Source organism: Polaribacter sp. (assembly GCF_036480315.1).
GTDB lineage: Bacteria > Bacteroidota > Bacteroidia > Flavobacteriales > Flavobacteriaceae > Polaribacter.
This window is the reverse complement of sequence record NZ_JAZGGG010000039.1, coordinates 57,672-105,267: the sequence shown is the minus strand read 5'-3', so window position 1 is coordinate 105,267 and position 47,596 is coordinate 57,672. Positions and strand designations below refer to the sequence as shown.

Annotated in this window: 44 protein-coding genes (1 of these 44 running past the window's edge); 22 read left to right on the top strand and 22 right to left on the bottom strand. The window is 29.8% G+C overall.

The annotated features are described in order from the left end of the window. Nucleotides 1–354 precede the first annotated feature (354 nt). The 3 genes from V3V28_RS08095 to V3V28_RS08085 are packed head-to-tail and all read right to left on the bottom strand — an operon-like array spanning nt 355 to nt 3,235. The gene (locus tag V3V28_RS08095) at nt 355–2,508 is read right to left on the bottom strand and encodes a UvrD-helicase domain-containing protein (RefSeq protein ID WP_331364520.1); all 2,154 of its coding nucleotides are present in this window, start codon (nt 2,506–2,508) and stop codon (nt 355–357) included. Next, a complete protein-coding gene (locus V3V28_RS08090; protein ID WP_331364519.1) occupies nt 2,508–2,885 on the bottom strand; it encodes a hypothetical protein in 378 nt (125 codons plus the stop codon). The genes V3V28_RS08095 and V3V28_RS08090 overlap by 1 nt, the downstream gene beginning before the upstream one ends. Further along, complete coding sequence (locus V3V28_RS08085) at nt 2,885–3,235, bottom strand: hypothetical protein (RefSeq protein WP_331364518.1); 351 nt, start codon at nt 3,233–3,235, stop codon at nt 2,885–2,887. Before V3V28_RS08085 ends, V3V28_RS08090 begins: the two co-directional genes overlap by 1 nt. 297 nt (nt 3,236–3,532) lie before the next feature. On the opposite strand from V3V28_RS08085, the gene V3V28_RS08080 reads away from it, so the two are divergent. The 4 genes from V3V28_RS08080 (at nt 3,533) to V3V28_RS08065 (ending at nt 8,192) form a co-directional block, all read left to right on the top strand. Then, the gene (locus tag V3V28_RS08080; RefSeq protein WP_331364517.1) at nt 3,533–4,453 is read left to right on the top strand and encodes a DUF368 domain-containing protein; all 921 of its coding nucleotides are present in this window, start codon (nt 3,533–3,535) and stop codon (nt 4,451–4,453) included. A gap of 3 nt (nt 4,454–4,456) precedes the next feature. After that, nucleotides 4,457–5,464 carry a DUF368 domain-containing protein gene (locus tag V3V28_RS08075; protein ID WP_331364516.1) on the top strand — a complete coding sequence of 336 codons (1,008 nt, stop codon included), beginning with the start codon at nt 4,457–4,459 and terminating at the stop codon, nt 5,462–5,464. Continuing rightward, nucleotides 5,445–6,197 (top strand): shikimate dehydrogenase family protein, encoded by a 753-nt coding sequence (locus tag V3V28_RS08070; RefSeq protein ID WP_331364515.1) that lies wholly within the window; start codon nt 5,445–5,447, stop codon nt 6,195–6,197. Before V3V28_RS08075 ends, V3V28_RS08070 begins: the two co-directional genes overlap by 20 nt. A 96-nt stretch (nt 6,198–6,293) precedes the next feature. Beyond that, complete coding sequence (locus tag V3V28_RS08065) at nt 6,294–8,192, top strand: DUF349 domain-containing protein (protein WP_331364514.1); 1,899 nt, start codon at nt 6,294–6,296, stop codon at nt 8,190–8,192. 73 nt (nt 8,193–8,265) lie between these two features. Here V3V28_RS08065 and V3V28_RS08060 read toward each other — a convergent pair whose 3' ends face one another. Both V3V28_RS08060 and V3V28_RS08055 read right to left on the bottom strand, forming a co-directional pair. Continuing rightward, the gene (locus tag V3V28_RS08060) at nt 8,266–9,039 is read right to left on the bottom strand and encodes a zinc ribbon domain-containing protein (protein ID WP_331364513.1); all 774 of its coding nucleotides are present in this window, start codon (nt 9,037–9,039) and stop codon (nt 8,266–8,268) included. A 2-nt stretch (nt 9,040–9,041) separates the two neighbouring features. Continuing rightward, complete coding sequence (locus V3V28_RS08055) at nt 9,042–10,136, bottom strand: Nif3-like dinuclear metal center hexameric protein (protein WP_331364512.1); 1,095 nt, start codon at nt 10,134–10,136, stop codon at nt 9,042–9,044. A 219-nt stretch (nt 10,137–10,355) separates the two neighbouring features. Between V3V28_RS08055 and lpxK the strand changes: the two genes are divergently transcribed. Both lpxK and V3V28_RS08045 read left to right on the top strand, forming a co-directional pair. Next, complete coding sequence (gene lpxK / locus V3V28_RS08050) at nt 10,356–11,387, top strand: tetraacyldisaccharide 4'-kinase (RefSeq protein WP_331364511.1); 1,032 nt, start codon at nt 10,356–10,358, stop codon at nt 11,385–11,387. Between the two features lie 145 nt (nt 11,388–11,532). Then, nucleotides 11,533–12,051 carry a thioredoxin family protein gene (locus V3V28_RS08045; RefSeq protein ID WP_331364510.1) on the top strand — a complete coding sequence of 173 codons (519 nt, stop codon included), beginning with the start codon at nt 11,533–11,535 and terminating at the stop codon, nt 12,049–12,051. 93 nt (nt 12,052–12,144) lie between these two features. Here the strand turns inward: V3V28_RS08045 and V3V28_RS08040 are convergent, their stop codons facing one another. The 13 genes from V3V28_RS08040 to V3V28_RS07980 form a co-directional block, all read right to left on the bottom strand. After that, nucleotides 12,145–13,245 carry an OmpA family protein gene (locus V3V28_RS08040; RefSeq protein WP_331364509.1) on the bottom strand — a complete coding sequence of 367 codons (1,101 nt, stop codon included), beginning with the start codon at nt 13,243–13,245 and terminating at the stop codon, nt 12,145–12,147. A 106-nt stretch (nt 13,246–13,351) separates the two neighbouring features. Then, on the bottom strand, nt 13,352–14,251 hold the full coding sequence (locus V3V28_RS08035; RefSeq protein WP_331364508.1) for a Ppx/GppA phosphatase family protein: 900 nt from the start codon (nt 14,249–14,251) through the stop codon (nt 13,352–13,354). Nucleotides 14,252–14,257: 6 nt separating this feature from the next. Further along, nucleotides 14,258–14,746 carry a SixA phosphatase family protein gene (locus V3V28_RS08030; RefSeq protein WP_331364507.1) on the bottom strand — a complete coding sequence of 163 codons (489 nt, stop codon included), beginning with the start codon at nt 14,744–14,746 and terminating at the stop codon, nt 14,258–14,260. Between the two features lie 34 nt (nt 14,747–14,780). Then, entirely contained in the window at nt 14,781–15,428 is a 648-nt protein-coding gene (gene pdxH, locus V3V28_RS08025; protein ID WP_331364506.1) for a pyridoxamine 5'-phosphate oxidase, read from the bottom strand. A 277-nt stretch (nt 15,429–15,705) separates the two neighbouring features. Further along, on the bottom strand, nt 15,706–18,861 hold the full coding sequence (locus V3V28_RS08020; protein ID WP_331364505.1) for a type I restriction endonuclease subunit R: 3,156 nt from the start codon (nt 18,859–18,861) through the stop codon (nt 15,706–15,708). Then, nucleotides 18,854–19,873: a virulence RhuM family protein gene (locus tag V3V28_RS08015; protein WP_331364504.1), complete on the bottom strand. Its 1,020-nt coding sequence runs from the start codon at nt 19,871–19,873 to the stop codon at nt 18,854–18,856. The genes V3V28_RS08020 and V3V28_RS08015 overlap by 8 nt, the downstream gene beginning before the upstream one ends. 87 nt (nt 19,874–19,960) lie before the next feature. Continuing rightward, on the bottom strand, nt 19,961–20,422 hold the full coding sequence (tnpA, locus tag V3V28_RS08010; protein WP_331364503.1) for an IS200/IS605 family transposase: 462 nt from the start codon (nt 20,420–20,422) through the stop codon (nt 19,961–19,963). A 261-nt stretch (nt 20,423–20,683) separates the two neighbouring features. Continuing rightward, entirely contained in the window at nt 20,684–21,988 is a 1,305-nt protein-coding gene (locus V3V28_RS08005) for a restriction endonuclease subunit S (protein WP_331364502.1), read from the bottom strand. A gap of 1 nt (nt 21,989) precedes the next feature. After that, nucleotides 21,990–22,943 carry an ORF6N domain-containing protein gene (locus tag V3V28_RS08000; RefSeq protein WP_331364501.1) on the bottom strand — a complete coding sequence of 318 codons (954 nt, stop codon included), beginning with the start codon at nt 22,941–22,943 and terminating at the stop codon, nt 21,990–21,992. Next, the gene (locus V3V28_RS07995) at nt 22,940–24,505 is read right to left on the bottom strand and encodes a type I restriction-modification system subunit M (protein ID WP_331364500.1); all 1,566 of its coding nucleotides are present in this window, start codon (nt 24,503–24,505) and stop codon (nt 22,940–22,942) included. Before V3V28_RS07995 ends, V3V28_RS08000 begins: the two co-directional genes overlap by 4 nt. 335 nt (nt 24,506–24,840) lie before the next feature. Then, the gene (locus tag V3V28_RS07990) at nt 24,841–25,266 is read right to left on the bottom strand and encodes a hypothetical protein (protein WP_331364499.1); all 426 of its coding nucleotides are present in this window, start codon (nt 25,264–25,266) and stop codon (nt 24,841–24,843) included. 48 nt (nt 25,267–25,314) lie between these two features. After that, complete coding sequence (locus V3V28_RS07985) at nt 25,315–26,502, bottom strand: NAD(P)/FAD-dependent oxidoreductase (RefSeq protein WP_331364498.1); 1,188 nt, start codon at nt 26,500–26,502, stop codon at nt 25,315–25,317. A gap of 1 nt (nt 26,503) precedes the next feature. Then, nucleotides 26,504–27,958 (bottom strand): sodium:solute symporter, encoded by a 1,455-nt coding sequence (locus V3V28_RS07980; protein ID WP_331364497.1) that lies wholly within the window; start codon nt 27,956–27,958, stop codon nt 26,504–26,506. 176 nt (nt 27,959–28,134) lie between these two features. On the opposite strand from V3V28_RS07980, the gene recR reads away from it, so the two are divergent. Beyond that, entirely contained in the window at nt 28,135–28,752 is a 618-nt protein-coding gene (gene recR, locus V3V28_RS07975) for a recombination mediator RecR (protein WP_331364496.1), read from the top strand. A gap of 63 nt (nt 28,753–28,815) precedes the next feature. Here recR and V3V28_RS07970 read toward each other — a convergent pair whose 3' ends face one another. The 4 genes from V3V28_RS07970 to V3V28_RS07955 form a co-directional block, all read right to left on the bottom strand. After that, nucleotides 28,816–29,394, bottom strand: a complete 579-nt coding sequence (locus V3V28_RS07970) for a CopD family protein (RefSeq protein WP_331364495.1) — start codon at nt 29,392–29,394, stop codon at nt 28,816–28,818. A 250-nt stretch (nt 29,395–29,644) separates the two neighbouring features. Beyond that, the gene (gene hemH / locus V3V28_RS07965) at nt 29,645–30,661 is read right to left on the bottom strand and encodes a ferrochelatase (RefSeq protein ID WP_331364494.1); all 1,017 of its coding nucleotides are present in this window, start codon (nt 30,659–30,661) and stop codon (nt 29,645–29,647) included. 69 nt (nt 30,662–30,730) lie between these two features. Next, a complete protein-coding gene (locus V3V28_RS07960) occupies nt 30,731–31,243 on the bottom strand; it encodes a TrmH family RNA methyltransferase (protein ID WP_331364493.1) in 513 nt (170 codons plus the stop codon). Between the two features lie 138 nt (nt 31,244–31,381). Further along, nucleotides 31,382–32,269, bottom strand: a complete 888-nt coding sequence (locus V3V28_RS07955) for a helix-turn-helix domain-containing protein (RefSeq protein ID WP_331364492.1) — start codon at nt 32,267–32,269, stop codon at nt 31,382–31,384. Between the two features lie 203 nt (nt 32,270–32,472). On the opposite strand from V3V28_RS07955, the gene hemA reads away from it, so the two are divergent. The 15 genes from hemA to V3V28_RS07880 form a co-directional block, all read left to right on the top strand. Continuing rightward, nucleotides 32,473–33,708 carry a glutamyl-tRNA reductase gene (gene hemA, locus V3V28_RS07950; protein WP_331364491.1) on the top strand — a complete coding sequence of 412 codons (1,236 nt, stop codon included), beginning with the start codon at nt 32,473–32,475 and terminating at the stop codon, nt 33,706–33,708. A 10-nt stretch (nt 33,709–33,718) separates the two neighbouring features. After that, nucleotides 33,719–35,323, top strand: coding sequence for a hydroxymethylbilane synthase (hemC, locus tag V3V28_RS07945; RefSeq protein ID WP_331364490.1), 1,605 nt, complete (start codon nt 33,719–33,721; stop codon nt 35,321–35,323). A gap of 156 nt (nt 35,324–35,479) precedes the next feature. Then, nucleotides 35,480–36,445: a porphobilinogen synthase gene (hemB, locus tag V3V28_RS07940; RefSeq protein ID WP_331364489.1), complete on the top strand. Its 966-nt coding sequence runs from the start codon at nt 35,480–35,482 to the stop codon at nt 36,443–36,445. 87 nt (nt 36,446–36,532) lie between these two features. Then, the gene (gene hemL / locus V3V28_RS07935; RefSeq protein ID WP_331364488.1) at nt 36,533–37,822 is read left to right on the top strand and encodes a glutamate-1-semialdehyde 2,1-aminomutase; all 1,290 of its coding nucleotides are present in this window, start codon (nt 36,533–36,535) and stop codon (nt 37,820–37,822) included. Nucleotides 37,823–37,825: 3 nt separating this feature from the next. Further along, nucleotides 37,826–38,272: a protease complex subunit PrcB family protein gene (locus V3V28_RS07930; RefSeq protein WP_331364487.1), complete on the top strand. Its 447-nt coding sequence runs from the start codon at nt 37,826–37,828 to the stop codon at nt 38,270–38,272. A 5-nt stretch (nt 38,273–38,277) separates the two neighbouring features. Further along, nucleotides 38,278–39,306 (top strand): uroporphyrinogen decarboxylase, encoded by a 1,029-nt coding sequence (gene hemE, locus V3V28_RS07925; protein WP_331364486.1) that lies wholly within the window; start codon nt 38,278–38,280, stop codon nt 39,304–39,306. A 1-nt stretch (nt 39,307) separates the two neighbouring features. Next, nucleotides 39,308–39,652, top strand: coding sequence for a 5-carboxymethyl-2-hydroxymuconate Delta-isomerase (locus V3V28_RS07920; RefSeq protein ID WP_331364485.1), 345 nt, complete (start codon nt 39,308–39,310; stop codon nt 39,650–39,652). 14 nt (nt 39,653–39,666) lie between these two features. Further along, nucleotides 39,667–40,422, top strand: a complete 756-nt coding sequence (locus V3V28_RS07915) for an EI24 domain-containing protein (RefSeq protein WP_331364484.1) — start codon at nt 39,667–39,669, stop codon at nt 40,420–40,422. Then, the gene (gene hemF, locus V3V28_RS07910; RefSeq protein ID WP_331364483.1) at nt 40,403–41,305 is read left to right on the top strand and encodes an oxygen-dependent coproporphyrinogen oxidase; all 903 of its coding nucleotides are present in this window, start codon (nt 40,403–40,405) and stop codon (nt 41,303–41,305) included. Before V3V28_RS07915 ends, hemF begins: the two co-directional genes overlap by 20 nt. Nucleotides 41,306–41,491: 186 nt before the next feature. After that, nucleotides 41,492–42,778, top strand: coding sequence for a S41 family peptidase (locus V3V28_RS07905; RefSeq protein ID WP_331364482.1), 1,287 nt, complete (start codon nt 41,492–41,494; stop codon nt 42,776–42,778). A gap of 98 nt (nt 42,779–42,876) precedes the next feature. Beyond that, nucleotides 42,877–44,268, top strand: a complete 1,392-nt coding sequence (locus V3V28_RS07900; protein WP_331364481.1) for a sensor histidine kinase — start codon at nt 42,877–42,879, stop codon at nt 44,266–44,268. Then, on the top strand, nt 44,268–44,963 hold the full coding sequence (locus tag V3V28_RS07895; RefSeq protein WP_331364480.1) for a response regulator transcription factor: 696 nt from the start codon (nt 44,268–44,270) through the stop codon (nt 44,961–44,963). Before V3V28_RS07900 ends, V3V28_RS07895 begins: the two co-directional genes overlap by 1 nt. Before the next feature lie 104 nt (nt 44,964–45,067). Beyond that, nucleotides 45,068–45,640 carry a hypothetical protein gene (locus tag V3V28_RS07890; protein ID WP_331364479.1) on the top strand — a complete coding sequence of 191 codons (573 nt, stop codon included), beginning with the start codon at nt 45,068–45,070 and terminating at the stop codon, nt 45,638–45,640. 187 nt (nt 45,641–45,827) lie between these two features. Beyond that, complete coding sequence (locus V3V28_RS07885; protein ID WP_331364478.1) at nt 45,828–47,156, top strand: dihydrolipoamide acetyltransferase family protein; 1,329 nt, start codon at nt 45,828–45,830, stop codon at nt 47,154–47,156. Between the two features lie 362 nt (nt 47,157–47,518). Next, nucleotides 47,519–47,596 carry the beginning of a helix-turn-helix domain-containing protein gene (locus tag V3V28_RS07880; protein ID WP_331364477.1) on the top strand. It continues 870 nt past the right edge of the window, so only the first 78 of its 948 coding nucleotides appear in the window; its start codon is at nt 47,519–47,521; its stop codon lies off the right edge, out of view.

Genomic DNA, 47,596 nt, shown 5'->3' with positions numbered 1-47,596 from the left:
CTTTTTTTCTTTTAAAAGAGTCTCAATTTGAACTCTTTCTTTGCGTGTAAGTCGTCTATGTTTTTTTACTTCCATTTTACAAATCTATTATTTTAGATTTGTTGCGTTGAGTTATTGAATGGAGGTTTGTTTGTTTTAATTGCTGCTAACGTTTGGTATAAGATTAGTGCTGGTTAAAAATACAATAATTTTCGGTTTAGCACTTAGCGAAATTTTTTAAATTTTACCTTATTTTTCCGCTGATTGCAAAATTTGAAAAATTTTGCGGTCTTTGTAAATATGCCGAAACTTCGGTTAAACACTGACCTTAAGCATTAATTTTATACGCTGTTAGCCGCTGGCTTTACTATTTCATTATTCATTTTCTTGTTCAGTTCCGCAATATGGGCAAAACACAAACCCTTCATCAATTCTATTATTACATTTTTCACAAAGTAGAATTTGGTCAATTATAGATTTAAAAGGAATACTCGTTTTAAAAGTTAAATTATCAGGAATTTCTTTTAAAAAACTTGACTCATTTCCTTTTTCAGTTAATAAAAACAATTCATCTTTTGCTCTTGTAATTGCAACATAAAATAATCTTCTTTCTTCTTCAAGTAAAATATCGTGATTTGATTCTTTAATTACTTGATAAATTCTGTCTTCCATCCAAATATCTGGAAAACCTCCGTTTCCTTGAGTTAATCCGATAATAAATACGGCTTTTGCTTCAAGACCTTTTGATGAGTGAATTGTTTTTCCTGAAACTTTAATGTTTTCTTGCCAAAACCTTTTGGAATATGGTTGATACATTTTACTTCTTCGATATAGAAATAAAATATCTTCTTTTCGATAACCTTTTTTCTTTAATTGATTAACCTTATCAATTACATATTCAATATTTTCTGCTTCATTTTTCCCTGCATAAATACGAATTTTACTATTTGATTTTTTAGAAGATGTAATTTCTTTTTCGACCTTAAATTTATTGTGTTTTATAACTTCATTACTTGCTCCAACAATATTTTCAGTACTTCTATAATTCATACTTAATTTTATTGTTTCGGCATTTTTAAAATGTTTATTAAAGTTTACAATGTAATCTACATTAGAACCTCTAAATCCATAAATACTTTGCCAATCATCACCTACACAGAAAAGTTGATTATTGTCTGTGAGTAGAAGTTTAATTAATTCTACTTGAAGATTATTTACATCTTGAAATTCATCAACTAAAATATATTCATATTTTCTTCTAAATTTATCTGCTATTTCTTGATGATTTTTAAAAAGAGATATTGTTTTAATTATCATATCATTAAAATCGAGATATGATTTATTGGTACAATAAATTTTGTATTTGGAAATTATCGGAACTGCAAGAGTATAAAAATCTCGTACTCGTTCGTGTTGGTCTTTTTGTGATTTATTAAGAATAAATTCAGATGATAAATTTTCAACTTTTACCATATCGATAACACGCATAGTTTGTCTTAAAAAATCCTTTACTTCTTTATGATAATACTTAAATTCTTCTTCAAAAGATAAAGCACTTGTGTAATGATAATTTGCGGGTAATCTATTTTTAATTATTCTTTCGAGTACCAAATTAAATAGAGTAGTATCTTTTGTTTGAGATTCAAAGGTTTTTACTAAAAGTTTGTTTGCTTTTTTGAATTGAAGTTCTTTCCCTTTTGTAGGGTAACTTAAATCACTGACGTGTTCGAGATATAGATTTGCTTCAGGAATATAAAAGTCAGGTTTGAAATCAAAATCTCGAAAATTCACATTTGGCTCATATTCAAATTTAATACTATGCCTATAAAGCCAATCTGAAATATATTGTTCAGATTTTGAACGTACTTTTGTTCCGTTAAGTGAAGTGTAAAACTTCCCATCTTTTGGTAATGATATTTTTTTATTTTCGATATGGATTTTATCCACCATATAATCTAAAACATATCTTTTTAGATTTAGTAAATACTCATTTTCTTCACAGTTTTCAATTAAAATTTTATGTATTATTTCAAAAGAAGTTTCTGTAGCAGAAAACTTAGAGAAATCTTCATTAATAACTTTACTATCAGTTATTATTTTAAACTTATTGTCAAATTCATTTACTCCAAAATTTCTCATTATTCCATAACACAAACTATGAAAGGTTTTCAGAGTTAGATTGTCAATCCATCTGTGCTTTTTTGTAAAAAAATATCTTTCTGTACCTTTTTCTTTTGCAGTTTTGTTTTTGTCGGCAAGAATTTCAGCATAATCTTCTGTTTTATCTGCTGAAATTATTAATCTATCCAACATTTCATTTGCTGCATTTTTAGTAAATGTAATGGCTAAAATATTTGCTGGATTTATTCCTTTCTCTTCAATTAGATAAATCAATTTTTGAAGAAGTGTTTTTGTTTTTCCAGAACCTGCTCCTGCAAGAACTAACAATCTTTTATTTTCGCTAACAACTGCTTTTCTTTGGTTTTCATTTAACCCACTTAAATCTGTTTTAGTTTCTTGCATAGACATTAACTCTCTTGATTTTCATAGATTATTTTTTTCCCATAAGAAGTTATAGAGCCTTTCCCTCGTTGAAAACATTCTGTTAGAATTTCTAAATGATTAGTGTACTCTAATGCTTTAGTTAATAATTCTACTTCTTTTTCAGACCAAGATTCATATGCTCTGGCATATGTGATTCTTGAACTTACTATATATTCGGATAAGTTTTCATTTTTTTGAATACCAATTTCGTTAATTTTATCTTTTAGTTGCTGTATTGCGTTGTCAGATAATTTATTAAATGTTGCTTTATTGAAAAAATCTATTTCGCTCCAAGGTTGACTCTTTTTATTTCCTCGATTTGTTAAGTTTTTATCTATAAAATATTGAGAGAAAAAATCCATTAATTCTCCTCTTTTAATATTTCAGCATATTTCCCATAAAGTTGATGAGTTCTTATTTCTTCTTGATCTTTGAATTTTCTTTTTCCAAGAAAAAAACCTGAAACTCTACTATAAGTTGGTCTAATTGAATTAGATTTTAAAAGTTCTAAAACTTCATTTATTTCCTCTTCTTCAATTTCAACTTTTGAATAGTTGTTTTTTGTTCTTTTTAACTCATTTATCGCCATTTGTAATGCTCGAATTACTTCTCTTTCATTCAAAACGCTTTCATTTTCAATTAATTCTCCCGTTGTTGGTGAACATTCTGATGCTAATGCTTCTAAAATTTCTATGGTTTTAATTTTATCCATCTTTTGATTTATGTTCTATTTTTCGTGCTTGCGGCTAACTCCTTATATAGTTACTTTTACTGCCAATATTCCTTAAATAAGTCAGGATATGCAAACCTTTTTACTGCCGTTATCCCGTAAATATAATTTATTTTTTTTACTAAACTAAAACTGATGCAAATCATTTTAGACTAGTAAAAGAGCAGTTAATGAAGGTGTCTTTTTTTTAAGACTATTTACAAGTCAAATTAATTATGCTTTTCTACATCTTTCTCAAATTTCCATTATCTTCGTTTTTCAAAAAAAAGAAACTTTAAAATGGGTAGAAAGTTAAAAGACTATGTTGTTATTGGTTTAAAAGGAATAGCAATGGGTGCAGCAGATGTCGTGCCTGGTGTTTCTGGTGGTACAATTGCATTTATTTCAGGGATTTATGAGGAATTACTTACTTCTATTAGTGGTGTTAATTTAGATTTGTTTAAAACGTTAAAAAAAGAAGGACTAAAAGCTGCTTGGAAACAGGTAAATGCAAATTTTTTATTGGCATTATTTATAGGGATTTTTATCAGTATTGTTTCTTTAGCAAAAACAATAAAGTGGTTGTTAGAAAATGAACCAGTTTTGTTATGGTCTTTTTTCTTTGGGTTAGTTTTAGCAAGTATTATTTACATAGGTAAACAAGTAGAAAACTGGAATGTAAAAATTATTTTCTTATTTATTTTAGGAATTGCTTTTGGATATTTAATTACTGTGATTCCTTCGACAAATGTAGGAGATATTAATTACTTATTTTTAATTTTTGCAGGCGCAATTGCTTCTTGTGCTATGATTTTACCAGGGATTTCAGGATCTTATATTTTACTCTTAATTGGCGTTTATCCTATAGTTATGACTGCTATTACCACCAAGGGTTTTAAAATAATAAGTGCTGTTGGTGTTGGTGTAATTATTGGTTTACTTTCTTTCTCCAAACTATTAAAATGGCTTTTTGCTAATTATAAAAATGAACTACTAATTGTTTTAACAGGTATTATGTTAGGTTCTTTAAATAAAGTTTGGCCTTGGAAAGAAACTATTTCTACATATATAAATAGTCATGGAGTTACAAAACCTCTAGTAGAACAAAGTATTTCTCCATTTTCTTATAATGACGATCCTAAATTAATATTGGCAGTAATTTTAGCAATAGTTGGTTTTGCATTAATTTTATTAATGGAAAAATTAGCTGTTAAAAAATAGTAAATGCAAAGAGAAAGAACTTTTATTCAGAAAACATTCCTTTTTTTAAAAGGTTTGGCAATGGGCGCAGCAAATAAAGTTCCTGGAGTTTCTGGAGGTACAGTTTCTTTTGTTTTTGGATTTTATGAAGAATTAATTTATTCCTTTAGAAAAGTAAATTTTATAGCCTTTAAATTACTTATTAATGGACGTTTTAAAAGTTTTTATAGATATGTAAACGGACAATTTCTCCTTTTAATAATGGGAGGAAGTATCTTTAGTTATTTTAGCATTTCGCTGGTTTTAGATTTTTTTTTAGAGAATTATGAACTCTATGTTTGGAGTTGGTTCTTTGGGCTGATCATCGGTTCAATTTATTATATTGGAAAGGATTTCGGAGATTGGAATCGAAATAATATCCTTTCATTAATTATAGGAGCTTCTATTGGTATAGGGATTAGCTTTCTAACTCCAGCAACAGAAAATGACAATCTTTGGTTTGTTTTTATTTGCGGAATTATTGGTGTTTCTGGTATGACGCTTCCTGGTCTTTCTGGTTCATTTATTTTAATATTAATGGGAAACTATGTTCTGCTGTTAGTAGATTCTGTAAATGAATTGTTTCATATAATGACACGCCTTTTATCAGGAGATTTTAAAGTTTTATCAGATCCAATAAAAATAAGATATTTAAAAATAATTAGTGTTTTTACATTTGGTTCAGCATTTGGTTTGGTCTCAATATCTCATGTTTTAGGGTATGTTTTAAAACGATGGAATCAAATAGTAAATGCTGTAATTATAGGTTTTATAACAGGTTCTTTAGGTATTGTTTGGCCTTGGAAAAATGCTGTTTTTTTAAGTGATAAAGGAAATATACAATTAGATAAAAAAGGAAATAAAATTATAGAAAATTACCAACGGTTTATGCCAGATTTTAACAATTCAGAAACTTGGATTGCTGTTTTTTATATCTGTATTGGTATTGGTTTAATTTTAGCAATAGATTATTATGGAAGACAAAAAAAATAAACTTTTTGGTTTATTAGGGAAGGATATTTCTTACTCATTTTCTAGAGGTTATTTTACAGAGAAATTTAAAAATTTAGATTTTAAAAAGCATAAATATGTAAATTTTGATATTGAACAAATAGAAAAATTTCCATCAATTATTAAAAATGAAACCTTTTTAAAGGGTATTAATGTTACCATTCCTTATAAAGAAGAGGTAATGACTTATTTAGATAAGTTAAATAAAACGGCAAAAAAAATTGGTGCCGTAAATACTATTAAATTTACTAAAAGAGGAAACTTAAAAGGATATAATACTGATGTTTTTGGTTTTGAAAATTCTATAAAACCATTTTTAAAAAAACATCATAAAAGAGCTTTAATTTTAGGAACTGGTGGTGCATCTAAAGCAATTGCTTTTGCGCTTAAAAAAAATGATATTAAGTTTAAGTTTGTTTCTAGAAATCCACAAAAAAAGAAAGAAATCTCTTATCAGGATTTAACAAAAGAAGTTATTGAAAAATATCATGTAATCATAAATTCCACACCAGTTGGCACTTCTCCATATATAGATAAATCTCCAAATATTCCATATCAGTTTTTATCAGATAAACATTTATTGTTTGATCTTGTTTACAATCCAGAAATAACTGCTTTTTTAGCAAAAGGAAAAGAAAAAGGGGCGGCAATAAAAAACGGATATCAAATGTTAGAACTTCAAGCAGAAGAATCTTGGCGAATTTGGAATAAATAATAAGTAATTAAGCTTTTAAGAGTAAGATGATTTGTAAATGCTAGTAGATGTTACTATCTTTATAGACTATTATTATGGACCTTAAACATTGTAGATATGTTAGATAAAAATGAAGAAAACGTTGAAAAAGCGGTAGATAAAGTTGAAGAAGTTATCAGTAAAACTTCTAAAGATACTGTTGAAGAAGAAACAGTAAAAGAAAATGTAGTAGATGAAACTACTGCTGCTGTTGATGAAATAGAGAAGTCTGTTGCAGAAGATGCTGAAAATGATTCAGAAAAAGAAGATGAAGTTTCTGAAGTAGATTATACAGAATTGTCTTTAGAAGAATTAGTTACAGAGCTTAATAAAACAATTTCAAACAATCCTGTTAATAAGATAAAGAGGCAAGTTGACGGAATTAAAAATGCTTTTAATCAACAGTTCGGAGCATTATTAGCCGAAAAGAAAGCTGCTTTTTTAGAAGAAGGAGGAAATTCTATTGATTTTCAATTTTCTAGTCCAATAAAATCTGAATACAATAAACTACTTTCTGAACATAAAAAACAACGTGATGAGTTTTACGGTGATTTAGACAAGCAGTTAAAAGATAATTTAGAAAAAAGATACACAGTTATAGAAAGCTTAAAAGATTTAATACAGAATGCAAATACTGCAACCATGTATAAAAGCTTTAAAGAATTACAAGATACTTGGCGTTCAATTGGTCCAGTTTCTAAAACAAAATATAATGATACTTGGAAAATTTATCATCATCATGTAGAGCGTTTTTATGATTTATTACATTTAAGTAATGATTTTAGAGATCTAGATTTTAAACACAATTTAGATGAAAAATTAAAAATTATTTTAAAAGCAGAAAAACTTGCTGAAGTAAGTGATATTAATGTTGCTTTTAAAGAATTACAAGATTTACATAAAACTTGGAAAGAAGATATAGGACCCGTTTCTCAAGAAATGAGAGAAGTGGTTTGGCAAAAATTTAGTGCAGTTACAAAAGTTATTCATGATAAGCGTCATGAACATTTTCGTGAAATGCGTTCTAAATACCAAGAAATTATTGATAAGAAATTAGAAATTGTAGCTCAGATTAATGCGTATGATACTTCTAAAAACAGTTCTCATAACGATTGGCAAAGAAGTATAAAAGATATTGAAGCATTAAGGCAACAGTATTTTAATGAAGGTAAGTTGCCATATTCTAAAAGTGAAGACATTTGGCAAAAATTTAAAGGAGCTACAAAGAAATTTAATAGCGAAAAGAATGTTTTTTACAAACAAGAAAAAGGAGGTCAGCAAGATAATTTAAAGAAGAAAATAGCTTTAATTGAGCTTGCAGAATCTTTAAAAGAAAGTGAAGACTGGGAAGTTGCAACAAATACTTTGAAAAAAGTACAAGCAGATTGGAAAGAAATAGGACATGTACCACGTAAATTTTCTGATGACATTTGGAAACGTTTTAAAGCTGCGTGTAATCATTATTTCGATCGTTTTCACCAACAAAAAAATGCAGTTAGTAAAGAACAACAGGAAATTGTTGATGCAAAAAAATCTTTTCTAGAAGCATTAAAAGAAGTTACAGATTCTACAAAAGAGAGTGTTTTAGAAGCAATTAGTAAATGGAGTGATTTAGGTGTTTTACCTAGAAATGTTCGTCATTTAGAAGGTAAATTTAACAAACAAGTAGATAGAATGTTAGATGGCTTATCTTTAGATAAGAAAGAAATTTCTATGTTAAAATTTACAACACTAGTAGATGGATTGGCAGTAAACAATGATGTTAGAAAATTAGATTATGAACAAATGTTTGTTAGAAAAAAGATTGATGAAGTTGTTAAAGAAATGCAACAATTAGAAAACAATCTTGGTTTTTTCTCTAATGCTAAAGCAGACAATCCGCTTGTTGTAAATGTAAGAAATAGAGTAGAAGAGTTTAAAGTAGATTTAACTATTTGGAAAGAAAAATTAAGCTACATTAAAAAGTTAGATTATTAATTTAACAATCTATATAAAACAAAAAACTCGAAGCTTTAGCTTCGAGTTTTTTTATGAATTTATTATTCTTGAATTAAGAAAATAATTTATCAATTTTTTCTTTTTCTTCATCAGCTAAAGCAGCATCAACTAAAATACGACCACTATGTTCGTCTATAGTAATTTTCTTTCTGTTTGCTATTTCTAATTGAACTTGTGGTGGAATTGTAAAGTAAGAACCACCAGAAGCGCCACGTTCTATTGCAACAACTGCTAGACCATTTTTAACTTTAGTTCTAATACGAGAATATGCAGAAAATAAATGACCTTCTAGCAATTTAGCGTACTCTTCGGATTTTTCAGATAAAAGTTTTTCGTCTTTTTCTGTTTCTTTTAAAATAGCATCTAATTCAGCTTTCTTATGGCCTAAATGTTTGTCTTGTTTTGCTAACTTTTCTTTAGTAGCATCAACAACTACCATTTTTTGAGTAATTTTAGCTTTGTACTCGTTAATTCTTTTTTCTGCTAATTGAATTTCTAATTCTTGAAATTCAACTTCTTTAGATAAAGAATCAAACTCTCTGTTATTTCTAACTTTCTGTTGTTGCTCGTCGTATTTTTTCATTAACCCGTTAGATTCTTCTATCGCTAACTTTTTGTTATTGATATCTGTTTCTAAATTAGCAACATCTTGCTCTAAATTAGCAACTCTAGTATTTAATCCGGCAACTTCATCTTCTAAATCTTCAACTTCTAAAGGTAATTCACCTCGTACGTTTCTAATATCATCAATTCTAGAATCAATTAACTGTAAGTCGTATAACGCTCTTAATTTTGCTTCAACCGAAACTTCTTTCTTCTTTGCCATGTTTATATATAGTAAATAGGATTTGTACTTTTTTCTGATAAAATGACTGCAAAATTAGTGAATTTTTTCGTAAGATAATCAACCAAAAGGTTTTTTGTAAACTGTTCGCTTTCATAATGCCCAATATCGGCTAATAAAATGCTGTTTTCTGCCGTAAAAAACTCATGATATTTAAAGTCTGCGCTCACATAAGCGTCTGCACCCGCACTTTTTGCGTTCGCAATTGCAAAACTACCAGAGCCGCCCAAAACGGCTACTTTTTTTATTTTTTTATTGATAAAGTTAGAATGACGAACACAATCTGTTTTCATTGTCTTCTTTAAAAATAGTAGAAATGCTGATTCTTCCATTTCTACAGAAAGTTCACCAATCATTCCCATTCCAATATCTTGATGCACATTTTCTGTAGTAAATAACTCGTATGCAACTTCTTCATAAGGATGATTCTCGTGCAAGGCATTTAAAACACTTTTCTCATTTTTACTTTCAAAAACAACAGAAATTCTTATTTCTTTTTCTGTGTGCAATTTTCCTTTTTCACCTAAAACAGGGTTTGAATGTTCATTTCCTCTATACGTTCCTTCACCTTCAATATTAAATGAACACTGATCATAATTACCAATATTTCCTGCCCCAGCTGCAAAAAGTGAATTTCTTAAAACGTCAGCACTCTTTTTAGGAACATAGGTAGTTAATCTTTTTATAATTCCTTTTTTGGGAATTAGAATTTTTTGATTTGTTAAACCCAAAACTTCACACATTTTAGCAGAAACTCCGTTTTTAGAATTGTCTAAAGCAGTATGTGTTGCATAAATTGCAATATCATTTTTTATGGCTTTTAAAACAACACGTTCTACATATGAATTACCGTTTAGTTTTTTTAACCCACTAAAAATAATAGGATGGAAACTAACAATTAAATTGCAGTTTTTAGCAATAGCTTCATCAACAGTTTCTTCTAAAGTATCTAGAGTAACTAATACATTTGTAAGTTTTGTATTGTATTTGCCAACAAGTAAGCCAGCATTGTCAAAACTTTCGGCATACTTTAAAGGTGCTAATTCCTCTATATAATTGGTAATGTTTTTTATTGTCATTTTTGAATATATTGAAAATCAAAGTTAACATTTTTAAACGAAAAATTGTTTCGAAGTTTTACTTCGAATTTCATTTAATATGTCTTTCTCGTGAAAACGGGGATCACAATAATAGAATTTTTACTTTTTACAGTTATTAAAAATATAAATCAAAAAATATTTTTTTTGTATAAAACTATTTAATGTTTTAAGAAATTCTTTTATTGTATTTTTACGTTGATGAAATTTATTCGTTTTTTACTCTTTCCTTTTGCTATTATTTACGATTTGATAACCTCAATTCGTAATTCTTTTTTTAATGTAGGTATCTTCAAACAAACATCGTTTAAGCTGCCAATTGTAGTTGTTGGTAATTTAAGTGTAGGAGGAACCGGTAAAACACCTCAAATAGAGTATTTAATCCGTTTATTAAAAGATATTTATAAGATTTCTGTATTAAGTAGAGGTTATAAGCGTAAAACGGATGGATTTGTTTTATTAAATAGTTCGCATTCTGCTGAAAATGTTGGGGATGAGCCTTTACAATATTATAAAAAGTTTAAAAATATTAATGTTGCTGTAGATGCTAATAGAGTAGCAGGTATTCAGAATTTATTGATTCATAAATCTCCAGAAGTTATTTTATTAGATGATGCTTTTCAACACAGAAAAGTAAAAGGAAGTTTTTATATTTTACTTACAAAATACAACGATTTATTTGTTGATGATTATTTATTGCCAACAGGAAATTTGCGTGAAAGTAGCAAAGGAGCAAATCGTGCGGATATAATTTTGGTAACAAAATGTCCTAAAAACTTAAGTAAAGAAGAGCAGAGTTCTATAAAGGAAAAACTTAAGAAATACCATAAAGGGGTTTATTTTACTACTATTTCTTATGCTGAAAAATTAGCTGGTAGTCATCAACTTTCCATGGATGAATTAAAAGAATACGAAATATTGTTGATTACAGGAATTGCAAACCCAAAACCATTAACAGATTTTTTATCGGATAAAGAAATTCGCTTTCAGCATTTAAAATTTGCAGATCATCATCATTTTTCAAACAAAGAAATTAATTCAATTCAGCATGAAATTGAAACTATAAAAGCATCTAAAAAGTTAATTCTAACAACAGAAAAAGATTATGTTAGATTAGAAGAAAAACTTAAAGAAGTTTCTTTTTTAAGTATTGAAACTACATTTTTAGATAATTCCGGTAGTTCGTTTAATTCTTTGGTTAAGAATCATATACAACAAAACCAACGCTGTTAGAAGGTTGGCTTGTCTTTTTTTGATTTTTGTTAGCATATATCTTTTCAGATTACTTAACATTAATAAGACACGCAATTTCTTGTAAAGTCACAGCTCAATTTTTTATTTGGTATTATTTTTGATACTTTTGAAGAAACAAGTATATATGAAAAAAAGTATAATCAGTTTTGCAGTATGTTTTTTCTTAACAGGAAACGTTTTTTCGCAAAGAGAATTTGTTGGTGATGAACAAATTGTTGAAGAAAAAGTGGTTGAAGAGAAAATGGTTGAAGAGGAAGAAGTTGTGCTTGCTTGGGAAGCTAATTTTAAACAAGCTTTAAGAAAATCAAAAAAAGAAAAGAAACCTATTTTAATCTATTTTACTGGTTCAGATTGGTGTGGACCATGTAAAGTTTTAGACAAAAAATTATTTCATACGGATAAGTTTAAAGGACTTGCTGATAAAGATTTAATTTTATATGAAGCAGACAATCCAAGAAATAAAGGGTTAGTTGATTCTTATAAATTAAAAGAGAATCTTAAACTAATTAGAAAATACAATGTAAAATCGTATCCAACTTTAGTTTTAGTAAATCATAAAGGAAAAATGATTGGGTATAAAAAAGGATTAATTCTTACTGAATATTATTACCCTTTTATACAATCAGTGATAGAAAACTATTAAGTAGTACAAAAATATAAGCATAAAAAAACCGAAGTAATTTAAAATTACTTCGGTTTTCTTTTATTTTAAACTCTTTTTAAAAAGTAATAACTCTTATTTTGAGTTGATTACTCTAAAAGTAGTTCTTCTGTTTGCTCTGTGTTCTGCTTCTGTACAAGAAACTCCATCAGAACATCTGTTAGTTAATCTAGACTCTCCAAAACCGTTTCCAGTTAATTGGCTAGCGTTAACACCTTTTGAGATTAAGTAGTTAGTTACTGCTTGTGCTCTTCTTTCAGATAAATCTTGATTACTTTCTTTAGTTCCTCTCATGTCTGTATGAGACTCAATTGCAACAGAGATACCATCTTTTAAGATTGGTAATAATCTAGCGTCAATAATTCTTTTAGCTCCAGAAGTTAAAGTAGCACTTGCTAAATTCCAGTTAATTGGTAATGGAGTATTGTTTACTAATTTACATTCAACTTCTTTCCAGGTAGTTAAACCACCTTTGCTAACTAAAACTTCTTTAGTAACTGTTTTGTATTTTGCTGCTACAGTTACTGCTTCTTGCCAAGCATCTTTTACTAAAACCACTTTTTTGATAGACCCATATTCAGCAGGAATATCAATAGTTTTTGTTGTTGGAGGTGTAACTAATACTCTTTTAGTATATGTTTTATCATAACCAGGAACTGGCGTAGAAACAGTGTTTGCATCTACATTTAATTTAGTTAATGGTACAGTTACAAATTGTGCTGGTACTGGCTTATAACACCAATATCTACAATCGTTAGGGTCACTAGATTCACAATCAGGAGCTTTTTCACTCATTTCCCAATTAGCAGAAGCTGCTTTTGTTTCAATTGTTTGAGAGTCAGAAGAAAAAGTAGCTCTTACTGCTCTTAACTTGTTAGCATCTTCTTTTGCCGTATATGAAACAGTTTTTGTTTCCCAAACAGCAGCAACAGCAACTAAACGTGTACCTGCTTCTTTTGTTAATACTCTTTCAGTTACAGTTTTGTACTCCGCTGGGTGTGTTACAATTTTTTTGTATGCAGGTGCAATTTCAATTGTTACATCTTCGTTTTTCCAAACTTCTGGAGTTTTACAATTTACATAACATTTTCCTGGTTCAGGGTTAGTTGGTAAGTCTTGCCCAAAAGCAATTGCGCCAAACATTAAGAATGCTCCGCTTAATAAAATTTTTTTCATATTTACTTTGTTTTGATTATATGTTAGTGTGACACTTCAATATCTAAAAAGTCACAAGGCAATTTACAAAAAAAATAAGAAAACGTTAAGAAAATGTTAATGAATATTATAATTTATTATAAAAAAGATTTTTAATAATACCATCTGAAAGTCCAATTTTTGGTACATAAATTTTTCTTGCACCACTCCATTTCATTGCCGATAAGTAGATTTTTGTGGCAGGAATAATAACATCTGCTCTATCTGGATTTAAACTTAATTCAGACACTCTTTCATCAAAAGACATTTGTTTTAAAAATTGATATTGAGCATTTAAATAAATGAAAGAAATTGGTTTTCCTTCTGTTCTACCAGACATTTTAAATAATTTGTTTATGTTTCCGCCAGAACCTATTAAAGAAACTCTTTTTAGATCTTGGGTGTTTTTTTTAATCCATTTTTCAACATTAGAAAACATCTCTTTATTAACAGATTTTTTGTTGTTTAATAAACGAACAGTACCCATTTTAAAGGATTTTGAAGTAATAATTCTTCCTTTAGAAAAAATAGTAAACTCTGTACTGCCACCACCAACATCTACATATAAATAAGAATTATCTCCTTCTATTAATTGACTTAAGTCTGTTGAAGAAATAATAGCAGCTTCTTCTTTTCCGCCAATAATATCAATTTTAACACCAGTTTCAGTTAGAATTTTTTCAACAACTTCTATACCGTTAGATGCTTCTCTCATTGCAGAAGTAGCACATGCTTTGTAGCGTTCTACTTTATGAACCTTCATTAGAAGTTTAAAAGCTTCCATGGCATTTACCATTCTGGTAATATTTTCTTCACTAATAATACCTTCTCCTACAAAAGAATCTGCTCCTAAACGAATTGGTACCCGCACTAATGAAGATTTTTTAAATTGAGGGTCTTTATCTTCTTCAACAAGTACGTTAGATATTAATAATCTAATTGCATTAGATCCAATGTCAATTGCGCCGTATTTTTTTATTTCTAACAAACTAAATTATTTATGATTTTTAGGAAATTCAACCAGAAAAGTTTTTCCTTTTTTAATATTTTTCCAATGCTTCTCATCGAACTTTATACCGATTACACCACAAGTAGCTACATGTGCAATAGGTGTGTTGCCAAACTTGTTTACAAAAGAATTTATACCATGATCATGACTAAAAATTATTGCAGAATTAAAACCGTCATCTAATGCGTTTACTGTTTTTACCAAATAACCATCACTAAAACTATATAACTGTCTTTTAATTTGAAGATTTGCTAACGGGTATTCGAAATTTTCACAAAAAATAATTGAAGTATGTAAAGCTCTATTTGCGCTACTGGATATAAAAACGTCTGGTCTATCAATTTTTTTAGATAGCGTTTTAGACATTAAATAAGCATCTTTAATACCGCGTTTTTTTAAAGGTCTATCAATATCTTCAATTCCGGAGTAATTCCAAGAAGATTTTGCATGTCTAACAATGTATAAAATTTTCATTTATCTATATTAAAAGATATGTAAATATAAATATTTATGGCGCCAATCTTTCTACTTTCCAAGAAAAATCTTTTGCTAATGTAAATCTTATTCTATCGTGCATTCTATTAGGTCTTCCTTGCCAAAATTCAATAGAAATTGGTTTTATTAAATAACCTCCCCAATGTTCTGGACGTGAAATTTCTTCTCCTTCGAATTTTTTTTCAAAGGTTGATAAATTTTCATCTAATACTTCTCTAGATTTTACAACGTTACTTTGGTCAGAAGCCCAAGCGCCTAATTTACTTCCGTCTGGTCTAGAATCAAAATAACCGTCTGATAAGTTTTTAGCTAACTTTTCTGCTTTTCCTTTAATAATAATTTGTTGCTCTAAAGCTGGCCAAAAAAACGACAAACAAATATTATTGTTTGCTTCTATAGCTTTTCCTTTTTCTGAATTGTAGTTGGTATAAAAAATATAACCTTCCCAAGTAAATTTTTTTAAGAGTACAACTCTACTTTTTGGGAAACCGTCTTTGCCAATTGTAGAAACTGTCATTGCATTGGTTTCGTCTACAGATTCTGATGCTTCTGCATTTCTAAACCATGTTTGAAACAATTCCATTGGGTTTTCTGGACAATTACTTTCTAGAAGTTCTTGTTTCTCGTAAGATTTTCTATAATTACTTAAGTCTTTCTGCATTACTCTATTTAAAAAATTTGTTATCGTGTTTGTATATGGTTTGTTGCGTGTTTTTAGTACTAAAGTTAATAAATAAATCACAGATATAAAGCCTGTGAGAACTTTGGTAAGTAAGCAAAAACTAGCAATAAATTATATACGGTGTTGCCTGCTGGCTTTTCTTTTCACAAACTTGCTAGCGTTTGCAGAAGACATACTCTTTTGCAATTTTTGGCTCGTATGGTGACTTTAGCGAATTGCAAATGTGTATGGCTTTATGCGTTGGCTATTCACACGGTTAATATTCCTTTGTAAATAGTTCCGCTAATGATTCTCCTTGTGCTAAAACTCGGTCAGCTTCTAATTTCGCCAAGTCTGGTGGATAACCATATCGCATTAATATTTTCTTTACTGTTAATCTTAACTTTGCTCTTACATCATCTCGTTTACTCCAATCTACGGTAGCATTTTTTCTGATTACATCAACTATCGTATGAATTAGTTCCTTCATCTTATCATCATCTAAGAAACTGGTTGATTTGTTTTCGTTTAAAACACTATAAAAAGCATATTCGGCTGGTGTTAAACCTAATTGTTCAGACTTATTATCTTCCAAACGCATTTCTTTGGCTATTTCCGAAAGTTCTGCTAACACTTGTGCCGAATCTATTTGATTATTGTGATAACGCTTTACAACTGACTCTAACATTTCTGAAAATTTCTTTCCTTGTGCTATGTTTTTTGATTTACGAACTCGAACTTCATCACTCAATAATTTTTTAAGCAATTCAAAAGCAACATTTTTCTGTTGCATATTTTTTACTTCCAATAAAAACTCATCTGATAAAATACTTACAGATGGTTTACTTATACCTGCGGCTTCAAAAATATCAATTACGCCACCACTTGATAAGGCTTCATCTACAATTTGCTTAATGGCTGTTTCTACTTCAAAATCTGATTTTACTCCGCTTCCTGTAAACTTATTTATTCTTGCTTTTACGGCTTGAAAAAATGCAATTCCAGCTTTTATTTTATCTGCATCTGGACTTGGAATTGACATTGCAAATAGTTTTGAAAGTAACGTTACTTCTTTTAAAAATCGTTCTTTCAATTTTATATCTGATAAGATAAAGTTTTGAGCACCCAATAAAACTTGTAATTTCTTTGCAACATCAACTTTGAAATAGGCTTTAAAATCAAAGCCTTGATTTTGCAGAAACATTTGTTCTACAATTTCAAATTTCTCTTTCATTCCTGCAATCGCTTCTTTTATATCAACTACTGGCGAACCTTCTCCGCCACATTGTATATAAGTTGCCATTGCGTTTCTAAGGTCTTGACCAATGCCGATATAATCAACTACTAAACCTCCTGGTTTATCTTTGTAAACTCTGTTTACTCTTGCTATGGCTTGCATCAAATTTGCTCCTTGCATCTTTTTATCAATATACATTGTGTGCAAACTTGGTGCATCAAACCCTGTCAACCACATATCACGAACAATGACTAATTTTAAACCATCATTAGCATCTTTCATTCGTACTGCTAATTCCTTTCTTTGGTTTTTTGTAGTATGGTGTGGTTGAAACAATTCTGGGTCATCTGACGTGCTTGTCATTATGACTTTTATTGTTCCTTTGTCTAAATCATCATTATGCCATTCGGGTTTTAGTGCAACAATTTCGTTATATAGTTTTACACAAATATTTCGTGTCATTCCTACAATCATTGCTTTTCCTTCAAAAACTGTTTGTCTTGCTTCAAAATGCGAAACCATATCTTTGGCAACATCTTTTACACGGTCTGGATGACCAACAACCGAATCAATAGTTGCGGTTTTCTTTTTGGCTTTTTCTATTTGGTCTTCTGTAGCATCTGAAATATCATTAATTTCATCATCTAATTTTTTAGCCGTCTGCTCGTCTAATTTAATTTTAATTAATCGAGATTCGTAACTAATAGGAACTGTTGCTCCATCATCTACCGCTTGTTTTATATCATAAACATCTATATAATCGCCAAAAACTGCTGGCGTAGATTTATCTTCTTTTTCTATGGGTGTTCCTGTAAAACCAATGTAAGAAGCATTTGGCAAACCATCACGTAAATATTTTGCATTTCCGTAACGGATTTCAGAGCCAATGATATTTCCTTCCTTGTCTTTTATCTCAACTTCTCGACCCGAAAAACCATATTGGCTACGATGTGCTTCATCTGCAACTACTACAATATTTGTTCTGTCTGATAAAGTATCATACACATTACCTTCTGTTGGAGCAAATTTTTGAATGGTTGTGAAAATCACGCCACCACCAGAAACTTTTAATAATTCTTTGATGTGTTTTCTGTCTTTTGCTTGTACAGGTGTTTGCCTTAATAAACCAACACAATTACCAAATGTTCCAAATAATTGGTCGTCTAAATCATTTCTATCTGTTAGCATTACAATGGTTGGATTTTCCATTTGCGGATGCGTAATAATCTGACCACTATAAAACACCATTGATAAAGACTTACCACTTCCTTGTGTATGCCAAACTACGCCAATCTTTCTATCTCCTTCTTTATTATTAGTCGCTCGTAATGTTTGGGTTACGGCTTTTTGTACGGCATAATATTGATGATAAGCAGCCACTTTTTTAATTTTTACTTGAGAAATCAAACCTGTTTTATCATCTTTTTTTTCTTCTTGCTCAAAAACGGTACAATAGCGAATTAACTCAACTAATGTTTTTTTGTTGAGCATATACTCAGCCAAGATTTGCAATTCTGTTCTTACTTCTCCTTTTAATTCTTTTGGTGTTCTCCAAGATAAAAAACGAGAAAATGGAGCAGATACACTTGATGTTGTGGCATCTATTCCGTCTGAAATTACACAAATAGCATTGTAGTAAAATATACTTGGTACTGCTTTTTTATAATTCTGTATTTGTGTGTAGGCTTTTCGTAAAGTTGCTTTTTCGTCTGATGCCGATTTTAATTCTACAAAAACCAAAGGCAAACCATTTATATAAATAACGACATCAAAACGTTTTTCGTTATTGTTTTCTTTTACTACTAATTGATTGACTACCCAAAAACTATTGTTCTCGGGGTTTTCTACATCTAATAAAGCAACATTAATACCTTTTGTTCTGCCGTCTTTGGTGTACTCTACTGTTACGCCATTGGTGAGTAAGGTATGGAAACGCTCGTTGTTTTCCATAATATCTTCTGTACCGAGATTGATTACTTTTTGATAGGCTTCAACTCTTGCAGATTCTGGTAGTGTTGGATTTAATTTTTTTAATGAATCTTTAAAATGCTGTTCTAAAATTACCGAACTAAAATTTTCACGTTGTGGATTGTCACTAATTGGCGAAATATCTGTACCGTTATAATACGTGTAACCTTGACCAATTAAGTGGTCAATGAATGATTGTTCGATGGTATTTTCGGTCAATTTAGTCATTTTGGTTGTCTGTTATTTTTTTAATCTCACGGTCAAAATCACTCTCAAATAATCTATCTTGAATTATTCTGTATTTTTCAAATTCTGTTTCTGCTTTTTCTTTGGCAATTTTTGTAGAAATATTACCACCATCTTGCAGTATTTCTCTTTCATCAAATTCTAAAAATTGATCAATTCTTTTTGCCCAATCTTGCATAGTCATTGGTATGTTTCTTTCGGCTCTGTTTTCTGCCAAGTCTAAAAATGCATTGACTATTCTACCTAATGATTCTAATTCTTTTTTGTTAAGGTAATTTTTAGCAATAGATACATCTGTTTTTATGATTTTACCGTCTGGTGAATTTTTCCAAGAGGTTAAACCCATTTTATCTTTACTACTATCTACTCTTTTATGAATAAGTTCAGGTGCAGTATGACCGTGAATACCAAAATGTAGTTTGTTTTGAACCTTTGCAAAAAATGCTCTGGTGGTTACCGCATCTTTATTATAATCGAGACTTGTAGCGTAAATATCGGTTACTTTTTGATAGAACTTACGTTCACTTAATCGTATTTCACGTATTTCGGCAAGTAGTTCTTCAAAATAATTTTCGTTAAGATACGAACCGTTTTCTAAACGTTTTTTATCTAACACAAAACCTTTAATGGAAAAGTCTTTAAGTATTTTGGTTGCCCATTGTCTAAACTGGGTTGCTCTAACAGAGTTGACACGGTAACCTACCGATATAATGGCATCTAAATTATAAAAGTTGGTATTGTAATTTTTACCATCACTGGCAGTTATTCGAAATTTTCGAATAACTGAATTTTCATCTGCTTCACCACTTTTAAATATCTCTTTTAAGTGATAATTTATAGTATTTGTTTCTACTGCAAACAATTCGCCCATTAATTTTTGAGAAAGCCAGATTGTTTCATCCTCATATCGTGCCTCAATACTGTTTTCGCCTGCTTGTGCCGTAAACATCAAAAACTCTGTGGTGCTATTTCGTATTAGTTTGTTTTTCGCCATAATATTAATCATTTACTGCTCCAGTGGAGCATTACCTTTGTAGCAATTTAATTGCGACAAACAAAATAGCACCATAGGTGCGACACATTAATCATTCCATTCAAATAAATATTTTTCATTATAATCGATTTCAAATTTCTCTAAAAAATTAATATATTCTTCTTTGAAAGTTGTTTTTCTATGGTGCTCTTTTTGGTTTAAAATATATTTTACCACATTATCAATTTGTGATTTTGAATAGGTAAACGCACCAAAACCTTCTTGCCAACTAAACTTACCTGCTATCCATTTATTCTCATTTATCCATTTTGATGAATTGGCTTTTATGTCTCTTGCTATATCAGAAATAGATATTGATGGATGTAATCCTATCAAAATATGTGTATGATCTGGATTGCAATATATAGCCAATGGTTTTGATTTTTTGTTACTTATTATACCACACATATATTTCTCTACTTTTTCACGTAGGGTTTCTGTAATAAGGTTTTGCCTGCCTTTTACAGCAAAAACTATTTGTACATATATTTGTGTGTAGGTATTTGGCATTTTATTATTTTGGTTTCACTCCTACGGAGTTTGGGGTGTTAGTGTTTGTGTCTGTTACAAAGGTAGCGTTCCTACGGAACTTATTAAATCTTGATTGCCCACTTTTTACAAAGGTTTCATCCCTATGGGATTGCTTATTATTTTTGCTCCATAGGAGCATTATCTTTGTAGCAATATAATTGCAATAAGCAGAACAGCACCATAGGTGCGACACCTTAATTGTTCCAAACGAATAAATAGTTTTCATATTCATTTTAAAAATCATAGTTCAGACATTTTTACCCGTAAACTACCACTCATTAATTTTGGTAATAATGTATCTCTTGTATTTTTTAGGGTTTTTATTTCGATATAGTTATGCTTTCTTTTTTCAAACAAAGGTTTTGCAATAGCATCAAATTTGATGTTTGTTTCTTTGTTTGGAATAATAAATTGACTTTCTTTTATTGATTGTGTTGATAGATTTACTTGTACACCACTATTTGCACGACCTCTTAAATTAGCAATAAAATGTTTGTCATTTGTTAATAGATACAGAAAAGGGTAATCAATATTAATATCATTTTTCACTCTAATTAAACCTACTCGTTGATTAACAATATATTCATTATCATAAATCATTAAAGCAGTATGACCTAATAATGAAATAGCATCTTTCATATCTGTCATACTCATTAATAAATCGCCATTTTTCAAAATGTATTTTGATAATTTCATTGCGTCCTCTCTTTTAAAGTAACTTTTTGTTTTATTTTGATTAAAACCACCACCTTTTTTAATATCACCCATTTTAAAAACTTTATAAGTGTTTTCTGTAGGTTCTTTTAGTAAATCTTTGCTTTTGAAAGCATAGCCATTTATAAATTCTATGACTTCCCCCAACTTCCCAACTCTCCAACCATCAGGTAACTCATCACCAATTTGGTATTTACCAAACCATTCTTTAAAAATAGTTTGTGCGGTGGTTTCTAAGGTTTTGTTTTGGGCTTGTAGGTTTTCTATTTTGTCGTCAAAAGCGGTTAGTATTTTTGCTATGGCGGTTTGTTCTTTTATTGGTGGGATTGTTAACTCTAACATTTCCAACATACTCTTAGTTAAAGCATTTCGTGTACCTCCAGAATTTGCCAAAATCAAAAGGTATCGTTTGTAAATTGGATTTAGCAAGTAATATTTTAAAAACGTAGGATTTAATTCTTGTTTTACAGTTCTTAAAATTGAAACGTGTTGATTTACTCTTGCAGGCAATACTTCTTTTGGTACAGAACATACTCTTGCAACAGAGTCGCCAGTAATATTGATTAAAACATCATCATCGAAGATTTCTACATTACTTAATTTTGATGCTTGCTCGTCATCAATAAATGCCAACCCGTTATATGAAAAATCAAAATCTAATATATTCTGACTTCTTATAAGTGATATACCTTCTTTTTTGTATGCCTCATTTCCTCCTCTTGGTGTTGAACCACTTCCAATTTTCAAACAAACTTCTCCCAAAGTAGTTTCCACCCAACCATTCGGTATACTTCGACTACGCTCAGCAGAACTTTTATTATCTACACTCATCTTAGTTGGTTTTTTGCCCTTTTGTTTCCTGAAGGGAAAGTTTATCAATAATTTCTATTGCAGATAATTCCATTTTAGAAAATGCAAACCATTTTTTACCCAAGTCTTTTAGTGATGCTCCTATATGGTAAACGGCAGTATTATCAATTATTAAAAAACGGTCGTGTGCTTTTTTAAAGGTCTGTAGTTTTATTTCTGGGTATTGGCTATTGTGTTTTTCTACATCTTGTTGCAGTACTTTGCTTATTTTTTGAGTATAAATGGTACACGTTACGTTTTTGTTTCGTTTGGTAAATAGTTGTAAGGTGGTTTCATCAATATAATTATCTATTAAAACAATGTCTTTTTTAGCCGTTTTTATAATATCTGCTACAAATACATAGGCATCAAATACTTGTCCGTCATAAAACACACCTTGTTTTGGTGTTTGGCTTTTTTCTTCCAAGGCATTAAATAGTTGCTTGAAATTTTGGTCATTTATGAGTTGTTTTTCCTCTATGTTATCCAATCGTTGAAAAACCCCTGCATTTGTATTTAAAAACCGTCTTGTTTCTACAAAAGCATTCATTATTTGTATGCTTACTTGTATGGCAATATCACTACGCAATACTGCTGATAGCATTGCTATACCTTGTTCTGTAAAAACGTATGGTAAATATCTTCTTCCTCCGTGCTTACTTGAGGTCACAGATTGTGACCTTAAAGAATTTTTATCTGAGGTCACAGATTGCGACTTCAAGTTTTGGAACTGGTCATAATTTGCGAGTAGTTCATCATTTTCCTCCTCAGAGAGTTGAAATCTAAACAATTCTGGAAATCGCTCAATGTTTCTTTTTACCGCTTGGTTAAGTACTTTGGTTTCTACTTGATACATTTCAGCCAAGTCTCTATCTACCATTACTTGTGTACCTCTAAAAGTAAATATTTGGTTTTGTATGTGTATTATAGTACTCATAAAGAAAATCCAATTTTAGAAAGTTGTGTCTCAATTTCTTTGTTTAGTTCGGCTTCTTTGTCTATTTGTTGTTTTAGAGTAGCCGTTAAGTCTGCCATTTTAGTTTCAAATGGTATTCCATCATCTTCTTCATCAGGTATGCCAACATATCTTCCTGGTGTTAATACGTGAGAATGCTTTTGTATTTCTTCTAATGTAGCAGATTTACAATACCCTTTTACATCTTCATATTTTGTTTGGCTGTCTGCTCCAGACCTCCAATTGTGGTATGTGTTGGTTATTTTTTGAATATCACCTAAACCATTATTATCAAAGTTTCCTAATTTTTCTTCTAAAGTATTATCAGATAAACCTCTATGTGTACGGTCTTTCATATAACCCATTTCAGAAGCATCTATAAATAAAACATCTGTCGTTTTTTTTGCTTCTCTACGCAAAAACCAAATACAAGCAGGAATACCTGTATTATAAAACAGTTGTTTTGGTAAAGCAACAATACATTCTACTCGGTTTTCTTCTACTAAGTTTTTACGAATATTTCCTTCACCAGAAGTATTAGAACTCAAAGAACCGTTAGACAATACGGTTGCCATTACACCATTTGGAGATAAGTGATACAACATATGTTGCATCCAACCAAAGTTGGCGTTTCCGTTTGGTGGCGTTCCGTAGTTTTTCCATCTTGCATCTTCTTGTAAAATATCAACGCCCCATTCTTTTTGGTTAAATGGAGGGTTTGCTAAAATAAAATCTGCTTTTAAATCTGGGTGAGCATCTTTTAAGAAAGAACCTTCTGTATTCCAAGCCACAAACTTTGAGTTTATATTACGAATGGCAAGGTTCATTTTAGAAAGTTTCCAAGTAGTTTGGTTACTTTCTTGTCCGTAAACGGTAATATCTTTTACGTGTCCGCTATGTTCGGTTACAAATTTTTCGGACATTACAAACATTCCACCAGAACCACTTGCTGGGTCATAAACTCTACCTTTGTAAGGTTCTATCATTTCTACCATTAGTTTTACAATGGCTTTTGGTGTATAGAATTGTCCGCCTTTTTTTCCTTCAGCATTGGCAAATTCGCCTAAAAAGTATTCGTAAACTCTACCAAAAAGGTCTTTAGATTTATGGTTTTCGGCTTGTAGTTCGGTGTTGGTAATTAAGTCAATGAGTTCGCCCAAAGATGTTTTGTCTAAATTGGCTTTTCCATATACTTGTGGCAAAACGTTTTTTAGTTCTTTGTTTTCTTTTTCTACGGCTTCCATTGCTTCATCAATGGTTTGCCCAATAGTTGGCAATTTTGCATTGGCGTGAATATGGCTCCATCTTGCTAATTTTGGAACAAAAAACACATTTTTGGCAATGTATTCGTCTCTGTCTTCTGGGTCAGAATATTCGTCTATTACTAACTTGTCGTAAAGTTCGCTAAAAGATTCAGAGATATATTTTAAAAACACCAACCCTAAAACTACGTGTTTGTATTCGGCAGCATCTATATTTTTCCTTAGTTTGTCTGCTGCTTTAAATAGTTTTTGTTCAAAACTTGTAGTGTCTTTTTTTGCCATTTATTTATTATCTTTTATTCAATTTGTAAAGTTACATTTTCTTCTGAGATTTCGGCTGAGCGTTGGCAAGAAATTGCTTCCCGCAAAAAAAAGCGGGACAGGCTTTTTGGCTTTACTCACGACTTATTTATTTTTTCTTTTGTGTTCGTGAATACTAAAGTATTTGAGCGTTGGCAAAAACCAAATGTACAATTTGTGCGGCTGGCTTTTTTTCCGCTTGCAAGTAATGTAAAATCGTTTAAATGTTTTATATCAGACGATAACGAAGTTAGCGTTTTTTTAAGTTTAGAAACAAACTAAATTATCGTGTAAAAACAAGGGTTAATTTATTGGTTCTAATTGAAAATGTATCTAATTCCTATAGAATTTCTAATACCTGAAGCATCTTTTGTATCAGAAAAATGATACGTACTTTCTAAAACCAAACCAAAGTTTCTGGCTTCTTTAAAAGGAGTGATTTCTATTTGTAAAGGAAGATAAAAACTTTCTAAAAAATCGATATATTCTGAGTGAAAAGGAAATGTTGAAACACCAATTCCTAGATTTAGATTGTAATCTTCTTTGGATACTACTTTATAAAGCAAACTTAATTCCGTATTAAACTCAATGCCTAAATTATCGTTTACTCTTAATTCTGCTTGAAATTTATCAGAAAACATATAATTAACGCCAATTTCTGCATCAAAATAACCAGTTATTTTAAACTGACTAAATGTTGAAATTGAAATAAATAGTAATAGTGTGAAGATTGTTTTTTTCATAACCGCTTTTCTTTTTAGTAAAATACTGAATATTATTAAACACTCATTTTATTCAATTTTATTTAAGTGTTTTGCAAGGTAGACACCTAAACTTGCACAAGCTTGCAGTAGATAACCTCCAGTTGGCGCATCATAATTTAACATTTCGCCAATACAAAATTGATTTGCTATTTTATGTAACTGAAAATTGCTATCAACTGCCTCTATTTCAATTCCACCAACGGTGGAAATAGCTTCATCTAAAACACCTAAACTTGTTATTTCTAAAGGGAGTTTTTTAATATTTTTCGACAATATTTCTACATCTAAATAAGCTTCTTTAGAAAGGTGTATTTTTAATAAATCGATTTGTGAGCCACTTAATTTTAGCTCTTTCTTTAAAATTTGTGTGGTGTTTTTAAATTTTGAGTTTTTAACTTTAGTAATCACGTTTTCTAAAGTGATTGTTGGTTTAAAATCAATAAAAATGATGGCTTTTTTATGAGTTTTTAATTGTGCTCTAATTTGCGGACTTAAGCCATAAATGGCATTTCCTTCTAAACCAAACTTTGTAATTACGGCTTCTCCTTTTTGCTTTTTTTCTGAACAAGAAATTTCAATGTTTTTTAAAGGATTTCCTTCATTCTCCTTGATGAAATTTGGTTTCCAATCAACTTTAAAAGCACAATTTGAAGCTTCAAAAAGAAGTGTATTTACTCCTTTTTCTTGGAATGTTTCTAGCCAATTACCATCTGAACCTGTAATTTTCCAGCTTCCACCACCTAAAGAAAAAACGGTATAATCTGAAATAATAATTTCGTCATTAATAATTAAGTTGTTTTCAGTATTCCAACCAGAAAAGGAATGTTCGTATTTAATAACAACTCCTTTTTCTTTTAAATGATTTAAAATAGTATTTAAAACGGTAATTGGTTTTATGCCTTCTTCTGGATATACTCTTTTACTGCTACCAATATATGTAGGAATTCCAATTTTTTTTAACCAATTTCTGAAATCATCATTTGTAAAACTCAACAAAGATTTTTCTAAAAAATCAGATGGAGTATATCGCTCAATTAATTTAGAAATATCCTCTGAATGCGTGAGATTAAAACCGCCTTTTCCAGCAACTAGAAACTTTCTGCCTGCAGTTTTATTTTTTTCATAAATAGTAACGTCAAATTTCTCAACATCTAAAAAAGCAGCCAAAAACAAGGCCGAAGGTCCGCTACCAATAATAGAAATTGATTCTTTCACCTTATTTCTTTTTAATTAAATACAGTCCAACAAAAGTAATCAACCCATTTAGCGGTAAAATTTCCCAATGAAATTGATAATTTCCAATAATACTTTCTGGTAATGAGGTAATTACAAAACTAAAAATGATAGAAAGTAAGGCAATAATCCAAGAATATTTGTCTTTAATTTTATGTTTTGTTAGAATTCCAAAAGCAAATAAGCCTAATAAAGGACCGTAGGTAAATGTTGCAAATTTGAATAAGTTACCTACCACATTTCCTTCCAATGAATTAAATAAAATAACAACAAAAATTAATAAAATAGAAACGCCAATATGTACTTTTTTACGAAGTGGTTTTTGTATTTCTTTCGGTCTTTTTTCAATATTTAAAAAATCGACAGAAAAAGAAGTAGTTAAAGATGTTAATGCAGAATCTGCACTAGAATATGCAGCAGCAATTAACCCAATAATAAATGTAATTGCCAAACCTGTACCTAAATTTTGGTTCATTGCTATTTCTGGAAATAATAAATCGGTTCTCATTATTCCATCAACAAAAGGGATTGCTAATCCTATTTTTTCTGAATAAATAAATAATAGTGCGCCTAATGATAAAAATATAAAATTGACTACTACTAGCAAAATAGCCATAGAAATCATGTTTTTTTGAGCTTCTTTATTGTTTTTACAAGTAAGATTTTTTTGCATCATATCTTGGTCTAAACCTGTCATTGCAACCGCAATGAAAATTCCGCCAATAAAATATTTCCAAAAATATGTTTTAGAATTTGGGTCATCAAAAAAGAAAATTTGACCCTTTGTTGTAAATTCATCAGAACTTAAAAACTCGACATAAGACCAGTCTAATTTTTCATTTATAAGGTAGATTGATAAACCAACAGCAACTAACATTGCTAAAGTTTGTAAAGTGTCTGTCCAAACAATTGTTTTAATTCCGCCTCTAAAAGTATAAATCCAAATTAAGAGAATAGAAATAATTACGGTAACTTCAAACGGCACACCAATTTCTTCAAAAACAATATATTGCATAGCAATTGCAACTAAAAACAATCTAAATGATGCGCCTGTAACTCTTGATAAAAGAAAGAAAAATGCACCTGTTTTATAACTTACAGTGCCAAAACGTTGTTCTAAATATTGATAAATAGAGGTAATGTTTAATCTATAATAAAGTGGTAATAAAATAAAAGCGATAATTAAATAACCGAAAAAGAAGCCAAAAACACCTTGCATATAAGCAAATTGTTGGCCGTTTACCATTCCTGGAACCGAGATAAAAGTTACGCCAGATAATGAAGCGCCAATCATACCAAAAGCAACTAAATACCAAGGAGAACTTCTTTTTGCTTTAAAAAATACTTCGTTAGAATCGTCTTTTCCAGTAAAATATGAGATTAACATTAAAACAGAGAAATAAGCGACAATTAATAATAAAATATGAAGTGGTTGCATGAATTAATTACGAGTTAAAAGTTTTGAATTACGAAGATAGGATTTTGGAGAAAAGAAAATAGAAAAAAGAGTATAGAAATATTGAAAAGTAATGGAAATATGGATAAAGAAAAGATAGAGAAAGTCTTTTTTCTATTTTCTTTATTCTTTTCTCTAAAAAACATAATTTTGCAGTTATGGATTTTTCATCAAAATTATTAGAAAATGCTGTAAATGAAGTTTCTCGTTTGCCAGGAATTGGTAAGAGAACTGCGTTGCGTTTGGTGTTACACTTATTAAAACAACCAACAGAAAACACTAAATATTTATCTGAAGCTTTGTTGCATTTAAGAAATGATGTAAAAGTCTGTGAGAAATGTCATAATATTTCTGATACTGTTTTGTGTGATATTTGCCAAAACCCCAAAAGAAAATCTGAAATTGTTTGTGTTGTTGAAGATATAAGAGATGTAATGGCTATTGAAAGTACTTCTCAATTTAATGGATTGTATCATGTTTTAGGTGGAAAAATTTCTCCTATTGAAGGTATTGGTCCACAAAACTTACAAATAGATTCTTTAGTTAGAAAAGTAGAAAATGGAGGAATTAAAGAATTAATTTTTGCATTAAGTTCTACAATGGAAGGTGATACCACCAATTTCTACATATTTAAACAAATAGAAAAATTTGAAATTACAACAAGTACAATTGCTCGTGGAATTTCTGTTGGTGACGAATTAGAATATGCAGATGAAGTTACTTTAGGAAGGTCTATTGTAAATAGAATTCCTTTTGAACAGAGTATAAGGGGGTAGTTAGTAGTAGACAGTCTTCAGTCAACAGTGAGATACTGTATATTACTAACTGAAGACTGTGAACTACTCTTCACTCTTCAAAACCTCTCTCTCCGCTTTTTCCCAAGATTTTTTCTCTCTAATTTTTTTGTAGAGTTTAATGCTCATCATCATAATTACACCAAAAAGTATAATTCCTACAACTCCCCAAACCCAATTAATAGCACTTTTTAAAGTGACTAAAAACACTACTGCAAAAAGAATAATGGTAGCAATTTCATTAAAAATTCGGAGTTTTAAAGCAGAGTATTTAATAATATCTTTTTGTAAATCGTTAAATATTCTGTGACATGAATAATGATAAAAATACAATGCCAACACAAATGCTAATTTTACATGCATCCAAGGCATTTCTAGATAACCAGGACGTTGAAATAGCATCCAAAAAGCAAAAGTACTTGCTAAAATTGCGGATGGCCAAGTAATAATATACCACAACCTTTTACTCATTAACTTGTATTGCGTTTGTAAAATTTCTTTTGCTGGGGCTTCTTTTTTTTCCGCTTCAACATGATAAATAAACAAACGAACAATGTAAAATAAACCTGCAAACCAAGTTACTACAAAAATAATATGCAATGCTTTTATGTATTCAAAATCCATTTTTTTTTAATTTAGTTTCAAAGTTTCAAAGTTTCAAAGTTTCAAAGTTTCAAAGTTTCAAAGTTTCAAAGTTTCAAAGTTTCAAAGTTGAGATTTTTAACGTTCTGTCACTTCGAGTGATTTCGATTTTTCATCGAAATTGTATCGAGAAGCCCTTAAAATGTCCTCGATACAAATTTATTCATTCTTCATAAATTCATTCGAACTGACAGCTTGCAAATTGCGACTGATTACTGTTGACTGAATACTGCTAACTATTTCTCCAATCATTAATCCATTTTACCATAACATCTACCCAATCATCATTGTCATTCATGCAAGGAATGTGTTTATAATCGGTTCCGCCAAACTTTAAGAATTCGTCTTTTCCTTCCATGGCAATTTCTTCTAAAGTCTCTAGACAATCAGCAACAAATGCTGGTGTAATTACTGCTAACTTCTTTTTCCCTTCAGATGGAAATTTCTCAATTTCGAAATCTGTATACGGTTTTAACCAAGGATCTTTTAATAAACGAGATTGAAAAGAGTTACTGTAAGTACCTTCTTTTAAGTTTAATGTTTTAACAATTTCTTTAGTAGTTTCAAAACATTGATGTCTGTAACAAGTATGGTGTGCAACAGAGTTACGATCGCAACAAGAACCATCTATTTTACAATGATTTTTTGTAACATCAGACTTCATGATATGACGTTCTGGAATTCCGTGATAAGAAAACAAGATGTGATCGTAATCAAACCCTTTTAAATGATTTGCAATATTGGTACTCATTGCTTTTATATAATCTGACTCATTATAAAAAGCAGGTAAAACATCTAATTTTACATTAGGATATTTCTCTGCAATAATTTCTTCTGCTTTTACAACCACAGTTTCATAAGAAGACATTGCATAATGCGGATATAATGGTGCTAAAAAGATTTCTGTTACCCCTTTATCTACCAGTTCTTTAATTCCTTTCTCCATAGACATAGAGCCGTAACGCATTGCCAAAGTTACAGGTAAGTCTACTTTTTTTATTAATTTAGCTGTAAATTTTTGAGATATTACAACCAAAGGAGAACCTTCTTTCCACCAAATTTTTTTGTAAGCTGCTCCAGCTTTTTTAGGCCTCGTTTGTAATATAATTCCGTTAATCAATAACCAACGTTTCCAATATGGAATGTCAATTACGCGTTCATCCATTAAGAATTCGCCTAAATATTTTTTAACGTCTTGTGTTTCTGTAGAATCTGGTGATCCTAAATTGTTTAGTAATACTCCTTTCATTTACTCAAAGTTTCAAAGTTTCAAAGTTTCAAAGTTTCAAAGTTTTTAAGATTGAACTTTTATGTTTAATTAGTTTTTTATTTTGGCTAATTGATTTGTAACTTCATACAAAGTAATTGCCAAACTATGTATTACGTTCATAGATGAATTTCTGCCAAACATAGGTATTGCAATAGTTTCATCTACGAGATTTATATTTTCAATTCCGTTTCTTTCGCGACCCAAAAGTAGCACGATTTTCTCATGATTTTTAAAATTAAAATCTTGAATATTTATGCTTTTATCAGTAATTTCTATACCAATTATTGTATTTCCTGCTGCTTTTAATTGCTGAATAACTTGCTCAAAATCTGTATAATACTCATGTGAAATTTGACTTAATGTATTTCTTGCTGTTCTTTTAACGATTCTGTTTTCTGTAGAGGGAGAAACATCATGAAAATAAATTTTCTCCACACCAAAACTTTCAGAAATTCTAAAACACATTCCAATATTTTCGGGTGTTCTAATAGCGTCGCAAACAATGGTTATTGGAAATTGTTTTTGATCGTTTTCTATGTCGTAATGTGTAAGTTGTTCCATAAAGCCCATTTTAATCCTCCCAAAGGGAAGAAACTCGTACTTGTTAATTACTGTTATTTTTTTTGTTAAAAGAGAGTGTTTAAAAAACCTTTTTTTTATTATTTTGTTTTCGCAAACTATTTCTTTCCTTTGGGAAGGTTAGGATGAGCTTACACTCTGCATATATTTCTTTGGGGTTGTGCCAAATTTCTTTTTAAAAGCTGCAATAAAATGACTTGCAGTACTGTAGCCTACTTTTAAACCAACTTCATTTACATTGTATTGGTTGCTTTCTAACAACCTTCTAGAATGTTCCATTTTATAATCAAACAAAAAGCTATAAACAGTATCTCCATAAATTTGTTTAAAACCTTCTTTTAATTTTTTAATATTTAAACCAATTTCATTTGCTAATTCTTGTAAACTTGGTGGTTCAGACATTCTAGCAATAATAATTTCTTTCGCTTTTCTAATTTTTAAAACATTTTGTTCGTCTACTAAAAAAGGACAATATTCTCCGTTTGTATTTTCTTCTTGTTGAAAATGTAAACTCAACAATTCATAAACCTTTCCTTTTACATATAATTCTCTAATAGAACTGTTGATGTTAGAGTTGATTATCTGTTGTAAAACAATGGATACTGTTGGTTTTATTTCAGTATCATCATAATATTTTTTATTACTATTTTCATCACTTAAAAAAGGAATATATCCAGATTCTTTAGAGAATAGCGAGTGAAACTTTTCAATTGAAATTAATAAAGATATTAGCGTTGTTTTAGGTTGTATCTCTAGATGAATAGGTAGTGTTCTTTGAGGATTGTATAGTAATATAGATCTATTGTCTAAAACATCAAAGGAATAAGAACTGGTGTTAAATAAAAATTTGGAATTACCTCGTAAACAAAAGTGTATTTGTATAAAAGTGCTATCTATATCTCTTTCAAAGATTTGTACCTCTTTGCTTTCATTCTGAAAATGAAGTACATAAAAACCATTTTCAAGGTTTATTTCTTCAAAAGAACTTTCTCCGACATTTTTAAACATATAAAATCTTTTAAAAGGATTTCTTTTATTTAGAATCATTCTATATAAAAAGCATCAAAATCCTTTAATTCACTGCAAAAATAGGGATTTTTACAATTTTATTTATTAAAATATCGCTAAAAAACATTGAACGTTATAAATAGTACTTTTAGCGATGTTTTTTATTGTTTTAAGTTTTTACTTTTGACCATCTTTTAGAGTTTATGCAAGAAGTTAAAGAAGAACATTTTTACAATATTGGTGTCAGTTATAAAAAAGCCGACGCAAAAACGCGTGGAAAATTTTCTTTGTCTAAAGAAAATCAAGTTGCTTTACTAGAGTTAGCAAAAGAAAAAGGCTTTACTGGTGTTTTTATATTGTCTACCTGTAATAGAACAGAAATTAACGGTTTTGCAGAGCATCCTTACCAATTAATAGAATTACTTTGTTCTTTTTCCGAAGGAACTGTAGAAGAATTTGCAACCATTTCTAATGTTTATAAAAACCAAGATGCTATTCAGCATTTATTTAACATTGGTACGGGTTTAGAAAGTCAGATTTTAGGAGATTATGAGATTGTTGGTCAGTTAAGACAATCTTTTAAATTAGCAAAAAAGCTAAAAACTACAAATGCATATTTAGAAAGATTACTAAATTGCGTATTACAAGCTAGTAAAAAAGTTAAAAACGAAACAAAGTTAAGTTCAGGGACAACTTCTGTTTCTTACGCTGCAGTTCAATATATCATTAAAAATTTGCCAGATTACAATTCTAAAAACATTTTGGTTTTTGGTTTGGGTAAAATGGGAAAACATACATGTAAAAATTTAGCAGAATACACGCAAAATAAACAAGTTTGTTTAATTAATAGAACAGAAGAAAAAACGACAGAATTTGTAAAGGAGCATTCTTCAATAAGAAAATCTGTTATAGAAAACCTTTCTGATGAAATTAAAAAAGCCACGGTTTTAATTGTTTCTACAGGTTCAGATAAACCAACTATAACAAAAGAACATATTGCTAATAATAGAGATTTGTTAATTTTAGATTTATCAATGCCAGAAAATGTTGCAAAAAACGTAACAGATTTAGAGGGGGTTTCTTTGGTAAATGTAGATGCACTTTCTAAAATCACTGATGAAACTCTAGCAGTACGTAAACAAGAAGTTCCTTTAGCAGAAGCAATTATAAAAACGCATAAAACTGAATTTAACAGTTGGTTAAATCATAGAAGTTTTACGCCTGCAATTGCAGCATTAAAATTATCTTTAGAGAATATTAAAAATGATGAAATTAATTTTCAAAAAAAGAAAATAGTTAATTTTGATGAAGATCAGGCAGAAATATTAACTTCACGTTTTATTCAAAAAATAACAACACAATTTGTGAAACATTTAAAAGATGAAAATACATCTGTTTCACAGAGCCTTCAAGTAATTAATAAGGTTTTTCAATCTTAAATACAACTCCATGCAGAAAATAATAAGAATAGGAACCCGCGATAGCCAATTGGCGCTTTGGCAAGCGAACAAAGTACGCGAAGAATTAAAAGAATTAGGTTATGAATCTGTTTTAGTTCCTATAAAATCTACTGGAGATATTGTTTTAGACAAACCGTTGTATGAGTTGGGTATTACAGGTGTTTTTACTAAAAATTTAGATATTGCTATGTTAAATGGCGATATTGATATTGCGGTACATTCTTTAAAAGATGTTCCAACAGCCTTGCCAGAAGGAATTGTACAGGCTGCTGTTTTAAAACGTGCAGATTATATAGATGTGTTGGTTTTAAAAGATACTGAAGAGTTTTTTGGTCAACCAAATGGTATTATAGCAACAGGAAGTTTGCGTAGAAAAGCAATGTGGTTAGATCGTTACCCAACGCATAAGGTTGAAGGTTTACGCGGAAATGTAAACACACGTTTACAAAAACTAGCTGATAGCGAAACTTGGAATGGAGCAATTTTTGCAGGTGCAGGTTTAGAGAGATTAGGGTTAAGAGATGCAGAAGCAATTCCGTTAACTTGGATGATTCCAGCGCCAGCACAAGGAGCAATAATGATTGCTGCTTTAGAAAAAGACGACTTTGTAATTGATGCTTGTGAGCAATTAAATCATCATGAAACGAAAGTTTGTGTTGGTATAGAACGTGAGTTCTTAAGATTGTTAGAAGGTGGTTGTACTGCGCCAATTGGTGCTTTATCTTATGTTGATGCAAGAACTGAAGAAGTAGTTTTTAAAGGTGTTTTGTTAAAAAAAGATGGTTCTAAAAAAATTACGGTTACCAAAACTGTAAAACTAGGTAGTCATCATTATTTAGCAAAAGATTGTGCAGATTATGTAATTAATAGAGGTGGTAAAGAGTTGATGGAAGAAGATGAAGAGGTTGCTGCAAAAGTAGCTTCTGTGTTTTCAACAAAGAAACTTTCTGAACTTCAAAAAGAAACTTTATCTCCAGCTATTGGTATAAAAGATAGCGATTTCATTAAAATTCGTTTTAATAGAATTCCTGCTAAAGTGATGAGAAATCAGCATGAAAATGTAATTATTACAAGTCAAAATGGGGTAGAAGCACTTTTAAATTCTTTCACAAAAGATGAAATGGATTTTAAAAATATTTATTGTGTTGGTAGAAGAACTAAAAAGTTAATCGAAAACAGAATTGGTAAAGTTGCACACGTTTCTAAAAACGCATTAAAGCTTGCTGAATATATTTCTAAAGAAACCGAAATTAAAGAAGTTACTTATTTCTGTAGCAATTTAAGATTAGATGTTTTACCAGGATATTTACAAGCAAATGATATTGTTGAAAATGAAGTTGAGGTTTATAAAACAATGTTAAGCCCTGTAAAAATGGATGATACTATTTCTGGTGTTTTATTTTATAGCCCATCAGGAATTGAAAGTTATTTAGAAGAAAACAATACAGATAAAGTTGCTTTTTGTATTGGAGAAACTACTGCTGTTGAAGCAAGAAAACATTTTAATGATGTTGAAGTTGCAAATATGCCAGATGTAGAGAGTGTTTTAGAATTGGTAAATATGTATTATTCACATACAGCAAGCCAATCCTAACCTTTCCAAAGGGAAGAAACACTCGTATGGAAAGAGTAGAACGTATTCTTTTAGTAGCACAATGCCAATGGAGTTTGCTCGATTGTTAAAAACAGAAAATAAATATTAACCGCACAGTTTTCATTGTGCTCCTTTACAGGGAAACAGGGGCTTTTTATGTTTAGAGGTAGAAGATTAAGAAAATCAGAAGGAATTAGAAGATTAGTTCGTGAAACTAAATTATCTGTTGATGATTTTATCTATCCTCTTTTTATTGAAGAAGGTAAAAACATAGAAACAGAAATAAGCTCTATGCCTGGCATTAAACGCTATTCTTTAGATAGAATTTCTAAAGAATTAGATGAGGTTGTTTCTTTAAATATACCTGCCGTTTTATTATTCGGTATTCCGTCTAAAAAAGATGATGAAGGAACAGAAACTTGGAATGATAACGGAATTATGCAACAAGCAATCCGTTTTATCAAGAAAAACTATCCAAGTTTATATGTAATTACAGACGTATGTTTTTGTGAATATACAAGTCACGGACATTGTGGTGTTATTCATAATAATGATGTTGATAACGATGCTACTTTGGTAAATCTTGCCAAGCAAACTATTTCTCATGCTAGAGCAGGAGCAGATATGGTTGCGCCATCTGGGATGATGGACGGAACTATTGATATGATGCGTCAATCTTTAGGTAATTCAGGTTTTGCAAACTTGCCAATTATGGGATATTCTGTTAAATATTCATCAGCATTTTACGGCCCTTTTAGAGAAGCCGTAGATTCTGCACCAAGTTTTGGAGACAGAAGAACTTATCAAATGGATTCTGCAAATAGAGATGAAGGAATGCGCGAAGCAACTTTTGATGACCAAGAAGGAGCCGATATTTTAATGGTAAAACCAGCGTTATCTTATTTAGATATCATTAGAGATTTAAAGAATAATTTTGATAGACCAATTGCGTGTTATAATGTAAGCGGAGAGTATTCAATGATAAAAGCAGCTGCAGAAAAAGGTTGGATTGATGGCGAAAAAGTAATGATGGAAAGTTTACTGTCTATGAAAAGAGCAGGAGCAGATATTATTATTACTTATTTTGCTAAGGAAGCGGCTAGAGTACTGTTGAATCGTTAAACTGTTTAATCGTTTAACTGTGAGTTTTTTTGTGCCCTTAAGTGGAACAATTACACAATTAAACAAATACACAATTACACATTAATTATGAAATTTAAGAAATCAGAAAAGTTATATAAAAAAGGATTGGTAAATCTTGTTGGAGCAGTAAATTCTCCGGTAAGAGCATTTTCATCAGTTGGTGGAAATCCGTTGTTTATTAAAAAAGCAAAAGGAACTAAAATAACTGATGTTGATGGAAACAAATATGTAGATTTAGTACTTTCTTACGGGCCAATGATTTTAGGTCACAGACATAAAAAGGTGCAAAAAGCAGTTGAAAAAGCATTAAAAAAAGGATATTCTTTTGGTGCATCAACTGAAAACGAAATAAAATTAGCAAAAATAGTTTGCGATGCTTTTCCAGGAATGGATAAAGTGCGTTTTGTAAATTCTGGTACAGAAGCTGTTTTAAGCGGAATTCGTTTGGCAAGAGCATTTACAGGAAAAGATAAAATTATAAAATTTGCAGGTTGTTATCATGGGCATCAAGATGCGTTATTAGTAGCTGCAGGTTCAGGTTTAATAACTTTAAGTTTACCTGGTTCTAAAGGAGTACCAGAAGGTGCTGTGAAAAACACATTAATTTCTAATTTTAACGATTTAGAAAGTGTAAAAAAACACTTTGAAGATGATGATAATATTGCAGGTGTAATTATTGAACCAATTGCTGGAAATATGGGCGTTGTAATTCCTGAAAATAATTTCTTGGTTGAATTAAAAGCCTATTTAGAAACAAAAGGAGCGTTGTTAATTGCAGATGAGGTAATGACAGGTTTCCGTTCTAAATTTGGTGGAGCACAAGAATTATTAGGTGTTGAAGCGGATATTACTTGTTTAGGTAAAGTTATTGGTGGAGGTTTCCCCGTTGGAGCTTACGGTGCAAGAGAAGAAATTATGCAAGAAGTTGCGCCTTTAGGGGGAATGTATCAAGCAGGGACATTAAGTGGAAATCCGATTGCTATGGCGGGTGGAATTGCAACTTTAACAGAATTGAAGAAACAAAATCCATATAAAAAGTTTGAAGAAATAGGTAGTATTTTAGAGGTTATTCTATTAGAAACAGCTAAAAAACACAATGTAGCTTTAACGGTAAATAGATTTGGTTCTATGTTAAATCCTTTCTTTGTAAATAGTGAAGTCACCAACTTTGTAGAAGCACAGTTATCTGATACTAAGAAGTTTGGAGTTTTCTTCTGGGAAATGATAAAAAGCGGAGTTTTCTTACCTCCAAGTCAATTTGAAGCATGGTTTTTATCATCGGCTTTAACAGATAAGGATATTAAAAAGATAGCAGATGCAATTGACAAAGGTATGTTAGCTGTTTCAAAAATGTAAATTATGAAAACAATTATAACGGTTATTTTTAGCTTGTTATTAGTAAGTTGTCCTAAAAACGAAGAAGGAGGTTTTACTTCTCTTTCAAAAGGAAATTTATTTGGTGCTGGTGAAAAGGGATTTAAAAAAGAGAATATTGTTATTTCTTCTAATGAAGAGTGGAAATCTTTTTTATCAAAAATTGATGCTACTAATAAAGTCTCTGAAACCTTTGAAAATGCTATTGATTTTTCAAAAGAAATGATTGTTGTTGCTGTTGATGAAGTTAGAAGTACTGGAGGGTTTTCAGTTGAAATTATTGAAGTAGTAAAAGATGGAGATACTTTTTTAATTAAAGTAAAATCAAAAGGACCAAAACCTTTAGATATGGTAACGACTGCAATAATACAACCTTACCATATTGTAAAAATTAATAAGACAAGGAAGGAAATAAAATTTATAGACCTATAAAGATTATGATTAAAAACGATTTATTTTTAAGAGCTTTAAAAGGAGAAACTGTAGATAGACCACCAGTTTGGATGATGCGTCAAGCAGGAAGATATTTGCCAGAGTTTCAAGTAATAAAAAAGAAATACGATTTCTTTACACGTTGTCAAACTCCAGAATTAGCTTCTGAAATTACAGTACAACCAATTAGAAGGTATGGAATGGATGCTGCAATTTTGTTTTCAGATATTTTAGTGATTCCACAAGCTATGAATATTGAGGTACAAATGAAACCAGATTTCGGACCTTATTTGCCAAATCCAATTCGTACTCAAAAAGATTTAGATCGTGTAATTGTGCCAGATGTTCATGAAACTTTAGGGTATGTTATGGAAGCAATTAAAGCAACCAAAGAAAAACTAAATGATGAAGTTCCATTAATTGGTTTTGCAGGTTCACCTTGGACAATTCTTTGTTATTGTGTGCAAGGTCAAGGTTCTAAAAACTTCGATAAAGCAAAGGAATTATGCTTTACAAACCCTGTAATTGCACATTCATTATTGCAAAAAATTACAGATACAACAATTGCCTATTTAAAAGCAAAAGTAGCTGCAGGAGTAAATGCTGTTCAAGTTTTTGATTCTTGGGGCGGTATGTTATCACCAGTAGATTATCAAGAATTTTCCTGGCAATATATTCAACAAATAATAGACGCTTTAAAGGATGAAATTCCAGTAATTGCATTTGGTAAAGGTTGTTGGTTTGCTTTAGATAAAATGGCAAAATCTGGTGCTGCAGCTTTGGGTGTAGATTGGACGTGTTCTGCAAGGAATGCACGTTATTTATCTGGTGGAAATATTACGTTACAAGGTAATTTTGATCCAACAAGATTGTTTTCTCCACCATCAGAAATTAAAAAGATGGTAACTCAAATGATTAATGAATTTGGGAAAGATAAATACATTGTAAATCTTGGCCATGGTATTTTACCTAACATTCCTTTAGACAATGCAAAAGCATTTATAGACGCTGTAAAGGAGTATAAAGCAAATTAAAATGCCACATTTTATTTTAGATTGTTCAGAAAACATTTTAGCAATTCAAGAACCAAGAAAAGTATTAGAAGCTATTTTTAAAACAGTTTTTTCTACTGGCTTATTTGAAAAAAATGATATTAAAGTTCGATTAAATCCTTTTAAATACTCTTTAGTCAAAGGTGGTGAGGCAGATTTTATTCATGTTTTTGGAAATATTATGGAAGGAAGGTCAGTTGCACAAAAAGCAAAACTTTCTAAAGAAATTGTAACCAAATTAAATGACTTGTTTCCAGATGTTCCAATTATTTCTATAAATATTAGAGATTTTGAAAAGGATTCTTATTGTAATAAATCAATGATTTAAAGTTGTAATATAAAATGGTTAAAAATATATTTTCAGCAATAAAAGCTTACACAGGTTCTTTCAATTTAATTTCTCAATTAAAACTCTGGAAATATTTTGCAATTCCTATTATAATTAGTGTAATTACTGCAACAACAATAGGTTTTACCGCTTATGGATTGTCAGACAATATTGGCGAATTTCTAGCAAAAATCTGGATTTGGGATTGGGGGAAAGAAGCATTTACAACTTTTGCATCTGTTATTGGAGCCATTTTTGTTTTGGTGATTGGTTTAATACTTTATAAACATATTGTATTAGCATTATCAGCTCCTTTTATGAGTGCAGTTTCGGAGAAAATAGAAATACATATCAATGGAGATTTAAAACATCAACATAGAAAAACTACTTTTCAAGAACAGTTGTGGAGAGGAATTAGAATAAATATCAGAAATTTAGGAAAAGAGTTATTAATTTCTATTCCTATTCTCTTTTTGAAATTTATTCCTGTTGTAAATATATTTTCTACTATTTTATTGTTTTTAGTACAAGCGTATTATGCAGGTTTCGGAAATATGGATTATACGTTAGAGAGACATTTAAACTATAAAGAGAGCATCAATTTTGTTGGTAGAAATAAAGGAACTTCAATAGGAAATGGAATTGTTTTCATGCTCTGTTTGTTAATTCCTATTTTAGGAATTATAATCGTTTTACCACTTTCTGTAACTGCTGCTTCAGTAAAGACAGTAGTTTTATTAAATAAAGAAAATGAAAGATCAGTTTTATAAATACATAGAAAACTTACAAGACATAATTACTTCTAAATTAGAAGAGGTAGACGGTGAAACTAAATTTCAAGAAGACCTCTGGAAACGGGAAGAAGGTGGTGGTGGAAGAACGCGTGTTATTGAAAATGGAGGTGTTTTTGAAAAAGGTGGTGTAAATATTTCAAAAGTTTTTGGAGAATTGCCAGAAGCTTTAAGAAATCAATTTAAAGTAAAGGAAGGTAATTTTTTTGCTTGTGGTTTAAGTTTAGTTTTGCATCCTACAAATCCTTTTGTACCAACTGTACACGCAAATTGGCGCTATTTTGAAATGTATGATGATAAAGGAAATATTGTAACACAATGGTTTGGTGGTGGTCAAGATTTAACACCTTATTATTTATTTGATGAAGATGCAATCCATTTTCATCAAACTTGTAAAGATGCATGTGATAAACATAATTCAGAATTTTATCCGAAGTTTAAAAAAGTATGTGATGAATATTTTTGGAACTCTCACAGAAACGAAGCAAGAGGAATTGGAGGTTTATTCTTTGATTATCAGAAAGAAACAAAAGAATACTCCATTGAGGACAGATTTAATTTTGTGACCGAAATTGGGAGTAGTTTTTTAGAAAGCTATGTTCCAATTGTTAATAACCGTAAAAATATTCCTTTTAAAAAGGAACATAAAGATTGGCAAGAAATTAGAAGAGGCCGTTATGTAGAATTTAATTTAGTGCATGATAGAGGAACTTTATTTGGGTTAAAAACTAATGGTAGAATTGAGAGTATTCTTATGAGTCTACCACCAATAGTACAATGGAGGTATAATCATCAGCCAGAAGAAGGTTCTGAAGAAGATAGATTATTAAAAATATTAGCAAACCCTAAAGATTGGGCTTAAGAAATTAAAAGCGTAAAACTAAATTTAGTTTTACGCTTTTTTTATTAACAAACAGAAACCACACTTATTAACAATTTGTTAATAAGTGTGGTTTCTGTTTGTCTATTGAAATGTTAAAATTTATAATTTAGTGATGTAAAATATCATTTGTAATAAAGTTTACGAGTAATAATTCAAAACTAAAAAATGAAAAACTACCTAACCTACCTATTAATTTTAATTTGTTGTACAAGTTTTGCGCAAAGTAATAATGTACAGACTTATAAATTAAATCAAGATTTTGGTCAAATCATTCAAAGTTTATCTGATAATTATATTTATTTAAAAGATAAAAAAACCGATTTCGAGTGTGTAAAAGAAAAATATTCAGCAGTTATTGGTAAGGTGAAAACAAATCAAGAAAAAGTACTTTTTTTTGAGTATTTATTAGATGAGTTTTATGATAGTCACTTAATGTTAAATACCAAAACAAAATCTTCTTTTCGCTTACATTCACCAATTTACCTAGCATTAAAGGACAATAAATTTTATGTCAAAAATATATGGTCTTCACAAATGAAAGATTATGGTAGTAATATTATTGACGCTGAAGTCTTAAACTTTAATAGTAAAAAATTCAATAAAGTTATTGATGCTTTTCCTACACAATGTGTAAATAAAAATTTACCTGAAGTAAGAGAATGGATTGCCAATAAAATTATTTCTGGAAGATATAATGAGTCTAGAGTGTTGACATTAAGGCTAACAGATGATAGAAAAATTAGTTTAAATGTAGATAATATTAAAATTAAGAAAGAACGTACTCTTTTAACTACTAATAAAAAAAATGACGTTGGCGTTATTAGAATTAATAATTCTTTAGGGAAAAATAACTTGATTAAACAATTCGATAAAGAATTAAATTCTCTTATAAATACCAAAGCATTAGTATTAGATTTAAGAAATACAATAGATGGTGGAAACTCTTATGTAACAAATGCTATAATGAGTAGGTTTATTAATAAAGAAATGCCTTATCAAAAGCAGATATCTAAAGAAAAATATGGCAACAATCCAGAAATAATAAAAACTTCATTAGAATATGTAAGCCCTAGAGGAATATATTATAATAAACCAGTAATTGTTTTGGTAGGAAAATGGACAGGTGATGTAGCTGAAGGTTTAGCAATTGGTTTAGATGGAATGAATAGAGCAAAAATAGTGGGTTCAGAAATGGGGAAATTTGCAGGTTCTACGACTAACTATTCTTTTAAAAATAGTAAATATAGTTATTCGGTTTCTACAGATAAATTGTACCATGTAAATGGTTTGTTAAGGGAAGATTTTGTGCCAAGTTATAATGTAGTACAAACTGATATTCAAATCGATAATGTTTTAGAAAAAGCACTTAATTTGATAGATGGAAAAGACGATGATAATTTTGTAGTAGCTCTTAAAGCTAAAAATAGTGTTGCTATTAAGATGGATAAATAACAAATATTCTTTTATTAAATTTGTTTTACGTTTAGGTTAACGCAAGGTTAATACTTTTGTTATTGAGTAATTAGAAAAAGGATTTCTTATTTTTGAAAATGCTCAAAAAAATTAGACTTCTTATTATTGCATCTATTTTAGGCTTGTTGGCATTGTCTTTAGTACAAGGTTATTTAATTAACAATTCCTATAAGTTAAAGAAAGATGCATTTATTTCTGAAACTCGAAGGTCTATTTCTAGAATAGACGATTTAGCACCAAGTTTAGATAAAATGAATGATGTTTGGCAAGATCATTTTCTAAATGTTATAGCAGATTATTACATTGGTAAAATTACAAAAAAAGTAGTTTTAGAGAAATTAAATTCAACAACAGATTCCTTAAATAACGCATACATTAAAACGTATAACAAAGAGCTGTTAAAGAAAAATATTGGTTATAACTTAAAATTTCAAAAACAAGTAAAAAAGATTATCTTATTAGATAGTGTTAAAAACGATACTATTTTTGAGTCAAAAACAAAACCTTCTTTTCGTTTATTGGGCGATAAATTTTCAATAGAAGATGGTCATAAAGTAAGTAGTTCTTTATGGATGACGGATCATAACTTTCAACGAATTATTAATGGAAAAGAAAATTCAATAACTTTCGATTTACAGTTTCAAACTGAAGATCGAATGAATATAGAGGGTTGGGAAAATATTGTTTTAAGTAGAATGACGGGTTTATTGTTATTCTCTGTTTTTATCTTTTTATTGGTTTTTGGTTTGTTGTATTATTCCATCAAAAATTTAATTACTCAAAAGAAAATTGCAGATATTAAAACAGATTTCGTCAATAATATCACACACGAATTAAAAACACCTTTGGCAACTTTAACTTTAGCTACAAAAATGCTAAAGAATAAGGATATTAAATTGAAGCCTGAAATTATTGAAAATACGGTTAACACTATTGAAAGACAAAACATAAGACTTCAGAAATTGATAGACCAAGTGTTGAATAATTCTTTAGGATATCAAGAAATTAAACTGAATAAAGAAGTTGTAAATATTTCTGATTATTTAAATATGATTGTAGATGATTTTCAGGTTTCTTTAGACTCAAAAAGTATTAAAATTCAGAAGAACATCAATATAAATCAAGAGATTTCTATTGATAAGTTTTATTTTACAACTGCTATTTTAAATATTTTAGAAAATGCGGTTAAATACGGAAAAGAGAATTTAGAAATAAATGTATCTGCTAAAATTGATAAATATTTTATACTTTCAATTTTGGATAATGGAATTGGAATTCCGAAAAAAGAACAGCCTTTTTTATTCGATAAATTTTACAGAGTTGGTAACAGAGAAGTACATAATGTAAAAGGGTTAGGGTTAGGTTTGTATTACACAAATGAAATTGTAAAAGCGCATGAAGGAATAATTTCTGTAGAGAGTGAAGTTGATAAAGGAACTAATTTTACAATTCAAATTCCTTTAAAATAATGAATGAAAATAAGCATATTTTATTAGCAGAAGATGATGCTGATTTTGGAAGCATTCTAAAGCAGTATTTAGAAATGTCTGGGTTTTCTGTGGAATGGGCAAGAGATGGTGAAGAAGCATTACAAGTATTTAAAAAAGGATATTTTAATATTTGTGTTTTAGATGTTATGATGCCAAAATTAGATGGTTTTTCTTTGGCGGAAGAACTGATAGAAATCAACCCAGAAATTCCTTTCATTTTTTTGACAGCAAGAAAGATGAAAGAAGATAAATTAAAAGGACTAAAATTAGGCGCAGATGATTATATCGTAAAACCTTTTGAGGCAGATGAATTGGTTTTAAGACTGAATAATATCCTAAAAAGAACTAAACAAACATCAATTAAAATTACTGAAGATGAAATTATTCTTATTGGTAAATATGAGTTCAATACCAAAAGGTTAGAGTTAAAAATTGATGAGAATCTTCAGCAACTAACTGAAAAAGAAGGAGAATTAATACAATTTTTATTTCAACATAAAAATCAACTTTTAAAAAGAGAAGAAATTTTAAAAGCAGTTTGGCAAAATGATGATTTCTTTTCAGGAAGAAGTATGGATGTTTTTATAAGTAGATTACGTAAATATTTTAAAGAAGACACTTCAATTTCAATCGAAAGTATTCGTGGAATTGGTTTAGAATTCAAACTTCGTTAACACTCTTTTTATTAACGTTAATGCTAGGTTAACGAATTGAAATTCTTTGTTTTAAATAGAATTCAAAGCTACATTTGTATCATAATAATCTTAAAAACCATATTATGAGAACTTTATTTTTATCAGCTTTAACAGTGTTGTTTTTATCAAATAATACATTTAGCCAATCAACTCCAAAGGCACCTAAAACACCATCAACTTCAACTAAAACAAAAGGTACTTCATATTCTATTACTTTTGATACGGATGATAAAGAAGACAATTCATCGGTTTCTATAAAAAGAAATGATAATGTCTATAAATTTTCAGCAAGATTTCATGAAAGTAAAACAGGTAGCATAAAAAAGTTATTGGTAGATAAATTAGGGAACTCTGGTTTATCTATTTCTGGAGATACTTATAAATGGATAAAAAATGAAGATGGAGAAAAAATCTACGAATGTAAATTAACTGATGATACATTAAAAATTTATGTTGATAAGCAATATGCAAATGCTAACATTATTCATATGATGAATGATTTTGGTGATGTTTTAAAAGATGCTATTTCTGGAACAGATTCAAAAAAAGATGCTAAAGAAAATGCTGAAAAAGAACTGAAAAGTGCTGAAAGAGAATTGGCAAGAGCAAAACGCCAATTAGAAAGAGTTAAAAAGAAGAATAAGAAAACGAATTAATATTATAATTACGAAATTATTATTTATTTGACTAAATAATAAGTTATATGATTAATAATTATGTTATTTATCTTTTTTATTATGAATAATGTAAAGTTTAAAAAATATAATCATATTATTTCACCTTTTAAATTGTTATAAAATCACTGAATTTTAGTATTTTTGCATTCTCTAAAATCAGATAGAAATGGCTAGATTTGAATTAAAGTTACCAAAAATGGGTGAAAGTGTTGCAGAAGCAACCATAACTTCTTGGTTAAAAGAAGTAGGAGACACCATTGAATTAGATGAAGCTATTGTAGAAATAGCTACTGATAAGGTAGATTCTGAAGTTCCTAGTGAAGTTGAAGGAACTTTGATTGAAATTTTATTTCAAAAAGATGATGTTGTTGCGGTTGGTGCAACAATAGCCGTAATAGAAACTGAAGGAGGAGAAGTTGCGGTTGCTGCGCCAGTTAAAGCAGAAGTAAAAATAATAGATAATTCTACTATTTCTGAAGTAACTAAAACAATAGAAAAAGCAGCAGAAGTTATTGCTACACCAATTTCTAAAACTTCAGATTCTGGTAAATTTTACTCACCGTTAGTTAGAAATATAGCACAAACAGAAGGTGTTTCTATGCAAGAATTAGAAACAATTGTGGGCGCAGGTAAAGATGGTAGGGTTACAAAAGAAGATATTTTAACATATATTAAAAATAGAAGTACACTTACTCAATCTGCACCAGTTGTTGCTGCAGTAAAAGTTGAAGCTCCTAAACAAGTAGAAAAAGCAACGCCTAAAGCTGCGCCGGTTTCAGTTAATGGTGGAGATGAAATTGTTGAAATGAGTAGAATGGGGAAACTGGTTGCCAAACATATGGTAAATTCCACGCAAACTTCTGCACATGTTCAGTCTTTTATAGAGATTGATGTTACAAATATTGTGAAATGGAGAGCAAAAGTAAAAGATGCATTTCTTAAGAGAGAAGGTGAGAAGTTAACGTTTACCCCTATTTTAATGCATGCTGTAGCATCCACTATAAAGAAGTATCCAATGATTAATATTGCAATTGATGGCGATAATATCATTAAAAAGAAAAATATTAATCTAGGTATGGCAGCAGCTTTACCAGATGGAAATTTAATTGTGCCTGTTATTAAAAATGCAGATCAGTTAAACCTTGTTGGAATGACAAAAGCTGTAAATGATTTGGCTGTTAGGGCAAGAAACAACGCTTTAAAACCAGATGATATTCAAGGCGGAACGTACACAGTAACAAATGTTGGTAGTTTTGGTTCTGTAATGGGAACACCAATTATAAACCAACCACAAGTTGCTATTTTAGCATTAGGTGCAATTAGAAAAATGCCTGCAGTTATAGAAACTCCTGATGGTGATTTTATAGGAATTAGACAAAAAATGTTTGTTTCTCATTCTTATGACCATAGAGTTGTAAATGGTGCTTTAGGCGGAATGTTTATAAAATCACTTAAAGAAACTTTAGAAGCTTGGGATGTAAATCAAGATTTTTAGAAAAAAAATAATATTAAAACAAAAAAACGCTCACAAATTGTGAGCGTTTTTTTGTTTTAATATTATTTTAGATAATTCCTTACAACGTTAACACGAATATGACGTCGTTTTAATGTCAACTATTCGTAGTTAGCGAAGTTAGATTTTTTTATGTAAAAAGTCAATAAGTGAAAACTCTCTTTTAACAAAGTTTAACAAGATTCATCTAAATAGATTTATGTTTTTTTTTGTTTCTTTGATTTTTAGAATTGAATAAAAACATGACTTTCGAAAACCCGATTTTATTTTTCATTTGCTCCATAGGCGTTTTTAACGGCTTTTTGGCAAGTCTTTATTTTCTGTTTTTTAGCAAAGAAAAGCGCTTGCAGAACTCGTTATTTGGCTTGTTGTTGCTTTTATTGTGTTTAAGAATTGGTAAATCTGTATATGTAATTTTTACA

What these genes read in the sequence shown, in the direction of transcription:
- V3V28_RS08095 (WP_331364520.1), bottom strand. Translation starts at nt 2,508, where the DNA reads ATGTCTATGCAAGAAACTAAAACAGATTTAAGTGGGTTAAATGAAAAC.
- V3V28_RS08090 (WP_331364519.1), bottom strand. Translation starts at nt 2,885, where the DNA reads ATGGATTTTTTCTCTCAATATTTTATAGATAAAAACTTAACAAATCGA.
- V3V28_RS08085 (WP_331364518.1), bottom strand. Translation starts at nt 3,235, where the DNA reads ATGGATAAAATTAAAACCATAGAAATTTTAGAAGCATTAGCATCAGAA.
- V3V28_RS08080 (WP_331364517.1), top strand. Translation starts at nt 3,533, where the DNA reads ATGGGTAGAAAGTTAAAAGACTATGTTGTTATTGGTTTAAAAGGAATA.
- V3V28_RS08075 (WP_331364516.1), top strand. Translation starts at nt 4,457, where the DNA reads ATGCAAAGAGAAAGAACTTTTATTCAGAAAACATTCCTTTTTTTAAAA.
- V3V28_RS08070 (WP_331364515.1), top strand. Translation starts at nt 5,445, where the DNA reads ATGGAAGACAAAAAAAATAAACTTTTTGGTTTATTAGGGAAGGATATT.
- V3V28_RS08065 (WP_331364514.1), top strand. Translation starts at nt 6,294, where the DNA reads ATGTTAGATAAAAATGAAGAAAACGTTGAAAAAGCGGTAGATAAAGTT.
- V3V28_RS08060 (WP_331364513.1), bottom strand. Translation starts at nt 9,039, where the DNA reads ATGGCAAAGAAGAAAGAAGTTTCGGTTGAAGCAAAATTAAGAGCGTTA.
- V3V28_RS08055 (WP_331364512.1), bottom strand. Translation starts at nt 10,136, where the DNA reads ATGACAATAAAAAACATTACCAATTATATAGAGGAATTAGCACCTTTA.
- lpxK (WP_331364511.1), top strand. Translation starts at nt 10,356, where the DNA reads ATGAAATTTATTCGTTTTTTACTCTTTCCTTTTGCTATTATTTACGAT.
- V3V28_RS08045 (WP_331364510.1), top strand. Translation starts at nt 11,533, where the DNA reads ATGAAAAAAAGTATAATCAGTTTTGCAGTATGTTTTTTCTTAACAGGA.
- V3V28_RS08040 (WP_331364509.1), bottom strand. Translation starts at nt 13,245, where the DNA reads ATGAAAAAAATTTTATTAAGCGGAGCATTCTTAATGTTTGGCGCAATT.
- V3V28_RS08030 (WP_331364507.1), bottom strand. Translation starts at nt 14,746, where the DNA reads ATGAAAATTTTATACATTGTTAGACATGCAAAATCTTCTTGGAATTAC.
- pdxH (WP_331364506.1), bottom strand. Translation starts at nt 15,428, where the DNA reads ATGCAGAAAGACTTAAGTAATTATAGAAAATCTTACGAGAAACAAGAA.
- V3V28_RS08020 (WP_331364505.1), bottom strand. Translation starts at nt 18,861, where the DNA reads ATGACTAAATTGACCGAAAATACCATCGAACAATCATTCATTGACCAC.
- V3V28_RS08015 (WP_331364504.1), bottom strand. Translation starts at nt 19,873, where the DNA reads ATGGCGAAAAACAAACTAATACGAAATAGCACCACAGAGTTTTTGATG.
- tnpA (WP_331364503.1), bottom strand. Translation starts at nt 20,422, where the DNA reads ATGCCAAATACCTACACACAAATATATGTACAAATAGTTTTTGCTGTA.
- V3V28_RS08005 (WP_331364502.1), bottom strand. Translation starts at nt 21,988, where the DNA reads ATGAGTGTAGATAATAAAAGTTCTGCTGAGCGTAGTCGAAGTATACCG.
- V3V28_RS08000 (WP_331364501.1), bottom strand. Translation starts at nt 22,943, where the DNA reads ATGAGTACTATAATACACATACAAAACCAAATATTTACTTTTAGAGGT.
- V3V28_RS07995 (WP_331364500.1), bottom strand. Translation starts at nt 24,505, where the DNA reads ATGGCAAAAAAAGACACTACAAGTTTTGAACAAAAACTATTTAAAGCA.
- V3V28_RS07990 (WP_331364499.1), bottom strand. Translation starts at nt 25,266, where the DNA reads ATGAAAAAAACAATCTTCACACTATTACTATTTATTTCAATTTCAACA.
- V3V28_RS07980 (WP_331364497.1), bottom strand. Translation starts at nt 27,958, where the DNA reads ATGCAACCACTTCATATTTTATTATTAATTGTCGCTTATTTCTCTGTT.
- recR (WP_331364496.1), top strand. Translation starts at nt 28,135, where the DNA reads ATGGATTTTTCATCAAAATTATTAGAAAATGCTGTAAATGAAGTTTCT.
- V3V28_RS07970 (WP_331364495.1), bottom strand. Translation starts at nt 29,394, where the DNA reads ATGGATTTTGAATACATAAAAGCATTGCATATTATTTTTGTAGTAACT.
- hemH (WP_331364494.1), bottom strand. Translation starts at nt 30,661, where the DNA reads ATGAAAGGAGTATTACTAAACAATTTAGGATCACCAGATTCTACAGAA.
- V3V28_RS07960 (WP_331364493.1), bottom strand. Translation starts at nt 31,243, where the DNA reads ATGGAACAACTTACACATTACGACATAGAAAACGATCAAAAACAATTT.
- V3V28_RS07955 (WP_331364492.1), bottom strand. Translation starts at nt 32,269, where the DNA reads ATGTTTAAAAATGTCGGAGAAAGTTCTTTTGAAGAAATAAACCTTGAA.
- hemA (WP_331364491.1), top strand. Translation starts at nt 32,473, where the DNA reads ATGCAAGAAGTTAAAGAAGAACATTTTTACAATATTGGTGTCAGTTAT.
- hemC (WP_331364490.1), top strand. Translation starts at nt 33,719, where the DNA reads ATGCAGAAAATAATAAGAATAGGAACCCGCGATAGCCAATTGGCGCTT.
- hemB (WP_331364489.1), top strand. Translation starts at nt 35,480, where the DNA reads ATGTTTAGAGGTAGAAGATTAAGAAAATCAGAAGGAATTAGAAGATTA.
- hemL (WP_331364488.1), top strand. Translation starts at nt 36,533, where the DNA reads ATGAAATTTAAGAAATCAGAAAAGTTATATAAAAAAGGATTGGTAAAT.
- V3V28_RS07930 (WP_331364487.1), top strand. Translation starts at nt 37,826, where the DNA reads ATGAAAACAATTATAACGGTTATTTTTAGCTTGTTATTAGTAAGTTGT.
- hemE (WP_331364486.1), top strand. Translation starts at nt 38,278, where the DNA reads ATGATTAAAAACGATTTATTTTTAAGAGCTTTAAAAGGAGAAACTGTA.
- V3V28_RS07920 (WP_331364485.1), top strand. Translation starts at nt 39,308, where the DNA reads ATGCCACATTTTATTTTAGATTGTTCAGAAAACATTTTAGCAATTCAA.
- V3V28_RS07915 (WP_331364484.1), top strand. Translation starts at nt 39,667, where the DNA reads ATGGTTAAAAATATATTTTCAGCAATAAAAGCTTACACAGGTTCTTTC.
- hemF (WP_331364483.1), top strand. Translation starts at nt 40,403, where the DNA reads ATGAAAGATCAGTTTTATAAATACATAGAAAACTTACAAGACATAATT.
- V3V28_RS07905 (WP_331364482.1), top strand. Translation starts at nt 41,492, where the DNA reads ATGAAAAACTACCTAACCTACCTATTAATTTTAATTTGTTGTACAAGT.
- V3V28_RS07900 (WP_331364481.1), top strand. Translation starts at nt 42,877, where the DNA reads ATGCTCAAAAAAATTAGACTTCTTATTATTGCATCTATTTTAGGCTTG.
- V3V28_RS07895 (WP_331364480.1), top strand. Translation starts at nt 44,268, where the DNA reads ATGAATGAAAATAAGCATATTTTATTAGCAGAAGATGATGCTGATTTT.
- V3V28_RS07890 (WP_331364479.1), top strand. Translation starts at nt 45,068, where the DNA reads ATGAGAACTTTATTTTTATCAGCTTTAACAGTGTTGTTTTTATCAAAT.
- V3V28_RS07885 (WP_331364478.1), top strand. Translation starts at nt 45,828, where the DNA reads ATGGCTAGATTTGAATTAAAGTTACCAAAAATGGGTGAAAGTGTTGCA.